The 57671-nt window shown below is 42.0% G+C and carries 49 protein-coding genes and 1 tRNA gene (1 of these 50 running past the window's edge); 17 read left to right on the top strand and 33 right to left on the bottom strand.

The window, feature by feature from the left end; genetic code table 11:
- Nucleotides 1-1760, bottom strand: partial view of an ATP-dependent zinc metalloprotease FtsH gene (gene ftsH, locus ACLS0A_RS03830; protein ID WP_416082459.1) — the 5' portion only. The gene continues 163 nt to the left of window position 1, outside the view; 1760 of the gene's 1923 nt are visible here — the first part of the coding sequence; it begins with the start codon at nucleotides 1758-1760; the stop codon falls past the left edge of the window.
- 92 nt (nucleotides 1761-1852) lie between these two features.
- Nucleotides 1853-2482 (bottom strand): 23S rRNA (uridine(2552)-2'-O)-methyltransferase RlmE, encoded by a 630-nt coding sequence (rlmE, locus tag ACLS0A_RS03825; protein ID WP_416082460.1) that lies wholly within the window; start codon nucleotides 2480-2482, stop codon nucleotides 1853-1855.
- A gap of 118 nt (nucleotides 2483-2600) precedes the next feature.
- Between rlmE and yhbY the strand changes: the two genes are divergently transcribed.
- Nucleotides 2601-2897 (top strand): ribosome assembly RNA-binding protein YhbY, encoded by a 297-nt coding sequence (gene yhbY, locus ACLS0A_RS03820; RefSeq protein ID WP_416082461.1) that lies wholly within the window; start codon nucleotides 2601-2603, stop codon nucleotides 2895-2897.
- A gap of 32 nt (nucleotides 2898-2929) precedes the next feature.
- Here yhbY and greA read toward each other — a convergent pair whose 3' ends face one another.
- Nucleotides 2930-3406 carry a transcription elongation factor GreA gene (greA, locus tag ACLS0A_RS03815; protein ID WP_103852936.1) on the bottom strand — a complete coding sequence of 159 codons (477 nt, stop codon included), beginning with the start codon at nucleotides 3404-3406 and terminating at the stop codon, nucleotides 2930-2932.
- Between the two features lie 204 nt (nucleotides 3407-3610).
- On the opposite strand from greA, the gene dacB reads away from it, so the two are divergent.
- The 3 genes from dacB to ACLS0A_RS03800 all read left to right on the top strand — a co-directional run bounded on the left by dacB (nucleotide 3611) and on the right by ACLS0A_RS03800 (nucleotide 6710).
- Nucleotides 3611-5053, top strand: coding sequence for a serine-type D-Ala-D-Ala carboxypeptidase (dacB, locus tag ACLS0A_RS03810; protein WP_416082462.1), 1443 nt, complete (start codon nucleotides 3611-3613; stop codon nucleotides 5051-5053).
- Between the two features lie 3 nt (nucleotides 5054-5056).
- On the top strand, nucleotides 5057-5851 hold the full coding sequence (locus tag ACLS0A_RS03805; RefSeq protein ID WP_416082463.1) for an MOSC domain-containing protein: 795 nt from the start codon (nucleotides 5057-5059) through the stop codon (nucleotides 5849-5851).
- 145 nt (nucleotides 5852-5996) lie between these two features.
- Complete coding sequence (locus ACLS0A_RS03800) at nucleotides 5997-6710, top strand: DUF4198 domain-containing protein (protein ID WP_416082464.1); 714 nt, start codon at nucleotides 5997-5999, stop codon at nucleotides 6708-6710.
- A 167-nt stretch (nucleotides 6711-6877) separates the two neighbouring features.
- Here ACLS0A_RS03800 and oppF read toward each other — a convergent pair whose 3' ends face one another.
- From oppF to ACLS0A_RS03755, 9 genes are all read right to left on the bottom strand, one after another.
- Nucleotides 6878-7858 carry a murein tripeptide/oligopeptide ABC transporter ATP binding protein OppF gene (oppF, locus tag ACLS0A_RS03795; RefSeq protein WP_416082465.1) on the bottom strand — a complete coding sequence of 327 codons (981 nt, stop codon included), beginning with the start codon at nucleotides 7856-7858 and terminating at the stop codon, nucleotides 6878-6880.
- Between the two features lies 1 nt (nucleotide 7859).
- The gene (locus ACLS0A_RS03790) at nucleotides 7860-8849 is read right to left on the bottom strand and encodes an ABC transporter ATP-binding protein (RefSeq protein ID WP_416082466.1); all 990 of its coding nucleotides are present in this window, start codon (nucleotides 8847-8849) and stop codon (nucleotides 7860-7862) included.
- 9 nt (nucleotides 8850-8858) lie between these two features.
- Nucleotides 8859-9770 (bottom strand): oligopeptide ABC transporter permease OppC, encoded by a 912-nt coding sequence (oppC, locus tag ACLS0A_RS03785; RefSeq protein ID WP_265755370.1) that lies wholly within the window; start codon nucleotides 9768-9770, stop codon nucleotides 8859-8861.
- Nucleotides 9771-9783: 13 nt separating this feature from the next.
- Nucleotides 9784-10704 (bottom strand): oligopeptide ABC transporter permease OppB, encoded by a 921-nt coding sequence (gene oppB, locus ACLS0A_RS03780; protein ID WP_103852558.1) that lies wholly within the window; start codon nucleotides 10702-10704, stop codon nucleotides 9784-9786.
- 77 nt (nucleotides 10705-10781) lie between these two features.
- Entirely contained in the window at nucleotides 10782-12422 is a 1641-nt protein-coding gene (locus ACLS0A_RS03775) for an ABC transporter substrate-binding protein (RefSeq protein WP_416082467.1), read from the bottom strand.
- A gap of 249 nt (nucleotides 12423-12671) precedes the next feature.
- The gene (ggt, locus tag ACLS0A_RS03770; protein ID WP_416082468.1) at nucleotides 12672-14432 is read right to left on the bottom strand and encodes a gamma-glutamyltransferase; all 1761 of its coding nucleotides are present in this window, start codon (nucleotides 14430-14432) and stop codon (nucleotides 12672-12674) included.
- A 309-nt stretch (nucleotides 14433-14741) separates the two neighbouring features.
- Nucleotides 14742-16928, bottom strand: coding sequence for a DNA helicase II (gene uvrD, locus ACLS0A_RS03765; RefSeq protein ID WP_416082469.1), 2187 nt, complete (start codon nucleotides 16926-16928; stop codon nucleotides 14742-14744).
- A gap of 101 nt (nucleotides 16929-17029) precedes the next feature.
- Nucleotides 17030-18121: a 23S rRNA (cytidine(2498)-2'-O)-methyltransferase RlmM gene (rlmM, locus tag ACLS0A_RS03760; RefSeq protein WP_416082470.1), complete on the bottom strand. Its 1092-nt coding sequence runs from the start codon at nucleotides 18119-18121 to the stop codon at nucleotides 17030-17032.
- Nucleotides 18114-19004, bottom strand: coding sequence for a transcriptional regulator GcvA (locus ACLS0A_RS03755; RefSeq protein ID WP_416082471.1), 891 nt, complete (start codon nucleotides 19002-19004; stop codon nucleotides 18114-18116). Before ACLS0A_RS03755 ends, rlmM begins: the two co-directional genes overlap by 8 nt.
- Nucleotides 19005-19492: 488 nt before the next feature.
- Here ACLS0A_RS03755 and ACLS0A_RS03750 point away from each other — a divergent pair, with 488 nt between their 5' ends.
- On the top strand, nucleotides 19493-20515 hold the full coding sequence (locus ACLS0A_RS03750) for a branched-chain amino acid aminotransferase (protein WP_416082472.1): 1023 nt from the start codon (nucleotides 19493-19495) through the stop codon (nucleotides 20513-20515).
- Nucleotides 20516-20569: 54 nt separating this feature from the next.
- Here ACLS0A_RS03750 and truB read toward each other — a convergent pair whose 3' ends face one another.
- The 10 genes from truB to ACLS0A_RS03700 all read right to left on the bottom strand — a co-directional run bounded on the left by truB (nucleotide 20570) and on the right by ACLS0A_RS03700 (nucleotide 30578).
- On the bottom strand, nucleotides 20570-21496 hold the full coding sequence (truB, locus tag ACLS0A_RS03745) for a tRNA pseudouridine(55) synthase TruB (protein WP_416082473.1): 927 nt from the start codon (nucleotides 21494-21496) through the stop codon (nucleotides 20570-20572).
- On the bottom strand, nucleotides 21489-21905 hold the full coding sequence (rbfA, locus tag ACLS0A_RS03740) for a 30S ribosome-binding factor RbfA (RefSeq protein ID WP_416082474.1): 417 nt from the start codon (nucleotides 21903-21905) through the stop codon (nucleotides 21489-21491). Before rbfA ends, truB begins: the two co-directional genes overlap by 8 nt.
- 24 nt (nucleotides 21906-21929) lie before the next feature.
- Nucleotides 21930-23063, bottom strand: coding sequence for an HlyD family secretion protein (locus ACLS0A_RS03735; RefSeq protein ID WP_416082475.1), 1134 nt, complete (start codon nucleotides 23061-23063; stop codon nucleotides 21930-21932).
- Between the two features lie 2 nt (nucleotides 23064-23065).
- Nucleotides 23066-23497: a DUF3302 domain-containing protein gene (locus tag ACLS0A_RS03730; RefSeq protein ID WP_416082476.1), complete on the bottom strand. Its 432-nt coding sequence runs from the start codon at nucleotides 23495-23497 to the stop codon at nucleotides 23066-23068.
- Nucleotides 23498-23576: 79 nt separating this feature from the next.
- The gene (infB, locus tag ACLS0A_RS03725) at nucleotides 23577-26120 is read right to left on the bottom strand and encodes a translation initiation factor IF-2 (RefSeq protein ID WP_330933887.1); all 2544 of its coding nucleotides are present in this window, start codon (nucleotides 26118-26120) and stop codon (nucleotides 23577-23579) included.
- Between the two features lie 16 nt (nucleotides 26121-26136).
- Nucleotides 26137-27624, bottom strand: coding sequence for a transcription termination factor NusA (gene nusA, locus ACLS0A_RS03720; protein WP_103852568.1), 1488 nt, complete (start codon nucleotides 27622-27624; stop codon nucleotides 26137-26139).
- 21 nt (nucleotides 27625-27645) lie between these two features.
- On the bottom strand, nucleotides 27646-28101 hold the full coding sequence (gene rimP / locus ACLS0A_RS03715; RefSeq protein ID WP_416082477.1) for a ribosome maturation factor RimP: 456 nt from the start codon (nucleotides 28099-28101) through the stop codon (nucleotides 27646-27648).
- A 122-nt stretch (nucleotides 28102-28223) separates the two neighbouring features.
- Nucleotides 28224-28300 (bottom strand) — tRNA-Met (locus ACLS0A_RS03710).
- Nucleotides 28301-28383: 83 nt separating this feature from the next.
- On the bottom strand, nucleotides 28384-29112 hold the full coding sequence (locus ACLS0A_RS03705) for a protein kinase family protein (protein ID WP_416082478.1): 729 nt from the start codon (nucleotides 29110-29112) through the stop codon (nucleotides 28384-28386).
- Nucleotides 29113-29135: 23 nt separating this feature from the next.
- Nucleotides 29136-30578 (bottom strand): alanine/glycine:cation symporter family protein, encoded by a 1443-nt coding sequence (locus ACLS0A_RS03700; RefSeq protein ID WP_416082479.1) that lies wholly within the window; start codon nucleotides 30576-30578, stop codon nucleotides 29136-29138.
- Nucleotides 30579-31007: 429 nt separating this feature from the next.
- Between ACLS0A_RS03700 and ACLS0A_RS03695 the strand changes: the two genes are divergently transcribed.
- Nucleotides 31008-31811, top strand: a complete 804-nt coding sequence (locus tag ACLS0A_RS03695; protein ID WP_103854843.1) for a gluconate 5-dehydrogenase — start codon at nucleotides 31008-31010, stop codon at nucleotides 31809-31811.
- A 138-nt stretch (nucleotides 31812-31949) separates the two neighbouring features.
- Here the strand turns inward: ACLS0A_RS03695 and nagK are convergent, their stop codons facing one another.
- Entirely contained in the window at nucleotides 31950-32864 is a 915-nt protein-coding gene (gene nagK, locus ACLS0A_RS03690) for an N-acetylglucosamine kinase (RefSeq protein WP_416082480.1), read from the bottom strand.
- Between the two features lie 40 nt (nucleotides 32865-32904).
- A complete protein-coding gene (locus tag ACLS0A_RS03685; protein ID WP_416082481.1) occupies nucleotides 32905-33645 on the bottom strand; it encodes a phosphatase PAP2 family protein in 741 nt (246 codons plus the stop codon).
- A 70-nt stretch (nucleotides 33646-33715) separates the two neighbouring features.
- Between ACLS0A_RS03685 and ribA the strand changes: the two genes are divergently transcribed.
- The 8 genes from ribA to metH all read left to right on the top strand — a co-directional run bounded on the left by ribA (nucleotide 33716) and on the right by metH (nucleotide 42458).
- Nucleotides 33716-34372 (top strand): GTP cyclohydrolase II, encoded by a 657-nt coding sequence (ribA, locus tag ACLS0A_RS03680; protein ID WP_410680149.1) that lies wholly within the window; start codon nucleotides 33716-33718, stop codon nucleotides 34370-34372.
- A 145-nt stretch (nucleotides 34373-34517) separates the two neighbouring features.
- A complete protein-coding gene (locus ACLS0A_RS03675; RefSeq protein WP_416082482.1) occupies nucleotides 34518-35009 on the top strand; it encodes a helicase in 492 nt (163 codons plus the stop codon).
- Nucleotides 35009-35128, top strand: a complete 120-nt coding sequence (locus ACLS0A_RS03670) for a transcriptional regulator (protein WP_416082483.1) — start codon at nucleotides 35009-35011, stop codon at nucleotides 35126-35128. The genes ACLS0A_RS03675 and ACLS0A_RS03670 overlap by 1 nt, the downstream gene beginning before the upstream one ends.
- An 8-nt stretch (nucleotides 35129-35136) precedes the next feature.
- Entirely contained in the window at nucleotides 35137-35304 is a 168-nt protein-coding gene (locus ACLS0A_RS03665) for an antitoxin VbhA family protein (RefSeq protein WP_416082484.1), read from the top strand.
- 156 nt (nucleotides 35305-35460) lie between these two features.
- Nucleotides 35461-36414: an acetyl-CoA carboxylase carboxyl transferase subunit alpha gene (gene accA / locus ACLS0A_RS03660; RefSeq protein WP_416082485.1), complete on the top strand. Its 954-nt coding sequence runs from the start codon at nucleotides 35461-35463 to the stop codon at nucleotides 36412-36414.
- Between the two features lie 70 nt (nucleotides 36415-36484).
- On the top strand, nucleotides 36485-37345 hold the full coding sequence (gene pdxY / locus ACLS0A_RS03655; protein WP_416082486.1) for a pyridoxal kinase PdxY: 861 nt from the start codon (nucleotides 36485-36487) through the stop codon (nucleotides 37343-37345).
- Nucleotides 37346-37358: 13 nt separating this feature from the next.
- Nucleotides 37359-38651 (top strand): tRNA lysidine(34) synthetase TilS, encoded by a 1293-nt coding sequence (gene tilS / locus ACLS0A_RS03650; protein ID WP_416082487.1) that lies wholly within the window; start codon nucleotides 37359-37361, stop codon nucleotides 38649-38651.
- Nucleotides 38652-38768: 117 nt separating this feature from the next.
- Nucleotides 38769-42458 (top strand): methionine synthase, encoded by a 3690-nt coding sequence (gene metH / locus ACLS0A_RS03645; protein ID WP_416082488.1) that lies wholly within the window; start codon nucleotides 38769-38771, stop codon nucleotides 42456-42458.
- A 50-nt stretch (nucleotides 42459-42508) separates the two neighbouring features.
- On the opposite strand, the gene ACLS0A_RS03640 is transcribed toward metH, so the two are convergent.
- The 9 genes from ACLS0A_RS03640 to sucA form a co-directional block, all read right to left on the bottom strand.
- Nucleotides 42509-43726, bottom strand: coding sequence for a PD-(D/E)XK nuclease family protein (locus ACLS0A_RS03640; protein WP_416082489.1), 1218 nt, complete (start codon nucleotides 43724-43726; stop codon nucleotides 42509-42511).
- A gap of 38 nt (nucleotides 43727-43764) precedes the next feature.
- Nucleotides 43765-44562, bottom strand: a complete 798-nt coding sequence (locus ACLS0A_RS03635; protein WP_416082490.1) for an ABC transporter ATP-binding protein — start codon at nucleotides 44560-44562, stop codon at nucleotides 43765-43767.
- Entirely contained in the window at nucleotides 44555-45526 is a 972-nt protein-coding gene (locus ACLS0A_RS03630; protein ID WP_416082491.1) for a FecCD family ABC transporter permease, read from the bottom strand. Before ACLS0A_RS03630 ends, ACLS0A_RS03635 begins: the two co-directional genes overlap by 8 nt.
- The gene (locus tag ACLS0A_RS03625; RefSeq protein WP_416082492.1) at nucleotides 45523-46326 is read right to left on the bottom strand and encodes a helical backbone metal receptor; all 804 of its coding nucleotides are present in this window, start codon (nucleotides 46324-46326) and stop codon (nucleotides 45523-45525) included. Before ACLS0A_RS03625 ends, ACLS0A_RS03630 begins: the two co-directional genes overlap by 4 nt.
- Nucleotides 46327-46413: 87 nt before the next feature.
- Nucleotides 46414-48351, bottom strand: a complete 1938-nt coding sequence (locus ACLS0A_RS03620) for a TonB-dependent receptor plug domain-containing protein (RefSeq protein WP_416082493.1) — start codon at nucleotides 48349-48351, stop codon at nucleotides 46414-46416.
- Nucleotides 48352-48505: 154 nt separating this feature from the next.
- The gene (gene sucD, locus ACLS0A_RS03615; RefSeq protein WP_416082494.1) at nucleotides 48506-49378 is read right to left on the bottom strand and encodes a succinate--CoA ligase subunit alpha; all 873 of its coding nucleotides are present in this window, start codon (nucleotides 49376-49378) and stop codon (nucleotides 48506-48508) included.
- Between the two features lies 1 nt (nucleotide 49379).
- Nucleotides 49380-50546 carry an ADP-forming succinate--CoA ligase subunit beta gene (gene sucC, locus ACLS0A_RS03610; protein ID WP_330933584.1) on the bottom strand — a complete coding sequence of 389 codons (1167 nt, stop codon included), beginning with the start codon at nucleotides 50544-50546 and terminating at the stop codon, nucleotides 49380-49382.
- Nucleotides 50547-50646: 100 nt separating this feature from the next.
- Entirely contained in the window at nucleotides 50647-51876 is a 1230-nt protein-coding gene (gene odhB, locus ACLS0A_RS03605) for a 2-oxoglutarate dehydrogenase complex dihydrolipoyllysine-residue succinyltransferase (protein ID WP_416082495.1), read from the bottom strand.
- A gap of 87 nt (nucleotides 51877-51963) precedes the next feature.
- Nucleotides 51964-54759, bottom strand: a complete 2796-nt coding sequence (gene sucA / locus ACLS0A_RS03600) for a 2-oxoglutarate dehydrogenase E1 component (protein WP_416082496.1) — start codon at nucleotides 54757-54759, stop codon at nucleotides 51964-51966.
- 345 nt (nucleotides 54760-55104) lie between these two features.
- On the opposite strand from sucA, the gene ACLS0A_RS03595 reads away from it, so the two are divergent.
- The 3 genes from ACLS0A_RS03595 to ACLS0A_RS03585 all read left to right on the top strand — a co-directional run bounded on the left by ACLS0A_RS03595 (nucleotide 55105) and on the right by ACLS0A_RS03585 (nucleotide 57633).
- Entirely contained in the window at nucleotides 55105-56394 is a 1290-nt protein-coding gene (locus ACLS0A_RS03595; protein ID WP_416082497.1) for a citrate synthase, read from the top strand.
- Nucleotides 56395-56591: 197 nt separating this feature from the next.
- Nucleotides 56592-56957, top strand: coding sequence for a phage tail protein (locus tag ACLS0A_RS03590; protein ID WP_416082498.1), 366 nt, complete (start codon nucleotides 56592-56594; stop codon nucleotides 56955-56957).
- 373 nt (nucleotides 56958-57330) lie between these two features.
- Entirely contained in the window at nucleotides 57331-57633 is a 303-nt protein-coding gene (locus tag ACLS0A_RS03585) for a hypothetical protein (protein ID WP_416082500.1), read from the top strand.
- Nucleotides 57634-57671 lie beyond the last annotated feature (38 nt).

The following is a 57671-nucleotide window of genomic DNA, read 5'->3' as shown; positions in this document are numbered from 1 at the left end:
ATTTGCTCTTCTTCAATGGTTTCATATTTTACTAATGCATCTTTCATTGCGTGTAAAATATCCATATTGTCAATTAATAGCTGTCTTGCACGCTCGTAGTTACGAGTAACAATCGCACGGACTTCTTCATCAATAAGATGAGCTGTTTCATCAGACATATGTTTCGCTTTCGCCATTGAGCGCCCTAAGAACACTTCGCCTTCATCTTCAGAATAAAGAATTGGCCCTAATTTATCAGAAAAGCCCCACTGGGTAACCATATTGCGTGCAATATTCGTCGCAACTTTAATGTCATTTGATGCACCAGTAGAAATATTTTCTTCACCGTAAATCAAATCTTCCGCTAAACGCCCTGCATAAAGGGTGGAAAGTTTACTTTCTAATTGTTTTTGGCTAATGCTTACTTGATCCCCTTCTGGCAAGAAGAAGGTTACCCCTAAAGCACGACCACGCGGAATAATGGTTACTTTATGCACTGGATCGTGTTCTGGCACTAAATAACCTACAATGGCGTGTCCTGCTTCGTGATAAGCGGTAGATTCTTTTTGCTTATCCGTCATAATCATTGTGCGGCGTTCAGGTCCCATATTGATTTTATCTTTGGCTTTTTCAAATTCGAGCATTGAAACCAATGGCTTGTTCATTCGTGCTGCAAATAATGCGGCTTCATTCACAAGGTTAGCCAAATCTGCCCCTGAATAACCTGGTGTACCACGTGCAAGGGTCATCGCATTCACATCTGGTGCAACTGGCACTTTACGCATATGTACTTTTAAGATTTGCTCACGCCCTAATACATCTGGCAAGCCCACTACCACTTGACGGTCAAAACGACCTGGACGCGTTAAAGCGGGATCAAGCACATCTGGGCGGTTGGTTGCGGCGATCACAATCACTCCTTCGTTGCCCTCAAAGCCGTCCATTTCCACCAACATTTGGTTAAGGGTTTGTTCACGCTCATCGTGTCCCCCGCCAAGGCCTGCACCACGTTGGCGACCCACTGCATCAATTTCATCAATAAAAATCAAACAAGGTGCGTTTTTCTTCGCCTGTTCAAACATGTCACGCACACGAGAAGCCCCCACGCCCACAAACATTTCTACGAAGTCAGAACCTGAAATGGTAAAAAATGGCACTTTTGCTTCACCAGCAATGGCTTTGGCTAATAGGGTTTTACCCGTTCCCGGTGGCCCAACCATTAAAATTCCTTTTGGGATTTTACCGCCTAATTTTTGGAATTTACTTGGATCACGCAAGAAATCCACGATTTCCCCCACTTCTTCTTTCGCTTCATCACAGCCAGCAACATCAGCGAAAGTCGTTTTAATTTGCTCTTTGGTGAGCATTTTGGCTCGGCTTTTACCAAAGCTCATTGCTTTTCCACTACCGCCTTGCATTTGGCGCATAAAGAAGAACCATACGCCAACAAGCAATAACATTGGGAACCAAGAGATGAGAATTTGCGATAAAATACCACGTCTTTCTGGCAACGATCCTTCTACTTTTACCTTTTTATTTAATAAATCATTCAATAATTTATCATCATAAATTGGCATTACGGTTGAATATTTTGAACCATCAGATTTAGTAACTTGTAATTCGTTCTCTTCAAATCGCACTTGGCGTACTTGATCATTACCCACATCAGTAATAAAGGTGGTGTAATCGGTAAGATTACCATTCGAACTACCGCTAAAGCCCTGATATGCAGACATCATAACTACTGCAATCACAATCCATAGGACTAAGTTTTTGACCATATCTTTCAAGGTTTGACCTCGTTTTTCTAAGTTAATAATTTGTTACAAGATTACTACATTCATTCCAAAATGAGAAGTTATTGAATTTATAGTTAATATTTGTAACCCGTTGCCACAATATACACCTCACGAGAACGCCCACGAGATGCTTCAGGTTTACGCACTTTAACGACACTAAACAGAGAACGAATTTCTCTTAAATACTCATCAAAGCCCTCACCTTGGAAAACTTTCACAACGAAACTGCCTTTGTGCGCCAATACTTGTTTACACATATCCAAAGCCAGTTCCACTAAATACATTGCACGAGGAATGTCCACTGATGGCATACCACTAAAATTTGGCGCCATATCCGACATTACCACATCAACTTTTGCCTCACCTACGCGTTCCAGCAAAGCATTCAATACATTTTCTTCACGGAAATCCCCTTGCAGAAAATCAACCCCCACAATAGGATCCATTTCTAAAATATCACAGGCAATCACACGCCCTTTGCCACCAATTTGGCTGACGACATATTGCGACCAACCGCCCGGTGCGGCACCAAGATCAACTACCGTCATTCCTGCTTTAAATAGTTTATCGGTTTGTTGAATTTCATCTAATTTGAAATAAGCACGTGAACGCAATTTCTGTTTATGTGCCTTTTGTACAAACGGATCTTTAAAATGCTCATTCAACCAACGGGTTGAACTTGCTGAACGTTTTTTCTTTCCCATAATTTCTTAATTTTTGTGGTAGTTTTGTCAATATGAGGTTAAAATTTCCCAGTTCAAGGTGGTATTCGGAATTTCTCCAGAAAAAACCACCGCACTTTATAAACATAGGATTAAATTAATGCAGTTATCAACAAAACAAAAACAATTTTTAAAAGGGCTTGCACACCATTTAAGCCCTGTCGTTATGCTAGGTGGAAATGGCTTAACCGAAGGGGTTATCGCTGAAATCGACAACGCACTCAATCATCACGAATTAATTAAAGTGAAAATTGCTGGTGCTGATCGCGAAACCAAACAGCTGATTATTGATGCGATTGTGAGAGAAACGCAAGCCGCAGCGGTGCAAACTATCGGTAATATCCTTGTGCTTTATCGCCCAAGCGAAGAGCATAAAATTTCCTTACCTAAAAAATAAGTAAAATGGGGCGTATCAAAACGCCCTATTTTTTATTTATATTCCACCTCAATAATATCGAACTCAACCGTTCCCCCGGGGGTGGCGATGGTGACGCTATCGTCCACTTCCTTACCAATTAAGCCACGGGCAATAGGTGAATTAACGGAAATCAAGCCTTGTTTAATATCCGCTTCATCATCGCCCACGATTTGGTAGGTAACTTCTTCGTCCGTATTCACATTCACTAACACGACTGTTGCACCAAAGATCACTTTGCCATTATTTGGCATTTTCGTCACATCAATGATTTGGCTGTTGGCTAATTTCCCTTCAATTTCTTGAATACGCCCTTCGCAAAAACCTTGCTGCTCACGCGCCGCGTGATATTCCGCATTTTCTTTCAAATCACCGTGTTCGCGCGCTTCCGCAATAGCTTTAATAATTTCTGGACGGCGAACATTCTTTAAAAACTCTAACTCTTCTCTTAATTGCGCTGCACCGCGTACCGTCATTGGAATTTGTTGCATTGTTAATCCTTGTTCCTTTTTTAGTCAAAAATAAAACTACAACAAAGCAATATGTTTTCATTATTCAGCTTTGCCGTAGCTCAAAAATCATTTTGGTATAAACCGCCTTATTACACCATTTTATGCAAGAAATAATTTTACTCTCGCAGTATCCAGCACTATTATTGTGTTTCTAAAAAAAAATAGCAACCATAGCGATTATTTATGTACAAATTATCATCAAAATTACTGCCTTTTGCATTAGGCATTTCCTTTGCTTTGCACACGCCATATAGTGCAGCTGAAGTGGACGTGGCACAACTTAGCACGCAACTTCCTGCGGGAACAAGTCTTTCTTTTGTGGCAAAAAACTTAAAAACGCAAGAAATTCTCACCGCACTTAATCCGCAAACCTTTATGCTTCCAGCAAGTACGCAGAAAGTATTTACCGCGCTTGCCGCCAAGCTCAGTCTTGGCGATGAATTTCATTTTGAAACAAGTCTGCTACGCCAAGGTAATATTCAAAATGGAGAGTTACGCGGTAACTTAGTCATTGTTTTCACCGGTGATCCAGATTTAACCAGTGATCAGCTTTATCAGCTACTTACCCAATTAAAACAGCAAGGTATTCAGCGTATTACTGGTGATCTTATTTTAGATACTTCCATGTTTACAGGACACGACCGTGGCTTAGGTTGGATTTGGAATGATTTGTCAATGTGCTTTAATTCGCCCCCTGCAGCAGTGAATATCAATCATAACTGTTTTTATGTGGATCTTGATGCCAATTTGCCTGTGGGCGAACTGGTGAAATTCAATGTGCCAGCGCAATATCCCGTGCAAGTGTTCGGGCAGGTGCGTGTGGCAAGCAAAGAAGAAGCGCCTTATTGCCAACTTGATGCCGTGTTGCACGACAACAATCGCTATCAGATTAAAGGCTGTCTTGCACGTCAAAGCAAACCTTTTGCACTCAGTTTTGCCGTGCAAGATCCCAATGCTTATGCAGCAGCCATTATTCAACGTCAATTAAACCGCCTTGGCATTGCATTTAACGGTAAAATCCAACAGCCGCGTACAGTACAAAAAGGGCAAATTGTGGCGCAACATTTGTCTAAACCGCTGCCAGATTTGATCAAAAAAATGATGAAAAAATCTGATAACCAAATTGCCGATGCACTCTTTCGTACCATTGGTTATCACTATTACAAACGCCCTGCGTCCTTTCAACTTTCCGCGAAAGCAATGCGCCAAATTTTGCAATCTCAAGCAGGAATAAAATTCGATAATAGCGTTATCGCCGATGGTTCTGGGCTTTCACGCCATAACTTAATTTCTGCTAATATTATGTTGCAAGCCCTTGAATATATTGCTAATCACGAAACAGAACTACATTTATTAGACAGCTTTCCTATTGCAGGGGTAGATGGCACATTAAGCGGACGGGGTTCGATGATCAAGCCACCGCTTGCACAAAATATTTCCGCTAAAACAGGCGCATTAAAAGGGGTTTATAACCTTGCTGGCTTTATGAAAAATGCTAAAGGCGACCCCGTTGCCTTCGTACAATTTATCAATGGCTATTCCACGGGTGATCTCGAAAACAAAACCAAACGCGCACCCCTAGTGCGTTTTGAAAATGCCCTTTACAGCCAACTTTATGAGGATTAAGCAATGAAATTACAGCATATTTACTTATACCCCATCAAATCTACGCAAAGCTATGAAGTGGCGCAAGCCGTGGTTCAACCGCAAGGGCTGAATTTTGATCGCACGTTTATGCTCACAGAATTAGACGGCACCTTTATCACAGCACGCAAAGATGCGGAACTTTACCACTTCCACGCGTTGCCGACACCGCTTGGTTTATATATTCAGCATAAAGACGGTTCAGCCATTCAAGTTCAATATACGGATTTTCAGCAAAGCCAAGCCTGCGAAGTGTGGGGAAATGAATTTAACTCATTGCTTGCGCCGCAAAACATTAATCACTGGTTTAGCGAGAAAATAGGCCGTGCCGTGCAATTGCGCTGGACAGGCGAACACACGCAACGCAAAATTAAACGCTACCCCGACCAACCGCTTTCTTTTGCAGATGGCTACCCACTTTTGCTCACCACTGAAGCGTCTTTTAACGCAGTACAGCAAGCTTGTCCAAGCCCAATTTCACCGCTGCAATTTCGCCCAAATTTAATTATTGACGGCATCGCCCCCTTTGAAGAACAGCAATGGGGTGAAATTCAAATCGGTGAAGTCAAATTCTTACACAGCAAACCTTGTGAACGCTGCGTTCTCACCACTCGCAACCCTACCACCAACCAAACCGATCCGAAAATGGAACCTTTCCGCACGCTGAAAAAACTCAACCGCAACGAACAAGGCGCACCACTTTTCGGCGTTAATTTAATTCCGTTGAATACGGGGATTATTCGCGTAAATGATGAAGTGAAAGTTTTGACATTGAAATAAAAAAAGTGCGGTGGTTTTTTCTGATAAATTTCGGGATTTAATCGTAGTTAATATATTGAGAATAATTCTCAATTATATTGATAACTATTTTTAGTTATGCTAAGGTGATGAAGATTATTTTTACTCACTCAAGGAGAATAAACCGATGAAAAAACAGCTTCCAACCTTAGCCATTGCTCTCACTTTGAGTTTTATCGCAGCTCAAGCCAACGCGCACGGCGTTTATTTTGCCAATCGTTTAGATCAAAAAGCCCTTGTGCTAGGTGAAGGACCATTGGATAACGTTTATAAACCAGAAATGGTCAAAAAATTCATCGCACTTGATAATATGGGGCGAGTATTTCCGCTAACCCCTATTGCAGCAAACAATCATATCAGCATTGTTCCAAATGAAAAGTTAGGTATTTCCGTTGTGGACTTTGATTATGGCTATTTCACTCGCGATAACGCAGGGAAAATGCACGCGTTCAAACGCTTTGAGGAAGTGGCTGACGCGCAAAAAACAACGCACGCACTAAAATTCAATGTACATTATTGGAATGAGAAAGCGAAACCACAAACTGTTGAAGCCTATATTCAAATTGTACCTAAGGTTAACCCGCTTACGTTACATAAAGGGGATAAATATGAAGTGCAAGTGTTGAAAGAGGGAAAACCTTTTGCCAATGCGCCAATTATTCCTGATGTGCTGAATGATTTAACTACGGAAATCAAAGCTGATGAACAGGGCAAAGCCGTCTTAACAGTGAGCGCAGAGGGAACAAATGTAGTTGGAGTGGAAATCGGCGAACCAACGAGCACTCATACACAGAATAAATATTTTTCTTCGCTCTCTTTTATTTTATATCCTGAAGATTAATGATTGCTTATGAATAATCTCTTTGGTTTTACACCAAATCAACGTTTTGATAGTAATGCTAGAATTTATCCTTAATTGCGGTTAGGAAAAATAAATCAGAAAAGAAAAGTGCGGTGAAAAATTACCGCACTTTTTTATGACGTTATTTTTAGTCATCAATGTGAATACTATGGAACCTTAAAACAAGCCACTAAATGCTGTTCATTTCCTTCCAAGCGTGGTTTGCTGAGTGTACATTCAGTGTCTGCAATGGGACAACGAGTACGGAACACGCAGCCTGAAGGCGGATTGATTGGCGATGGAAGATCCCCTTCTAGTAGCTGAATTTTTTTACCCCTTTCCAAATCAGGATCGGGAATTGGCACGGCTGACATCAGGGCTTTGGTGTAAGGGTGTTTGGTTTCGTGATACACCTTATCATAAGTGCCTAGCTCCACCGCATTGCCCAAATACATCACCAATACGCGATCGGAAATGTGTTTAACCACAGCAAGATCATGTGCGATAAAAATCAGCGATAAGCCCATTTCTTTTTGTAAGGATTTTAACAAATTCACTACTTGCGCTTGAATGGATACGTCCAACGCTGAAACGGGTTCATCGCAAATAATTAATTTTGGCTCAATAATCAAGGCGCGTGCAATGCCAATCCGCTGACATTGTCCCCCCGAAAATTCGTGCGGGTAGCGGTTGATTAAATTTGGCAATAACCCCACTTTTAACATCATTGCTTGCACGCGTTCTTTCACTTCATCTGCCGATAAATGGGGAAAATAAATTTTCAGTGGCTCAGCAATAATATTTCCAATAGTCATTCGTGGATTAAGCGATGCCAAGGGATCTTGGAAAATCATCTGAATATCTTTGCGTGTGTCGTGCCACTGCTTTTCAGATTGCTGGCTGAGATCTTTACCTAGCCATAAAATATTGCCGCCTGCGGCTTTCACTAAGCCAATAATCGAACGAGCAAGGGTAGATTTTCCGCAACCAGACTCCCCTACCACGCCCAAGGTTTCCCCTTCATATAGTTTAAAGGAAACGTGGTTTACTGCGTGCAAGGTTTGTTTTTTCTTAAATAAAAAGCCTTCGTTGCTTTGCACTTTGAAGTGTACGCTCAGATCTTCAACTTCTAATAATAATTTTTTCATCTTAATTCCCCCTTACCAGCTGGCTTGGCTCAATAAAACAAGCACGCAAGCGGTTTGGCGCAAATTGTTCCAATGGCGGACTGTTTTGGCATTGTTCCGTTGCAAATTGGCAACGTGGGCTAAATGGACAGCCCGTTGGCAAATGCAATAAATTAGGTGGATTGCCGGGAATAGTTAAGAGTTTATCTTCTTCAGAATCCAAACGTGGCACGGCGTTGATCAAACCAATGGAATAAGGGTGAGTTGGCTGATAGAAAATATCTTTCGCTGAGCCATATTCCATCGTTCTTCCCGCATACATCACCAGCACCTGATCGCAGCTCCCAGCCACCACGCCAAGATCGTGCGTAATCATAATAATTGCTGTATTAAATTCGTGTTTTAATTCATTTAACAGCGTCATTATCTGTGCTTGTACAGTTACATCTAAGGCGGTGGTTGGTTCATCAGCAATTAATAATTTTGGACGACATAATAATGCCATTGCGATCATCACACGCTGACGCATACCACCAGAAAATTCGTGCGGATACATTGCCATTCGCTTACGCGCTTCTGGCATTTTCACCGCGTCTAACATTTTCACGGATTCTTCAAAGGCTTGTTTATAATCATAACCTTTATGTAGTACCAATACTTCCGTGAGCTGTTCGCCAATTTTCATATAAGGATTAAGCGATGTCATTGGATCTTGGAAAATCATCGCAATTTGCTCCGCTCTTAGGCGGTTTAATTGTGAGGGCGATAAACCTAAAATCTCTTCGCCATTAAAACGGGCTGAACCTGAAGTGCGTCCGTTATCAGCTAATAGTCCCATCAAAGCAAACGCGGTTTGCGATTTTCCTGAACCTGATTCACCAACAATGCCTAAGGTTTCACCAGCATTAAGGCTAAAGGTTAAGTTGTTTACTGCGGTAACCTCGCCGTCTGGCGTTTTAAAAGTTACTCTTAAATCTTGAACATCAAGGAGAGGGTGTTTTTCGTTTTTCATTTTCTCACCTTATCGATCTTTCGGATCAAGCGCATCACGCAAGCCATCACCAATAAAATTAAAACAAAATAGCGTTACCACTAAAAATAATGCGGGGAAAATAAGTAACCAAGGCGCGGCCTCCATTGAGTTTGCCCCATCATTTAGTAATGCGCCCCAACTACTAAGCGGTTCTTGTGTACCTAATCCTAAGAAACTTAAAAAAGATTCAAACAAGATCATTCCCGGCACGAGCAAAGAAGCATAAACCACCACAACACCTAATACGTTCGGCACAATATGTCTCCAAACAATTTGACTTGGTGAAACACCACATACAATGGCTGCTTCGATAAATTCTTTCCGTTTAAGGCTTAGGGTTTGCCCACGCACGATACGCGCCATATCCAGCCAAGACACCATGCCAATTGCCACGAAAATCAGCAAAATGTTTTGCCCAAAAAATGTAACCAATAGGATCACAAAAAACATAAACGGAAAAGAATATAAGATCTCTAAGATACGCATTAAAATCGCATCGGTTTTGCCGCCCACATAACCTGCGGTTGCGCCATAAAGCGTGCCAACTAAAACGGCAATAAGTGCCCCTGCAATCCCAACTAATAAGGAAATACGCCCGCCAATGGCAATACGAACTAGAAGATCTCGCCCTAGGCCGTCTGTGCCTAAATAGTGCATTGATTCAAAATCTGGCGGTGAAGACATCATTGCCCAATCGGTATCATCATAGCTAAAGGGCATCAACATTGGTGTAAAGGTTACAAAAAGCAAAATGAGAAATAACACGAAAAGGCTCACCACCGCCGCTTTATTGCGGAAAAAACGGCGTCTGGCATCTTGCCATAAACTGCGCCCTTCGACTTTGTCTAATTGCTCCCCTAATTTTTCCATTAGTGCTTGATTTTCTTTTGTTTTTATCATTGTCTGCACTCCATTAATAACGAATTTTCGGGTCAATCACGGCATAAAGAATATCTACAATGGCATTGAACACAATGGTTAATGTGCCAACCAAAATAGTTAAACTTAGCACTAAGGAATAATCACGATTTAGCGCACCATTCACGAAAAGCTGCCCGATACCCGGTAGCACGAAAATGCTTTCAATCACCATTGAGCCGGTAATAATTCCCACAAAAGCAGGCCCCATATAAGAAATGACAGGCAACAGTGCAGGGCGTAACGCGTGTTTCAAAATAATTCGCGACATTGGTAACCCTTTTGCTTTCGCCGTGCGAATAAAATTAGAATGCAAGACTTCGATCATTGAGCTACGCATAATCCGCGCAATACTAGCAATATAAGAAAGGGAAAGGGCAATCATTGGTAAAATCATATTGGTCAGCTGTCCGCCTTCCCAACCGCCTGAAGGCAGCCATTTTAAGGTAATGGAAAAAATCAGCACCAACAACGGGGCGACCACAAAACTGGGGACAACAATTCCCGTCATCGCAAAGGTCATTATCAAATAATCTAGCCACTTATTTTGTTTCAACGCGGCGATAACGCCTGCGGAAATCCCGCATACTAAGGCAATTAAAAAGGCTGAAAACCCTAATTTTAACGATACTGGAAAAGATTGCGCAACAAGCTGGTTTACGCTGTAATCTTTATATTTGAATGAAGGCCCGAAATCACCGTGTGCCAAATCTTTCAAGTAAATGCCATATTGCACCATTAATGGCTCATTCAAATGGTATTTTGCTTCAATATTGGCAATGACTTCTGGTGGGTAATTTTTTTCACTGGAAAATGGACTGCCCGGGGCAAGCCGCATCATAAAAAAAGAAACGGTGATTAAAATAAATAAGGTTGGGATCGCCTCTAAAATACGGCGAAAAATTAATTTAAGCATAAAATTATTCCCACAAAAAAATTTAGAAAAAAACACCCGCACTTTTCTTAAAATGCCAAAAGTGCGGGTAAAAAAGATTAATGTTTAATGATATAAACGTCTTTTAAATAATAGTTTTGTGCTGGGTGCGCATAAGCAAAGCCTTTCACCCAAGGTTTAATTAAACGCGGTTGAACATAATGATAAACTGGCACCATTGCGGTATCCGCATCTAACAATCCTTCTGCTTTGGCATACACTTCTGCGCGCTCATCATCGTTTTGCGCTTTGAATGAAGAATCAATCAAGGCATCATAAGCTGGATTTTTATAGAATGCAGTGTTGTTCGCACTATTGGATAAATAATAGTTCAAGAACGTGCTGGCTTCATTATAATCCGCACACCAACCTGCACGCGCCACATCAAAGTTGCCTTGATGACGCGTATCTAAGTAGGTTTTCCACTCTTGATTTTCCAAGGTGATATTCACCACGCCTTGTAAATTTTTCTTCCAAATGGACTGCGCAGCACTCGCCAGTTTTTTGTGGTTATCAGAGGTGTTATATAACAATTTGAAATTTAACGGGTGAGACTTATCAAAGCCCGCTTCTTTCAACAATTTAAGCGCTTCTTGGTTACGCTGATCTTGCGTCCAATTTGCCCACTCAGGGTTAGTCATTTTCTCAGCCCCATTGATAAATGGCGGGGTGAAAATATAAGCGGGTTTTTGCCCTTGTTGTAACACTTTATCTGTTAAAATTTCACGTTCTAAGGCTAAAGATAAGGCTCTGCGCACTTTTGGATTATCAAACGGTGCTTTTGCCGTATTGATTTCGTAAAGATAAGTACAAAGTTGCGGCGCGTGATAAAGCTCATCGCCTAATTCTTTTTTCACTTTGCCATATAATTCAATTGGAATTTCTTTCCCGGTAATATCTTCATCGCCTGCACGATAACGCGCCACATCTGTTGATGAAGATTCAATCGGCAATAACACCACTTTATCCAACACGGTGCGCGCGTTGTCCCAATAATTCGGATTGCGCTCTAACACGGCTTTTTCGTTTACAACTGCAGATTTCAGCACAAATGCCCCGTTACCTACGAGATTACCTGGTTTCGTCCAGTTATCACCAAATTGTTCTACCACTTTTTTATTTACTGGCGCTAACACATAATGTTCAACCAATTTATCTACATAAGGCACAGATTCCGTTAAATGTAACACCAACGTATGATCATCTTTGGCTTCAACACCGAGATCAGTAACAGGAAGTTTGCCTGCGGTAACTTGATCCGCATTTTTCAATTTCACAAATTCTAAGAAGCTTGCATAAGGTGCTGCCGTTTTCGGATCGGCTAAACGCTGCCACGCATAAACGAAATCACCTGCCACAACAGGATCACCATTTGACCATTTTGCCTCAGGGCGAAGGTGGAATGTCCAGGTTTTAAAATCTGGGCTATGCTCCCAAGAGGTCGCCGCCCCCGGAATAATATGCCCTTTCGCATCAGAAGTCACTAAGGTTTCAAACAACTGACGCGCATAATAACCTTCTACATCGCCTTCCATTTTTTGTGGATCAAGGGTGGCGGGGTTAGAACTAATATTCCAAGTTAATTCTTGCTTTTCTGCTAACTGTGTCCCAGCGGGTACCTCTGCCGCCATTGCCGAACCCACAGAAAGGGATAGCCCTAAAATGGCAGATAAAAGTGTTTTTTTGAATGACGTGTGCATCTTTTCCTCCTAGATTGTTTTTATAAAATGGCTTTCATTAATAAAGGAATTTTCTGATGTTGTAAATAAGAAATTGCGAAATCATCAGGAATTTTTTCTCTCTTTTCTAATCACAGCATTTGATTTACAAAAAATAGACAAAAAAACACCGCACTTTTGTTTTAATTGGGCTGAATAATGTCACTAATAGTGCATAAAAAAAGCTGACTTCATACTGAAATCAGCTTTATCGGTTAAATTACAAAAGGATTAATATCCCATCGCTGCGCCATCTGGATTACGCGGATCTGAAGCGCCATAAAATCCGCCTTCGGTTACTTGAACAACTTGTTCACGCCCCATTGTCGCTTTTGTCACGACATCATAACCTTTTTGTTTAAGCAGCTCGATGGTGTCTGGGCTAATGCCTTCTTCAATGCGTAATTGATCTGGCTGCCATTGATGGTGAATACGTGGAACGTTGATGGCTTCCGCAGGATTCATTCCATAATCAATCACATTTGTAATACTTTGTAATACGGTTGTGATAATTCTTGCTCCGCCTGGTGTACCAGTTACCAACCAAGGCTTACTATCTTTTAATAGAATAGTTGGTGTCATTGAAGATAATGGGCGTTTTCCTGCCTCAATCGCATTAGCATCTCCGCCGATCAAGCCAAAAGCATTCGGCACACCGGGTTTTGCCGAAAAGTCATCCATTTCATTATTTAATAAGATCCCCGTGCCTTCAGCCACAATTCCAGATCCAAAATTGAGATTAAGTGTATAAGTTACCGCTACCGCATTTCCGTCTTTATCCATAATCGAATAATGCGTGGTTTGATCACTTTCATAAGGGATTGGATTGCCTTCTTTAATCTCTCTCGCTGGCGTTGATTTTTCTGGATTAATTTTTTTCACTAATTCATCTGCATAAGCCTTTGATGTAATGCCTGCCACCGGTACTTTAACAAAATCAGGATCACCTAAATAGGTTGCACGATCAGCATAAGCTAATTTCATTGCCTCAGCATAGTGATGAATCGCTTTGGCACTATTAACACCAAATTCTTTCATCGGATAATGGGATAAAATATTTAGCAATTGAACTAAATGAACACCGCCAGAACTTGGGGGTGGCATTGTTACCACTTTATAGCCACGATATTCCCCTTCAATGGGTTTACGAATCACTGCCTTATAATTTTTCAGATCATCAAGGCTAATTAAACCGCCGTGTTTTTCCATTTCTTGCACAATTTTTTGTGCGATCTCACCTTCATAAAACGCTGACTTTCCTTGTTGTGCAATAAGGCGCAAAGAATGTGCTAAATCCTGCTGAACTAAATTATCACCAAAAGTAAGTGGCTGATCTTGCTTGAAAAAGATCGCTTTGGTACTTTTCCATTTAGCTAAATTGTCTTTCTCAACTTCTAACGTTGCAGCGAGTGTTGGACTAATCGCAAAACCTTGCTCGGCTAATTTAATTGCTGGCGCAATCACTTGCTCACGCGGTAAACTCCCCCATTTTTCTAACGCCAAAAGCAAGCCCGCCACCGTTCCTGGTACACCCACAGCGGAATGAGTAAACAACGATTTCCCATCAACCAGATCACCTTTTTCATCTAAATACATATCTCGGTGTGCTTTTTGTGGTGCCATTTCTCTAAAATCGATAGTAATATTTTCACCGCTTTTGGCATCATGCAACACCATAAAACCACCGCCACCAATATTACCAGCATTTGGTAGTACTACAGCCAAAGCAAATCCCACTGCAACCGCCGCATCAATGGCATTTCCCCCCTGACGTAAAATATCCAAACCAACTTGCGTTGCTAAATGTTGCTCTGTTGCTACCATTCCATTTTTTGCATATACAGGGTGGAAAATGTCCTTACTCTGATCATAGCGTTGAGCCGCTAAGATAGACTGTTGGGTTGCTTCTGTGGAATATGCCGGCAAAGAAACCATAGATAAAGAAAAAGGAATCGCTAACAATGTAGCGAGAAGAGATTTACGAAAATGCATAATGTGTTACCTTCCTGATAGTTATAATTTATAAAGATAGCTAGATTAATGAACAATCTTCTGTTCACCAATCCCAATCAAAAAACCAAGCAAATTCTCATCACATAGAAAAATTTCACTCTGTTTTTTGGGTTGCATCTATTTTTTAACAAAAAGATAACAATTCATCAATCATTTAATGATTATATTTAAGATCAAAATTACATAAAAAAGCACCGCACTTTTGTTTTACACATAAGAGTACACATAGAACAGACTGAGTATAAAACCAAAGAGCGGTGCTTTTTCGCTTAATTTTTTTATTTAGGTTTAGGAGAGTTTTTCTAACTTTGCTAACGCGGCAATGAGCCATTTGATGCCTTCGCCTTGGAAAGCAATTTGTAGGCGAGTGTTGTTGCCTTCGCCCTCCACATTAATAATGGTGCCATTTCCAAATTTGCCGTGTTTAACTTTTTGTCCCATTCTCCATTCACTATCCTTGCCCGATTTATGCGTATTTAGCGATCCCACGGCTGCGCGGTTATAGGCACGGGTAACCGTACCGCGTAAACGCACTTCTTGAATGCAATCTTCTGGCAGTTCCTCAATAAACCGTGAAGGCAAATGGCGCTCTTCTTTACCATATAAGCGGCGACTTTCTGCATAGCTAATGGTGAGTTTTTGTTTGGCTCGGGTAATCCCCACATAAGCTAAACGGCGTTCTTCTTCTAACCGCCCTGGCTCTTCAAAGGAACGGAAATTCGGGAATATTCCCTCTTCTACGCCCACCATAAAAACACGGGCAAATTCTAGCCCTTTGGCAGAATGCAAGGTCATCATTTGCACGCTAGATTGATGTGGTGAAGCCTGTTCTTCCCCCGCTTCTAAAGAGGCGTGAGTGAGAAATGCCATTAAATCTGTCATTTCTTCGGCGTCTTCAGGCTTGATAAACTCTCGAGTGGCGCTAACTAATTCTTCTAAGTTTTCGATCCGCACTTCGCCTTTCTCGCCTTTTTCTTGCTTATACATTTCATATAAGCCTGAATGTTTGATGACAAAATCCGTTTGCGCAAACAAAGGCATTTCCGCCGTTTCTTGCTGTAAGGAATTAATTAATTCTGTAAAGCGCAACAAGGCTGTGGCAGCACGTCCCGCCAGCATATTTTCCTGAATGGCAACTTGAATGGCTTGCCATAGGGTGATTTGTCGCTCACGCGTTAATTGGCGCAGAACATCTAAGGTGCGATCGCCAATACCTCGTGTTGGCGTGTTGATAACACGTTCAAAGGCGGCATCATCAAAGCGATTGGCGATTAAACGTAAATAGGCTAAGGCATCTTTAATTTCTTGCCGTTCAAAGAAGCGTAATCCACCATAAATGCGATAAGGAATTTGCGCACGAATCAAGGCTTCTTCTATCACGCGCGATTGGCTGTTACTACGATATAAAATGGCACAATCATCTAGCTTTCCACCATCATCGAGCCAGATTTTGATTTGGTTTGCCACAAACTGCGCTTCGTCAATTTCATTAAATGCGGCATAAATTCCCACAGGATCGCCCTGCTCACCCTCTGTCCATAAATCTTTGCCAAGGCGGTTGCTGTTATTGGCGATCAAATGGTTTGCGCTATTGAGAATATTGGCCGTAGAGCGATAATTTTGCTCAAGGCGAATGGTTTGTGCATTGTGAAAATCTTCTAAAAAACGATGAATGTTTTCTACTTGCGCGCCACGCCAGCCATAAATAGACTGATCGTCATCACCCACGATCATTATTTTGCCCGCTTCCCCTACCAATAATTTGATCCACGCATATTGAATTTTGTTGGTGTCCTGAAACTCATCGACTAAAATTTGCGAAAAACGCTGCTGATAACGTTGCAAAATCAACGGTTTTTTCAGCCATAATTCATAAGCGCGTAGCAATAATTCAGAAAAATCTAGCAAACCTGCGCGATCGCAAGCATCTTGATAAATTTGATAAATTTTGATCCAAGTGCGTTCTTGCATATCCCCTTGATCATCGATTTGATGTGGGCGCAAACCTTCTTCTTTTTGGTGGTTGATATACCAACAGGCTTGCTTTGGTGGATAGGCTTTTTCATCAATATTGTGCAGTTTAATCAAGCGTTTAACTAAGCGTTGTTGATCATCACTGTCTAAAATTTGAAAATCCTGTGGCAGCCCTGCATCGGCATAATGGGCGCGTAATAAGCGGTGAGCAATACTGTGAAATGTGCCGATCCACATTCCCATTACACGTTGTGATGAATATTTCGCCAGAGTTTCTTCAATTCGATGGCGCATTTCTGCTGCGGCTTTATTGGTAAAGGTTACCGCCATTATGCTTCCTTCAGAAATTTGCTCCACAGCAATCAACCAAGCAATGCGAAAAGTCAGCACTCGCGTTTTACCGCTGCCCGCGCCCGCTAGCACTAAATAATTGCCTAAGGGCGCAGCCACTGCTTCACGCTGTTTATCGTTTAAACCATCAAGTAATTCAGAAATATCCATCACATCACCACTGTTTTTTTATACAGGTTAAATTATAGGGGGATTTTGTCAAAAGGCAAGAAGTGCGGTGAAATTTTTATGAATTTTTCACCGCACTTTAATTAAGGCAGTAAATAGAGATAAACGGTGATCTCTTCCCTATCGTGATACAAATGTTTTGCCTTGAGATTAAATTTAAGTCCTTGTTTATCCAAGGCTTGCTCAATCATTGCTAAACATTCTTTGATTTCCGCATAACGCTTTTTCATTGGCAATTTTAAGTTGAAAATACTGGTGTGACACCAGCCATTGATCAACCATTTTGCGATGAGTTGTGCGATGCGACTAGGCTGTTCCACCATATCACACACTAGCCAATCAATGCGGCGGCGTTTCGGGGGCTGAAATTTAAAGCCATCTTCCGCACAATGCTCAATCCGTCCAGTGTCGTGCAAACTGGCAGCCATTTTTCCGTGATCCACGGCATAAACAAATAAACCACGTTTTACCAGTTGATATGTCCAGCCCCCAGGGCAAGCACCCAGATCGACCGCATATTGGTTTTCGTTCAGATATTGGCTTTCTTTTTGTTTCGGAATAAAAGTTAAGATGGCTTCTTCTAATTTCAGGGTAGAACGGCTTGGCGCGTCTGCGGGGAATTTAAGCCGTTGAATGCCCATAAAATAAGGGGAATGGTTGTGGTTGTAGGAATAGCCGACATAGCACGCGGTGGATTGCAAGAAAAAAACGTGTAAAGTTACCGCACTTTTGTGGCTATCTTTACCCTGTAAAAAGCCGTCTTTTTTCAACGTGTTACGCAACGGCACAGTAAATTTACGGCAAAATCCCGAAAGCTCTTTTGCTTCGTTGGTATCGGCAGTTTCCACAAATAATTCAGTGCTGTTTTTGAGCTTTTTCGCTAATTCACTTTGGCGATATTGCGATAAAATAGGGCTGATGCGATCTTCAGGGGAAAGATATTGCAGTAAATCTGACACCACGATCATTTGGCGAGCAAAAATCAGTTGATTGAAAGGCAATTCTTGCGCAAGACGATCGGCCTCGCCTGCTTGATAACATTCAAAAATCACATAGCCAGAATTCGGCTCAACACGGGCAAAACCAAACACACCGCGCTCACTGGCTTTATCGGTGATTTCTGCGGCTAATTCTTTTTCAAAACCAATACGGCAATATAAGGCAAGTTTATTCATTATTATTTCTTATTTCTTTAATTATCCATTGGCGGAATGCCAAAATTTGTTCATCATTGGCTTTATCTAATTGATTTACCACATAAAAAGATTTTGGATCTTTTAGCTGGGTTGGGAGTACCACTTGTAAATTCCCTTTGTCAATTTCCTGTTGAGCCAGCAGTCGATTAGCAAGCACAATACCTTGTCCGTGTACAGCCGCTTGTAATGCCATAAAAGTATGGCTAAAAATTGGCCCGTGCTGAATATCTAGCCCTTTGAGGTGCAGATAATTCGCCATATTTTGCCAGTTATCACGGGTATGAATATGAATCAGCGTATGTTTTTTAAGATCTCCTGCGGAATGTACAGGCTGTTTAGCCAAGAGTTTTGGCGAGGCAAGCAAGAGCAAATTTTCTTCTGCTAATTTTTCCACTTGCAGATTTTCCCACGCGCCACGTCCATAGTAAATGGCAATATCAATTTCGCGATTTAGCAAACCTTCATCTTGATCTACTCCTGTTAAACGCACTTCAATATCAGGATAAAGCTCATTAAATCTGCTTAAACGCGGCACAAGCCATTGAATACCAAAGGTTTGTGGTACGCTAATGGCAATATGTTTTTCATTTTTTTGCATCATTAATTTTTGCGTAACTTCGGACAAACGGCGCAAAATCTCGGTAACTTCTTTAAAATAAATCAGCCCTAGCTCAGTTAAAACTAACGCACGGTGCTGACGCTTAAATAATTCGATGCCTAAAAAATCTTCTAATAATTTAATTTGATGACTCACCGCAGCTTGGGTAACAAAAAGTTCATCGGCGGCTTTTGTGAAACTTAAATGACGTGCCGCACATTCAAAAGCTTTCAGTGAATTCAAGGGAGGCAAACGTTTATACATAAAATCTTCTCAAATGAAAAATTATCAGTTATACTAACTCACTGATTTATCTATTAGTTTTTTTAATGCAAGGGATAAAAAAATATCCTTTGTTCTCGCCCACGCATCTCACTACAATACATACATACTTAATGATTGGTAATTCCTTATTGGTTAAGAGTTTCGACTTAAGTATGATGTTGTGTTTGCATAGTTCGGGCAACCGAACGGAGTAACTGGTTAGTTACTCATTTCACTTCCTGTATATTTTTTAACCCATTTAGGTTAGACACCGCTCATTTGAGCGGTGTTTTTTTATGTGCAGATCCTACCACAATTTCACTTTGTACCGAAATAGATTTCCTTACTATCACCAAAGAATAAAAAGCATTTTTCTCCTTAATAAAAAACAAATTCAAAAATAACCGCACTTTTATTGTTGCAAGTTTTTGATAATGGTGTAGATTAAAACCATTCTGTTGTAACAACATCATTATTAAGGAAATAAAATGACAATCAAAAATCTCGACTGGCAAAATCTTGGTTTTGGTTATATCAAAACTGATTATCGCTACATTGCATATTGGAAAGATGGCAAATGGTCTAAAGGTGAGCTCACCCAAGATAATGTTTTACACATTAGCGAGGCTTCTAGCTCATTACATTATGGGCAACAATGTTTTGAAGGCTTAAAAGCCTACCGTTGTAAAGATGGCTCAATCAACTTATTCCGTCCTGAGCAAAATGCTGAGCGCTTGCAAAAAAGCTGCCAACGTTTGTTAATGCCCGAAGTCCCGACAGAAATGTTCATTGATGCTTGTAAACAATTAGTTAAAGCAAACCAAGATTGGCTGGCGCCTTATGGCACTGGCGCAACGCTTTATTTACGCCCGTTTGTGATTGGCGTAGGAGATAACTTAGGCTTAAGCCCTGCTACAGAATATATTTTCTCTATTTTCTGTAGCCCAGTAGGTGCCTACTTCAAAGGTGGAATGAAACCAACTAACTTTATCGTATCCGAATACGATCGTGCCGCACCGCACGGCACGGGAGCAGCTAAAGTGGGTGGAAACTATGCAGCTAGCCTTTATCCAGGAAAGCTAGCCAAACAACGCAACTTTAGCGATTGTATTTATCTTGATCCAACCACACACACAAAAATTGAAGAAGTGGGTGCGGCAAACTTCTTTGGTATCACAAAAGACAACAAATTTGTTACGCCACTTTCTCCGTCAATTCTGCCAAGTATTACAAAATATTCTTTGCTCTATTTAGCTAAAGAACGCCTTGGTTTAGAAGCCATTGAGAGCGATATTTATATTAATGAGCTGGATCAATTCAAAGAAGCGGGCGCGTGCGGAACAGCTGCCGTAATTACCCCAATCGGTGGTATTCAGTATGGCGATAATTTCCACGTTTTCTATTCTGAAACGGAAGTAGGCGAAATAACCCAAAAACTTTATAACGAGCTTACAGGCATTCAATTCGGTGATATTGAAGCACCTGAAGGTTGGATTGTAAAAGTGGAATAATTTCCCAAATTCAATCAAGACATAATAAAAAAGGGGCGTTTGCCCCTTTCGTTTTTATACCAAATCCAACGCCACCATTCGGCTTGGTCGGATAACGTTGTTTTTATCCACTTCTGCTACACCAAGAAATTGATTTTCGGCAGAAAACAACCGCACTTGCCCATAAATGCCTTGTGGATTATCAAACTTCACGCGTTGCCCAAAGCCAACGGCTCGGCTTTGTTCGGCACTTAACGCCAACACAGGCAAGGATTTCACTGCACTGTCCATTGGCAGTAAATGCTGATCTAACAGGCTTAAATCCTGCTGTTCGCTTAAAGCTTTGAGATCTTCTAAACTCATCATTGCGTGTTGTGGATAATCAGCCACCGCAAGACGACGCAACATCGTAACGTGCGCGCCACAGCCTAGCACTTCGCCTAAGTCATCAATTAACGTGCGAATATAAGTGCCTTTTGAGCAATGCACTTCCAAGGTTAAATAAGGCGCTTGGTAATCAATAAATTTCAGCTCAAAAATGGTAATTGGACGGGCTTCACGCTCCACAGTGATCCCTGCGCGGGCATATTCATAAAGCGGTTTTCCTTGATGTTTTAAGGCTGAAAACATGGTTGGCACTTGCATAATTTCACCACGGAATTGCTCAAGTGCGGTTAAAATTTGCGAAATTTCCGACTGCACTTCTCGGCGCTCAACCACTTGTCCGTCTGCGTCAGAAGTGTCAGTGCGTTCGCCCAATTTTGCCGTAACCAAATAACGCTTATCAGAATCGAGCAGATATTGCGAAAACTTGGTGGCTTCACCTAAACAAATGGGCAACATTCCTGTAGCAAGGGGATCTAACGCGCCGGTATGCCCTGCTTTATTTGCCTGAAAAAGCCGTTTTACTTGTTGCATAATTTGGTTAGAACTCGCCCCTTGCGGTTTGTCTAACAAAAAAATGCCGTGAATATGACGGCCTTTATTTTTTGCCTTACTCATTGTTTTCTTTGCTGTTTTCGTGGCTTTCTACATCACCTTGGTAGCGTTTTTCATCATCACGAATCACTTCGCTCACCAAGTTGGACATTCTCATTCCTTCCACTAAGGATTTATCATACACAAAGCGTAACTCTGGCACGATACGCAAACGCATTGCTTTAGCCAGTAAAGAACGAATATAAGGCGAGGCTTTTTCCAGCCCTTTCATTCCGCTTTCGATAACGCTGTCATCTTGATCAAATAAGAAAGTTACGAACACTTTTGCGTAAGCCAAATCGCGGGAAACTTCCACATCAGATACGGTTACCATTCCAATGCGAGGATCTTTCACTTCACGTTGTAAAATCACCGCGATTTCTTTTTGTAATTCTTGTGCGACACGGTCACTACGTTTAAATTCTCTTGCCATAACATTTTTCTCTTAATTAAGTGGTTAATGATCGAGGTATAAATAGTTTTTCCAACTATTCATTCTCAATAAAATTTTTCGCATCATTGCTAAATGATGTGCGTGCTCCGTATAAACGGCGACTTCAGCACTCACGCCATAAGGGAGGGAATAGGCGGACATATCGCTTTTCATTTTAAGTAAAACGAGAGCTTTGGCTTCTTCCTTGATAAAAGATTCCGTATATAACGTGCCATTTGCTTGAAGCTCGTGTTCCCCGATGGCAGGCAAAACAGAAACAACTTCAGCTTGAAAAGTTTTCCCCGGAATAGCTGGGAAAACAATTTCAGCCTCATCACCAACGGATAATCGCAACAGTGAATTTTGTCTAAATGCAGCCACATACATTCGATCTTGATGATGCGTAAAGGTCATTACGGGACGAATAGGCAACGTTGTTGCGGTCATTCCAACTTTTAAGAGGTTTTGAGCAATAAAGCCGTCCGTTGGTGCAACAACGACGGTAGAATCAAGGTTAAATTGTGCTTGTTTCAGTGCAGCTTGAGCTTTTGCGATATTCGCGTTCTCATTTTCATATTTTGTCGCAAAGGCATTTTCAACCTTTGTTAAATTTGCTAAAGAAACCGAATAATCCGCCTTGGCGGTGTAATATTCTTTACGTTTCAGATCCAGTTCTGACTGGCTTGCGGCATTGGATTTGATTAATTGCTGATAGCGTTCAAACTCCCGCTTTTTTTGTTCCATTGTGGCTTTTAAGGCTTCAACGGTTGCTTGTGCTGCCTGTTTTTCCGCCTCTAAATTACTCACAGTTTGAACCGCTAATGCCAACTCTGCACTACGCTGATCCACCACCGCTTGGTAAGGGGTAGGATCGATTTTAAATAGCACTTCCCCTTTCTTAACAAGTTGGTTTGCGTTTACAGGGTTCACTTCAATCACCTTGCCGCCAACGTTAGGTATGATAGGCGTAGAAATATAATATTGCGTCGCTAATTTGGTATGCGGGTGGTTATAATTCATCACCAATAACATTGATAATAAAAGGATAACGCCACCAAGCACCGCAGTTGGAACACTCCATTTATTGAGAGGGATTTTAAATAATTTAAAAATCCCTACACACAGAGAGGCGTAAATAACTAGAATCAAAAGTTCCATAATTAAGCGTTCTCCTCAAGTTTCAACGTTGAAGAAGTTGAAGCCATTTTTTGTAGTTCGTTACGCAACTGCATTACGTCCTGCTCTAGTTGGGCATTTTTAACCTCTAAATCAGTCAGTTGTTTATACACTTCGTTATTAAAGGTTTCTTGGATTTTGGCATCTTTTTGATGATTGCCATTCCCCCAACCTTTTTCTTCGTCCCATAGCGTTGCCCAGATCCAAAGGAAGGGCCAAATGATATGAAGTGTAAATAAACTAACCCAACCAGCATAATGCAAGGCTTCTAAATGAGGGTGATTGCGTTTTTTCGCGATTTCATAGGGAATATCGTGAATGACAATAATTCCATAAAAAATGGCGATACAAGCAAAAATGAGAAAAAATAAGGCAATATAGTCCAACATTGTTTTTACTCCACGGGTTAAACTCACAAGAAAGCTGCTCTTTGTCTAACCAAAGAACAGCTTCCATTACTCAGCAATCACTGTTGTCAATAAAGTGGCGAAGAAATTAAATTGAACGTTTAATTTCAACCACTTCAAAGACTTCGATTTGGTCGCCAACTTTGACATCGTTGTAGTTTTTCACGCCAATACCACATTCCATACCGCTACGCACTTCGGCTACGTCATCTTTAAAGCGGCGGAGAGATTCCAATTCCCCTTCAAAGATTACCACGTTGTCGCGTAATACACGGATTGGGTTATTACGTTTCACCACGCCCTCTGTCACCATACAACCTGCGATTGCACCAAATTTCGGGTGACGGAACACATCACGCACTTCCGCAAGACCGATAATTTCTTGCTTGAATTCAGGTTGGAGCATACCACTCATCGCTGCTTTGATTTCGTTAAGTAGTTCATAAATGATTGAATAATAACGTAAATCAATGTTTTCATTTTCAATAATACGGCGTGCTGACGCATCGGCACGCACGTTGAAGCCGACAATAATCGCATTTGAAGCCGCGGCTAAGGTTGCATCGGTTTCGGTAATTCCGCCCACGCCAGAACCGACTACATTCACTTTCACTTCTGGGGTTGAAAGCTCTTGTAAGGCTTGAACGATCGCTTCTACCGAACCTTGAACGTCCGCTTTAACGATAACATTCAATTCTGCCACATCGCCCTCTGCCATATTGCTGAACATATTTTCCAGTTTCGCTTTTTGCTGACGGGCTAATTTCACTTCGCGGAATTTACCTTGACGATACAATGCCACTTCGCGCGCTTTTTTCTCATCACGCACCACGGTAGCTTCATCACCCGCAGAAGGCACACCAGATAAACCTAGCACTTCTACTGGAATTGATGGGCCTGCTTCGCTAATGTCTTTACCGTTTTCATCACGCATTGCTCGCACACGGCCGTATTCAAAGCCACAAAGTACAATATCACCACGGCGTAATGTACCTGATTGAACGAGGATTGTTGCCACTGGGCCGCGGCCTTTATCAAGGTAAGATTCAATCACCACACCCGTTGCCATTCCGTCTTTCACTGCACTGAGTTCTAACACTTCAGATTGTAATAAGATGGCTTCTAGTAGTTCATCAACCCCTGTTCCTTTTTTCGCAGAAACATAAACGAATTGCGTATCCCCACCGAATTTTTCGGCGATTACTTCGTGTTGCAATAATTCTTGCTCTACGCGATCTGGGTTGGCTTCAGGTTTATCAATTTTGTTCACTGCCACCACAATTGGCACGCCTGCTGCTTTCGCGTGTTGGATCGCTTCGATAGTTTGTGGCATCACGCCATCATCAGCCGCCACCACAAGCACTACGATATCCGTGGCTTTTGCACCACGCGCACGCATTGAGGTAAAGGCTGCGTGTCCTGGGGTATCCAAGAAAGTGATCATTTTGCCGTCATCGGTTTCAACGTGATATGCACCAATGTGCTGGGTAATCCCACCCGCTTCGCCTGCTGCCACTTTCGCTTTACGAATGTAGTCAAGTAAAGAGGTTTTACCGTGGTCAACGTGCCCCATAATGGTAACTACTGGCGCACGATTTACTTTTTCCGCATTCACATCACGATCGCCTAATACAGATTCTTCTAGCTCATTTTCTTTACGCAGGATCACTTTGTGTCCCATTTCTTCGGCAACAAGCTGTGCGGTTTCTTGGTCGATCACTTGGTTGATGGTTACCATTTCGCCCATTTTCATCATTGTTTTGATGATTTCGGTGGCTTTCACCGCCATTTTGTTGGCTAATTCCGCCACGGTAATGGTTTCACCAATCACCACATCACGGTTTACTGGTGCGGCTGGTTTAGTAAAGCCTTGTTGTAAGCTGCTGCCTTTTTTACCTTGTTTACCTTTAAAGCCTTTTCCGCCTTTAGCATCTTTTTGGTTACGGCGATTGGATTCACGCTCGTTTTTGTTGCTATCGTCTTCGCGTCCGCCTTTTTTCGCTTTGGCTACTTTATTTTTGCCACGACCACGATTTTCATTACGGCGTTCTTCTTCATCTTCCGCTTCACGCGCATAACTTGAAGTGAGATGATAATCTGAATAATCTTCAGAATTTTCATTTTTTTCATCCGCACTTGCAAGATCTGCATAACGTTTTGCTTCTTCTGCGGCTTTGCGTGCTTGCTCTTCCGCTTTTTGACGAGCTAATTCATCAGCTTTACGGCGTAACTCGGCTTCTTCCGCTTTCAAGCGTTCTTTTTCTTCATCAACCGCTTTGTTAGCAGTTTCTTTTGCTGATTTTTCTGCTTTTTCTTTCGCTTTTTGTTCAGCTTGGCGTTTTGCCTGTTCAGCTTTTTCCGCTTCTTTTTTCGCTTTTTCAGCTTCTTTCTGCGCTTTTTCTGCGGCTGCTTTTTCTTCTGCCGCTTTCTTTTCCGCTTCTTGTTTTGCTTTTAAGCGTGCTTCTTCTTCCGCACGGATAGCTGCTTCCGTTGGCACAGTACGTTTTTTACGCACTTCCACTTGTACAGTTTTGTTTTTACCTGTACTGGTTGTGGTGCTTGCCGTGGTTTTCGTACGGCGCTGTATGCTTAATTTTTTCGGTGCATCCGATTTTTTTACTTCATCTACCATAATTTTACACCCCTTTTTATTCTTCGCTGAACCAACAAATGTTGCGTGCTGCCATAATTAAATCCGCTGCTTGCTCAGCGCTTAATTCTTCAATATCGGCTAAATCATCAACACCTTGCTCCGCTAATTCTTCTAAGGTGGTGATTTGTTTTTCTGCAAGTTTGAACGCAAGATGACGGTTCATTCCTTCAAGATTGAGTAGCTTGTCTTCAATATGCGCTTGTTTTAATGCTTCTTCTTCCGCTAATGCAGCGGCTGTTAGTGCATCTTTCGCGCGGGTTTGCAATTCTTCCACTAAATCTTCATCTTCTAAGCCATCAATCGCAGTAAGTTCGCTCACTGGCACATAGGCTAACTCTTCTAAATTAGTGAAGCCCTCTTCAACCAGAATTTGCGCGAATTCTTCGTCAATTTCTAAGGCGTTCATAAAGAGTTTCAACACTTTGTTATCTTCAGCTTGATGTTTTTCATTTAGCTCTTCAGTGGTCATTACATTTAACGCCCAACCTGTAAGCTGTTTGGCTAAACGTACGTTTTGACCATTGCGTCCGATGGCTTGTGGTAAGTTTTCTGCTTCAACGGCAATATCCATAGAATGGTTATCTTCATCAACCACGATAGACGTTACATCGGCTGGAGCCATTGCGTTAATCACAAATTGTGCAGGATTGTCGTCCCACAATACGATGTCCACACGCTCACCACCTAGTTCATTGGTGATAGCTTGCACTCGCGCACCACGCATACCCACGCAAGCACCCACTGGATCAATACGTTTATCATTGCTTTTCACGGCAATTTTGGCACGGGAACCTGGGTCACGCGCTGCGCCTTTAATTTCAATTAGCTCTTCGCCAATTTCTGGTACTTCAATGCGGAAAAGCTCAATGATCATTTCAGGTTTCGCACGGGTAACAAAAAGCTGTGCGCCTTTGCTTTCTGGGCTAACACGGTATAACACGCCACGCACACGATCACCAGGGCGGAAATTCTCGCGCGGTAACATATCTTCACGCAAAATTACCGCTTCTGCTTGCTGACCTAAATCTAAAATAATATTTTCACGGTTTACTTTTTTCACCGTTCCCGTAACAATTTCGCCTTCATTAGAACGGAATTGTTCAACGATTTTATTACGCTCCGCTTCACGGATTTTGCTGCTGATCACTTGGCGTGCAGTTTGCATTGTAATACGGTCAAATGCCACCGATTCGATTTGATCTTCGACATAATCACCCACTTGCACATTTGGATCTTCAAATTGTGCCGCTTCAAGGGTGATTTCTTTTGTTGGGTTAGTCACTTCGTCCACCACTAACCAACGGCGGAAGGTGTCAAATTCACCCGTTTTTGGATCGATCACCACACGCACATCAATTTCTTGCTCGTATTTCTTTTTAGTAGAAAGGGCAATGGCACTTTCTAATGCTTCAAAAATCTTTTCGCGTGGTAATAATTTTTCATTTGATACGGCTTCTGCCGCCAATAAAATCTCTTTACTCATTTTTATTCTTCCTATCTAAAATTAAAATTTTGCTACCACATTGGCTTTTTGAATGTTGCCAAATACCAATACTTGCGGTTGCCCATCTACGAGCAAGGTGATCATATCATTTTCAATTTTTTCTAATTTACCTTGCCATTTACGGCGTTCCAACACAGGAATACGCAAATGCACCATAATTTCTTCGCCAATATAGCGTTGATATTGTTCAAGGGTAAATAATGGACGATCTACACCTGGTGAAGACACTTCAAGGTTATATTTATCCGCAATCGGATCTTCCACATCTAAAATGGCGCTAACTTGACGGCTTACATCCGCGCAATCATCAATGCTCACCCCACCTTCTTTATCAATATAAATACGCACGGTTAAAAAACGGCCTGCGCGCTGACATTCAATACCCCAAAGTTCGCAGCCTAAATCCTCAATAGAACCTTTTAATAAATCTGATAATTTCTCTTCTAAAGTTGCCAAAACAACCTCCTTAATCAAACTTAGGACGTAAAAAAAGGGCTAATCAGCCCAGTTCTACATCTAAATTGCTCGTACAAAAAAACCCCAAAATTGGGGTTCTTTCTACTGAACTTGTTATGAATTGGTTGCGGGGGCTGGATTTGAACCAACGACCTTCGGGTTATGAGCCCGACGAGCTACCAAGCTGCTCCACCCCGCGTCCGAAATATGTGGCGTATTATACGGATTGAAAAACAAATAGCAAGCCTTAATCAGAAAAAACTTGCAAAAAAAGCACCGCACTTATTTTTTTGACGTGTTTTCAAACAAGCGATAAATGGCGATTAAATCCATTCTTGCAATGGGTTTAAAAGGCAATAATAAATAATATAACCAGCGGTTTTTAGCAATAAAGGATTGTGTTTGTTGCCAAATTTCTGGCTCGCAATATTGCTGATATTTTTCTACCGTTAAACGCATTTGCTCATCAGAAATGCAATCAGAACGCCCAAGACTATGGATAAAAATCAAGCTATCTCGTACCTTTTGCCAATTTAGCTTGGCGTGATTAGAACGGGATTCAAAATCAATAAATTGTACCTTGCCATCGTGCCACGCCATATCACGCAGCGCTGGGCGGCCGTGAACTAAGCCTTTTTTATGCAAATCCGTTAAGGCCTTTGCGCCGTCGGCTAGAATAGCCAATTTTTCATCAGAACTGAGATCTGGCTTATCCACCCAATAACTGATGGTTTTGCCTGCATCTTTTAGTACTAAAAAATCTTCGCCAAATACCATTAATTTTGGCACTGGGGCATTTTTTTCAGCTAAATATTGTAAGGTTTTCAATTCATTTTGAAATGCCTTTTGCGGTTGCGGTTTGAGTAAACGCCACACGCCTTTGAGTTGTTCAGGTTGTTTGAGCCAATAGCGCTGATTGTCATAATCAAAGCTCACTATTCGCTCACCTTTGTGCTGTTTAAGCAAGGCCTGTACCTTTTCTTGAAATTCACTATTTTGTGCCGACATCAAACAACCTCATTTTTACTTAATCATTATTTCCAAACATCAGGATTCACGCCACGTTTAAGTAGCTCTGGATGTTCTTCAATTTTAAATTCTGGCTCACGAATACCAGCTTTAATTTGGCGTTGATAATCTTTTAATAACGTCCACACAATCGGTGAAAGTAATACAATAGACACCAAGTTAATTAGCGCCATCACCGCCATTACGGTATCAGCAAAGTTCCACACCACATTGCCTGAATTCACCGCGCCGAAGTACACGAAAAATAGCACCACTAAGCGGAAAATAAACACTACCACTGGGCGATTTTTCAAGAAGCGGATATTGCTTTCTGCATAGGCATAGTTACCAATGATGGAAGAAAATGCAAATAACAATAAGATGAACGCAAGGAAATGCAAGCCAAACTCACCAACGTGATATTGTAGCGCATTTTGCGTGAGGGAAATGCTTTTCAGCGTTTCGCCGCCGTAGTTGTCTGATAGCAAAATGATGATGGCCGTACAAGAACACACAATAATGGTATCCACAAACACGCCAAGCATTTGGATTAAACCTTGGCTTACTGGGTGCTTAACATCGGCTGAAGCGGCAGCATTTGGCGCAGACCCCATACCTGCCTCATTCGAGAATAAACCACGCTTAATTCCCATTAACATTGCTTTAGAGAAAATCGCCCCGAACATACCGCCAGCCATTGCGTCAAAAGAGAACGCACTATGAATAATATTACTGATTACAGTTGGGATCATTTCAATGTTCATTCCCATAATGATCGCTGCCATAATTAAATAAAACAGCGCCATTGTTGGCACAACTTTAGCGGAAACTTTACCGATACGCTTCACACCGCCGAAAATAATCAAGGCGGTTAAAATCACCAAACCCGTTCCCACATAACTTGGATTCCATTTCCACGCATTGCCTGTTGCCTCAACAATCGCATTGGATTGCACCGCATTGAAAGCAAAACCAAAGGTAAAGATTAATGCGATGGCAAAGCAGGCAGCCAACCAGCGAGATTTTAAGCCTTGCACAATATAATAAGCAGGGCCACCACGGCTCACGCCATCTTTATCTTTTAATTTATATAATTGAGCAAGAGAAGATTCCGCTACCGCACTGGACATTCCGATCAACGCCGTAACCCACATCCAGAACACCGCGCCTTCACCGCCAATGGCAATCGCTGTGGCTACCCCACCAATATTGCCCACGCCCACACGGCTGGCTAAGCCTGTCGCAAAGGCTTGGAATGGCGTTAAAGAATCCCCCGTAGAGGCACGTCCAAACCACATCTCACGCAAACTTTGTGGAAATAAGCGTAACTGCACTAATCCTGTGGTGAGCGTAAAGAAAATACCCACGCCTAATAAAGTGATTACGGTAATATCCCAAATTGGGCCATCAAATGTTTCCACAAACCACGTCAAGGCCTGTTCTACATTGCTGATAATTTGCTCAATCATAAACTTCTCCTCATAATGAAAGCAGGCATTTTAATGGATTTTATATAAAGAGAGAATAATCAGGATAAAAATAAGAATAAAAACTCAATAAAGTATCAAATAGTAGAAACTTTTCAAAAAATAACCGTAGTTTATTATTTTATATTTAATACACTTACTAAAAAGAGTGAGCATACTCCCGGTAAAAAACTAAAAATTATTCATAATCCATAAAAACGATACCGTTTTAATCTATGCTGTTGATCGCCTCACAGCAAAACACGCTGAGTGGAAAATGCCTTTAATTTGCAAAAATGTGAGCTATATCACATTCTATTTTTAATAAACGCTTACAATGAAATTGAAATTGTGGTTTAATAATTTTAAAATTAGTAAATTAAAAATAACAAACTTAACGACAACCTAATTTAAGAAGTTAAAGGAGCAACTATGTCAAACATCTTAGATCAATTCTCACTGAAAGGAAAAATTGCTTTAGTTACAGGCGCATCATACGGTATCGGCTTTGCTATCGCTTCTGCATTAAGCCAAGCAGGAGCAAAAATCGTATTCAACGATGTAAATGAAGAAAACTTGAAAAAAGGCCTCGCCGCTTATAAAGAAGCAGGCATTGATGCGCACGGTTATTTATTTGATGTAACCGATGAAAACGCAGTAAAAGAACACGTTGCCAAAATTGAAAACGAAGTGGGCGTGATTGACATTCTTGTAAACAATGCGGGTATCATTCAACGTATCCCTATGTTAGAAACCACCGCAGCGGACTATCGTAAAATTATTGATATTGATTTAACTGGACCGTTCATTATGTCAAAAGCCGTGTTACCGTCAATGATCAAAAAAGGACACGGTAAAATTATCAACATCTGCTCAATGATGAGTGAATTAGGCCGTGAAACCGTGGTGGGCTACGCTTCTGCTAAAGGCGGCTTAAAAATGCTTACCAAAAATATTTGTTCAGAATTTGGTGAAGCGAACATTCAATGTAACGGTATCGGCCCGGGTTACATCGCTACCCCACAAACCGCACCATTACGCGAAAGACAACCAGACGGCTCTCGCCACCCATTCGATCAATTCATCATCGCCAAAACCCCTGCCGCTCGCTGGGGAACACCCGAAGATCTCGCAGGCGCTGCGGTGTTCTTATCCTCTGACGCCTCAAACTTTATCAACGGCCATATTCTATACGTTGATGGCGGTATCCTGGCGTATATTGGTAAACAGCCGTAAATCGCGGATTAGTTTTGATTTAAGTGAGAATGTAGAAGATCGTGAGATTTTCTACATTTTTTATTTCTCTACTCCATTCGCCTATTCCAAAATAAAAACGCCCCAAGTTTCCTTGAGGCGCATAAATAAAAATCAAAATTAGCGTGAAAGAAACAACGCTGCTGCACCGCGGACGCCGCCGGAATCGCCGTATTTGGCTTTTTTGATCACTGGCACTTTGGCACTACGCATTAGGTGTTTAGGCAGGGCTTTTGGTAGTGCTTCGTAGAGATAATCAAAGTTGGATAAACCGCCGCCGAGTACGATTAAATGCGGATCAAGGGCGGTGATGATGTTGCCGATAGAAATGGCAGCGAGTTCCACAAACATTTCCACAAATTCCACCGCACTTTGATCTTTGGCGTAAAAACGCTGGATAATTTCTTTGGCAGATAGGCTTTCCCCTTTGAGATCACGATACAGCATTTCAAAGCCACGGCCTGAAAGATAGGTGTCTAAGCAGGCTTGATTGCCGCAGCCGCAAGGGTAAATCGGTGCCTTATCCCAGCCAAGCAATTTTAAGGCGTGGTAATTCAGCTGCATATGCCCTAGTTCGCCCGCCATTCCGATTTGTCCTGAGTAGATTTTGCCGTCAATCACTAAACCGCCGCCAAAACCTGTACCAAGGATTAAGCCTAACACGCTTGGATATTGCTGATTTTCTTCTGCCCAAGCCTCTGATAAGGCAAAACAATTTGCGTCATTTTCTGCCCGCACTTCGCGATCTAAACGCTGGCTTAAATCTTGTAAAATAGGTTTGTTGTCTGCTACGCGAATATTGGTGATTTCCGCCAAGCTTGTTTCGTGATTCACAAAGCCCGGTAAGCCCAGCCCTACTGTGCCTTTTTCGCCAAATTTTTCATCAGCTTTTTTCACTAAATTAACAATGGTATCAAGCCATTGTTCGTAGCTGTCTTTTGGGGTATCCACCCGCTCCGAATATTGTTTTTCCAATTTTTCATTAAATACGGCAAGCTCAATTTTCGTGCCGCCGATATCAAATCCGTATAACATTGTTCACCTCCAAAATAATGAAAAATCTGACCGCACTTTATTATTGCGCTCTATCTTGCAAAGTGCGGTTAAAAATTGGTTTGTTTTTGATCCAATCGAATAATCCACAATGAAACACCCACGCCAGCAATATGGAAACCAATAAATCAATCGGGTAATGCATTCCTAAACGCAAACGGCTGACTAGCATTAACACCGCCCAAACGGCAATGCCTGCAGTGAGATATTTCATTCCTTTATTGTTACGTCCAAGCAACTGCCCAAATCCTACTGCAAGCATTAGCCAAGTAGCGGCAAAAATGCTGTGGCCAGAGGGGAAAGAATAGCCTGTTTCTTTGCTACGGTGATGTACTAAATGCATATCAATTTGTTTATCCGCATAATAATCCAACACGATTTGTTCGCGTACATCGCGAGGTTGATCGTAAAAATACTCAGGGCTAATGCTTGATTTTTCCGTCAATTGCACAATAAAAGGACGAGGTTCCGCAAACACCGTTTTGAGCGCCGATTTCATCCCTTGGGTTACCCCAACAGAAATCGCCATCACTGCAATCACCGCAAGGGCTTGTTTTTTATCTGCAATACAGAAAAAATATGCAACAGCAAACACGCCACAAGTGATAATGGCATAAGGCACACTACCTGTTTCGGTAATAAAATAAAGCAACGTATCAATTTGTGTATAATTTGTACCCCCTTGCCAATGCCAGTTAATTAACCACGCAAAAAAAGGCACACAACAAAGCAATAAGGTATATAATGATAAGCGTTTTAACATTTTAATCACTCCATAAATTTGAGTGCATAGTTTAGCATTATTCAATAAAAAAAGAATGAAGGATTTAGCGATGACAAAAATTCAACGGGTTACGGAAGCCAATTTACCGACCGAATTTGGTTTATTCCGCATTGTGGGCTTTGAGTTTCCCGACACTAAAAAAGAACACGTTGCCTTAGTAATGGGCGATATTTCAAATCCAGATGAGCCTGTTTTAGCCCGCATTCACTCCGAATGTTTAACGGGCGATGCGTTACATAGCCTGAAATGCGATTGCGGTTTTCAGCTTGCCACAGCACTACGTCAAATTAGTGAGGAAGGGCGAGGCGTGCTGATTTATCACCGCGAAGAGGGGCGTGGCATTGGCTTAATTAACAAGATCCGTGCTTATTCTTTACAAGATCAAGGAATGGATACCATTGAAGCCAACCTTGCTTTGGGCTTTGCCGCAGATGAGCGTAATTTTGAAGTTTGCGCGGATATTTTTGATCTACTCGGTGTAAAACAAGTTCGCTTGCTCACCAACAACCCAAATAAAATCGATACAATGAAAAAAGCGGGGATCAACGTGGTGGAACGCGTTCCGTTAAACGTAGGCGAAAACCGTTACAACACGGAATATTTAGACACCAAAGCAAAAAAAATGGGACATTTCATCGTGCATAACAATCAAAAACACTTGATGACTTGCCCACATTGTCAGGAAGAAATTCCACAAAAAAAATGACCGCACTTTAGACTATGAAGTAAGTGGCTCAGTATTCTGAGCCATTTTTGCGATCACTATCGCAAATTTTACATACGCCAATTCACAACACAATATCGTCTCGTTAGTCTATTCTCATTTTGAAGTCGATACCGTTTTAAACATAATGCAAATTCAGTTTTTAGAAAGTATATTTGAAAATATCCGACATCAGTTTACTTATTTTACTATTGCCAACGTTGATTACATTATTGATTTTTCAGACGATATCGATCTTTTAGCTAACCTCACTGAGAACCAAGAAATCCTGAGTCTGCTTAATCATAAAAAAGCATACACCGTAAAATTCGCCGTAAGAGATTACTACGAAAGTTCACAAAATCACATTGATCTTTACGCTCCGCCTAAAGGAAAAAAATTTTCTCGAACCAACATACAAGAATTGAAACAACAACTTGAATCATTGCTTTACTATCACTATTTACAATATCAATCTGAATGCTATTTTTTTATTGCGGAAAGACCCTCTTTAGTACGAATGTATCAAAAAATGTGCGATAATCGACATCCAATTCTAGACGGATTTCAAGCTATCACCAAATTAGGTGATAACCAAGATTGTTTTATTATCAAAACCCCTCATTATGGAGAAATATAATGAAAGAGCAAAAATACAGTGCTGTAGAGCTAAAACGCCAAGCAATGGAATTATCTCGATTGGCTTACCAACAGGCAAAAAAGAATGCTGCGAAATCACCACACACCAATACGAAATAACCTAAATAATGCTTAACGAACAAGAAAAACAAGCCAGACAGAAAGCGTTACAATTTGCTATTAATAATCGTCTTGAGGGGTTACATCTTAGCCCTGAAATTCTCGCCCATTTCCCAAAATGGATAGTAGGCGAACTAACAGCCACAGAACTTAAAACAAGCATAAAGTTTTCCTAGCTGCGGAATTGATTTACAAGTCATCAAACCAGCTAAATACAAAAAACACTACTTTTTTGCTGAAAAATACATAAAATAGACAGCACATTTGCACCCTGAATAAAATATTGTTAAAGTGCGTGGCAAATTTTGCCGAAATAAAACTAGGAATAACAAATGAGCCAAGAATATTTAGATTTTGAACTCCCGATTGCTGAACTTGAAGCAAAAATTGAATCCTTGCGTGCAGTGGCGGGGCAAGATGATGAAATTAATCTTGATGATGAAATTGCTCGCTTACAGAAAAAAAGCGAAGAATTAACCAAAAAAACCTTTGCCAACTTAGATGCGTGGCAAGTTTCTCGTATGGCTCGCCACCCAAATCGTCCTTATACATTGGATTACATCGAACAAATTTTCACCGAGTTTGAAGAACTCGCAGGCGATCGTGCTTTTGCAGATGATAAAGCCATTGTGGGTGGTTTAGCCCGTTTAGACGGCAAGCCTGTTATGGTGATTGGTCACCAAAAAGGACGCACGGTAAAAGATAAAGTGAAACGTAACTTTGGTATGCCAGCCCCTGAAGGCTATCGCAAAGCGTTACGTTTAATGGAAATGGCAGAACGTTTTAAATTGCCAATCATCACCTTTATTGACACCCCAGGTGCGTACCCTGGTGTGGGCGCGGAAGAGCGTGGACAATCAGAAGCCATTGCGCGTAACCTGCGTGAAATGTCAATGCTAAAAGTGCCAATTATTTGTACGGTAATTGGTGAAGGCGGTTCTGGTGGCGCGTTAGCCATTGGCGTGGGCGATAAAGTCAATATGTTGCAATACAGCACTTATTCCGTGATTTCCCCAGAGGGCTGTGCGTCTATTTTATGGAAAAGCGCCGATAAAGCCTCTACCGCCGCAGAAGTGATGGGTTTAACCGCAGATCGTCTGCAAAAATTACAACTTATCGATAACATTATCCCTGAGCCATTAGGCGGTGCGCATCGTGATTATGCCCAAATGGCACAAAATCTAAAACAGCGTTTACTGGCTGATTTGGCTGATTTAGAAATTCTTGATCCTGATACCTTGTTAGAACGCCGTTACCAACGCCTAATGAGCTACGGTTATTGCTAAATAAAAATGTGCGGTTTTTTAACCGCACTTTTACTTTCAAGCGTTATTAGAAAGCATAAAGGATAGCAAAATGAAACATCTTCTTTCCATTCAATCTCACGTTGTTTACGGTTATGCGGGCAATAAATCTGCCACTTTTCCAATGCAATTACTCGGCATTAATGTGTGGGCGTTGAACACCGTACAGTTTTCCAATCACACTCAATATGGCCAATGGACGGGAATGGTAATGCCACCAGAACAAATTGGGGAAATCGTGCAAGGCATTGATAATATTGGTCAATTATATCAATGTGATGCGGTGATTTCAGGTTATATCGGTGCGGCGGAGCAAGTGGAAGAAATCATTAATGCGGTGCAAAAAGTGAAATCTCGCAACCCTAACGCAGTTTATTTATGTGATCCCGTGATGGGACACCCTGACAAAGGTTGCATTGTGGCTGATGGCGTGAAAGAAAATCTCATCAACCTTGCTATGGCGAAAGCCGATATTATCACGCCTAATTTAGTGGAGCTGCGTGAGCTGAGCGGTTTGCCAGTAGAAAACTTTGCTCAAGCCATTGAAGCGGTAAAAGTGATTTTATCCAAAGGGCCGAAAAAAGTGCTAGTGAAACACCTCAGCAAAGTGGGGCAAGATCCAAGCCAATTTGAAATGTTGCTCGCCAACCAAGAGGGCATTTGGCATATTAGCCGCCCACTTCATCAATTTAAGAAAGAACCTGTGGGCGTGGGCGATTTAACCGCAGGGCTATTTATGGCGAATTTACTCAATGGCAAAAGCGATGTGGAAGCCTTTGAGCATACCGCCAATGCCGTGAATGATGTAATGACGGTAACGCAACAGCAGGATAATTATGAACTGCAAATTGTGGCAGCGCGTGAACAAATTGTTCGCCCTGTGAGCCAATTTAACGCAGTGAAAATCGCCTAATATTGCCCTTGCTATGACGCTAATTGAGCAATTTCAACAGCAATTACAACGCCAGCCCCACTCGCATTTTCTGATTGCCTTAAGCGGTGGGCTGGATTCTACGGTCTTGCTTGCGCTTTTAGCAAAATTACGCGAAAAACAACCGCACTTCCAGCTGCGTGCGATCCATATTCATCACGGCTTAAGCCCAAATGCAGATGATTGGGTGCGCCACTGCCAACAGCTTTGCCAACAATTTTCCATTCCCTTGATCGTAGAAAAAGTTCAACTGACACAAGGAATGGGCATTGAAGCTGCCGCACGTCAAGCGCGCTATCAAGCCATCGCTCGCCATATTTTAGCGCAAGAGATTTTGCTCACCGCCCATCATCAACAAGATCAAACCGAAACCTTTTTCCTCGCCTTAAAACGTGGTAGTGGCGTCAGCGGTTTATCCGCAATGAAAGCGCAAAGTGCGGTGTTTAATCTGAATATTTTTCGTCCCCTACTCGGCTTTTCACGCCAACAACTTTGGCAATATGCTACGGAAAATCAGCTGTCGTGGATTGAAGATGAAAGCAATCAAGATAGCCAATACGAACGCAATTTTTTACGCAATCAAATTTTGCCCCAACTGCGTGAACGCTGGGCGTATTTCGATCAAGCTGTGCAACGCAGTGCGAACCATTGTACCGAGCAACAACAGCTTTTAGCAGAATTATTACAGCCAGAGCTAGAAAAATATGCAGACAAAACGCACCGCACTTTTGATTTAACAGATTTCTCGCAATGGTCTGATTTGAAACAAAAAGCCCTACTCCGCTTATGGCTGGAAACCTTGCAGCAACCAATGCCGTCCACCAAACAATTGGAACAATTGATTCAAGACGTGATTTTTGCCGAAACAGATCGCAACCCGCAATTTCAATTGGGCGATAAAATGCTGCGCCGTTATCAGCAGCGCCTGTATTTAACGGAAATCTTCGCCGATCTTCGTGCGCTAAAGATTCCCGTTCGCTTAAATCAGCAGATTGAATTGCCTGACAATCTCGGTGAAATCCGCTTCACCCAAACCAAATCAGCCATTCAAATTCAATGGCAAGGGAAAAGCTATCCGTTGCCATTAACCGATGCGCCGATCTCAATCCGTTTTGCTTATTCGGGCAAAGTGCGCAATGCGCAAGGCGTTCATCAAGACATCAAAAAACTGTGGCAAGCGCACAATGTGCCAGTCTGGCAACGCACGCACACTCCGCTGATTTTTTATGGCGAACACTTCCAAAGTGCGGTGGGATTTTTTCAAAATTTTGCATCTGAAAGCAAATAAAACTTGCTCAATTTGCACCGCACTTTTCCCCGCATAAAGATAAGGTTTGACACAATCCCACCTTATTTCTATTATGCCTGTTATTAAATCTAAGTCATCACAATAAGTCGTAACAAAATGAAACTACATCCTTCTTTTTCTCTTATCCAACAAGCCCTTAAAGATCGCATTCTTATTTTAGATGGTGCAATGGGGACGATGATCCAGCAATATAAACTCACCGAAGCAGATTTCCGCGGTGAACGCTTTAAAGACAGCACGATCGATCTACGCGGCAATAATGATTTACTTACGCTTACTCAGCCTTTGGTGATTCAAGCGATTCACGAAAAATATCTTGCTGCAGGGGCGGATATTATCGAAACCAACACCTTTTCCGCCACCACCATTGCGCAAGCGGATTATGCCCTTGAAAGCATTGCTTATGAGCTGAATTTTGCTGGCGCGAAATTGGCGCGTTTGTCGGCGGATAAATATAGCACGCCAGAAAAACCACGTTTTGTAGCTGGCGTGCTTGGGCCGACTAACCGCACCGCCTCTATTTCGCCTAATGTGAACGATCCTGCTTACCGCAATATCACCTTTATGCAGTTGGTTGATGCCTATGCAGAAGCCACCAAAGGATTAATCGAAGGCGGTGCGGATCTCATTATGATCGAAACCATTTTTGATACGCTCAATGCTAAAGCGGCGGCATTCGCCATTGATCAAGTGTTTGAAGAACTTGACATCAAATTGCCAATTATGATTTCAGGCACGATTACCGATGCCTCAGGGCGCACCCTTTCAGGGCAAACTACGGAGGCCTTTTATAACTCGTTGCGCCACGTTAAGCCATTAAGCTTTGGATTAAACTGCGCCCTTGGGCCAAAAGAATTGCGTCAGTATGTGGAAGTGATGTCAAAAATCTGCGAAACCTTTGTTTCTGTTCACCCGAATGCAGGCTTACCAAATGCCTTTGGCGGTTATGATTTAGGCGCAGAAGAAATGGCCGCTTATATTCAAGAATGGGCGCAAAACGGCTGGCTGAATATTGTGGGCGGCTGTTGCGGAACAACCCCTGAGCATATCCACGCCATTGCAGAAGTGGTGAAAAACGTGCCGCCAAGAGCCTTGCCTGATTTGCCTGTGGCAATGCGTTTATCTGGCTTAGAACCGTTAAACATTGATGAAAACAGCCTATTTGTAAACGTGGGCGAACGTAATAATGTTACTGGTTCAGCGAAATTTAAAAAATTAATTAAAGAAGATCGCTATGCTGAAGCCATTGAGATTGCCATTGACCAAGTAGAAAATGGCGCTCAGGTGATTGATGTGAATATGGACGAAGCCTTGCTCGATAGCGAAAAATGTATGGTTCAATTCCTGAATATTATGGCAACCGAACCTGATGCTGCGAAAGTGCCAGTGATGATCGATTCTTCTAAATGGGAAGTGATCGAAGCGGGCTTGCAATCAATTCAAGGCAAAGGGATTGTAAATTCCATTTCCCTGAAAGAAGGTAAAGAAAAATTTGTTGATCAAGCCAAATTGATCCGCCGTTACGGTGCAGCCGCCGTGGTGATGGCGTTTGATGAAGTGGGACAAGCAGATACCGAAGAACGCAAGGTGGAAATCTGTACCCGCGCTTACCATATTTTGGTTGATGAAGTGGGCTTTCCACCAGAAGACATTATTTTTGACCCGAATATTTTCGCCATCGGTACAGGGATTGAAGAACACAATAACTATGGGGTAGATTTCATTAATGCCACAGGACGCATTAAGCGCTCACTCCCCCACGCTAAAATTTCTGGCGGTGTGTCCAATGTTTCCTTCTCATTCCGTGGCAACAATCCAATGCGTGAAGCCATTCACGCCGTTTTCCTTTATCACGCCATCAAACAAGGTATGGATATGGGGATCGTCAATGCAGGGCAACTGGCAATTTATGATGATCTTGATCCTGAACTGCGTGAAATTGTCGAAGATGCGGTGCTAAATCGCCGTGCAGATGCCACCGATCGCCTGCTTGATATTGCGGATAAATACAAAGGTTCAGCCAGCGAAAGCAGTGATAATACCGTGGCAGAATGGCGTACTTGGCCGGTGGAAGAACGTTTAAAACACGCCTTAGTGAAAGGCATCACTAGCCATATTATTGAAGATACAGAAGAAGCGCGCCTGCAATTTAGCTCACCGCTAGAAGTGATCGAAGGCCCGTTAATGGCAGGAATGGATGTGGTAGGCGATCTCTTTGGCGACGGTAAAATGTTCTTACCGCAAGTGGTGAAATCTGCCCGCGTAATGAAACAATCGGTCGCCTATTTAGAACCTTTTATCAACGCCACCAAACAGCAAGGTGTATCAAGCGGAAAAGTGGTGATCGCTACGGTAAAAGGCGATGTGCACGACATTGGCAAAAATATCGTGAGCGTTGTTTTGCAATGTAATAATTTTGAAGTCATTGATTTAGGGGTAATGGTACCTGCCGATAAAATTATTGAAACCGCCATTAATGAAAAGGCAGATATTATCGGCTTAAGTGGTTTAATCACGCCATCGTTAGATGAAATGGAATATTTCTTAGGTGAAATGAACCGTTTGGGATTAAGCCTTCCCGTACTGATTGGCGGTGCAACCACGTCAAAAGAACATACCGCCATCAAGCTCTATCCAAAATACAAGCACGAAGTGATCTACACCACCAATGCGTCCCGTGCAGTAACGGTTTGTGCTGCATTGATGAACCCAGAAAGCAAAGCAGAACTTTGGCAACGAACCAAAAAAGAATACGAAAAAATTCAGCATAGCTTTGCTAATCGTAAACCTCTGCGCCAACAGCTTCCGATTGAAGAAGCGCGTGTTAACGCTTTCCCAGCGTTTTCTGGCGAATGGGCGGATTATCAAGTGCCACAACCAAAACAAACAGGCATTGTGGAATACAAAAATGTGCCAATTTCCACCTTACGCCAATTTATTGACTGGTCGCCATTTTTCCGTTTATGGGGATTAATGGGGGGCTACCCTGATGCTTTTGATTATCCAGAGGGTGGTGAAGAAGCGCGCAAAGTCTATAATGATGCGCAACAAATGCTTGATGAATTTGAGCAAAACGGCAAACTCAAACCAAGTGGAATTATGGGCATTTTCCCAGCCTATCGCAAGGGCGATGATATTGAAATTTATCAAAATTCTGACCGCACTTCTGTGACAGGCGTGGCGCATCATCTGCGCCAACAAAGTGAACGTGGCAAAAATAGCAAAAGCCCTTATAACGTCGCCTTAAGTGATTTTATTGCTGATCGTGAAAGCGGCCAACAAGATTGGTTCGGAATGTTTGCGGTGTGCGCAGGAATTGAAGAACACGATTTAGTAGAAGGATTCAAAGCCGCAGGCGATGATTACAGCGCTATTTTACTGCAAGCCGTTGGCGACCGCTTAGCCGAAGCGATGGCAGAATATTTACACTTTGAGCTTCGCACAAAAGTTTGGGGCTATTCCAATGAAACCTTCGATAACGAAAATCTGATCGCAGAAAATTATGTGGGTATCCGCCCCGCACCGGGCTACCCAAGCTGCCCAGAACACACCGAAAAACAACTAATTTGGGATTTACTTGAAGTGGAACAACGCATTGGAATGAAACTTACCGAAAGTTACGCAATGTGGCCCGCTGCCAGCGTCTGCGGTTGGTACTTCACCCACCCTGCCAGCAACTACTTCACCCTAGGCCGCATTGACCAAGACCAAGCCTTAGACTACGCTCAACGCAAAGGCTGGAACGAAAAAGAAATGCACAAATGGCTTGGGGTTTCGATGAAGTAAATTGAAATCAGTAAACTAAAAAAGTGCGGTGAAAAATCACCGCACTTTTTCTATTTATCAATAAACGTTTCTAATTCTTCTAAATGATCATTAGCTATCTTGATAAAGGGTTCTAATAACTCAAAAATCTCTTTCGCTAATCGACGAGTGCTAACTTCCTTCCAAACTTTTCCGTCCCAATTTTTTAAGTTTCCATTGCAAAATTCCCATTGCATCCACCTTTTATCAGATCCTTGAAATCCTTCTGATTTAAATATTTTTTCTAATCTTTGATAATTTTCCTGTGAGATATTATCTTTAGTAGCCCAAAAACCATAATATGCCTTATGATAATTTCTATCACTAAATTCTACTCCGATCCCCCAAGGATAATTTTTATCTTCTTTATCAAGATAAATACCTTCTTTATGTACATTATAAAAATGCCAGTTATATTCAATCATTCTCGAATATTTTTTGTTATCGTTAAGCATCTTCTGAAGTTGTTGAACTAAACTATCTTCTAATTTTTGATAAATATTATCTGATAACTCCAATAACGTTATTGCTGTTTCAATCCAATTAGGCTTTTCCACTAGCTTATCTAATAGTTGGTTATTTTCTTTTGTTTCATTCATAATATCTTCCTTTAAAAATTGTATAAAACTCTGACAAAAAGCTCGAATATTTGGAGCAACTATTGGTGTTTGTTCTAGCCACTTAATCAGATCTTCTGCACCAATAACTTTTGCTTGATTATCTTGAATTAATTTTTTCCATTTATCTGTATTAATAGATTTTTCACTAGGCTGCTGTTTAAATAGGGATAGATAGACCAAACAGGCAAACTTAGGGCTATACCTTTCATTAGTAATATCTTCCCAGTAATCTTCTAATTGGCTATTTTGATCGGCTGCATATCTTAACTTATTTTCAATAGAAATAATCCATTGGCATTCATTATGTAAAAAACCTTCAATAAAAACATCGTGTCTTCTATTGTTAATAGTTGCTTTCTCACAAGTTACCGACACCTTGTTATAAGACAAGTATTCTGGCAGTTCTAAATATTTTAATAAACTATTTAAAAATAATTCTTGCTGTCCGTGATTTTGACTAGGATCAAGTAAGAATGCAATGATTTCAGATAAACCATTTTCATTAGTTCTTATAAATTGAAAAGGGCTAAAACGGCTCGCATTATATAATTCTGCTTTAGCATTTTCACGTTGAAAAAAATCGAGTGCTTCATGAATTTCATCTAAGAATTTAAGTGGTTCACTTGTCATTTTATTTTCTCATATTTGATTAATATTTAAATAGTTAATCATAATTTATGAATATTTCCAAACATTCTTTTTTCCACATCAATCTCCGCTTTCACACCAAACGCAATAGCTAGATTTTCTGCGGTTAGGACGTTTTGCGTGTTACCGTGAGCGAGTAAGTCGCCTTGGTGGAGTAAGATGATTTCATCGCAAAAACGGTAGGCAAGATCAAGGTGGTGAATGGCAACCACGCAGGTGGTGTCTGGGGTGAGTGATTTTAATTGTTCTAAAATATCAATTTGATAATAAGGATCAAGGGGCGCGATAGGTTCGTCTGCCAATAAAATTGGTGCGTTTTTAATACAACAACGGGCAAGCTGAACGCGGGCTTTTTCGCCGCCTGAAAGCTGTTGGAAAGGTTGTTCTAACAGATGTTGAACAGAAAATTGCTTCGCGGCTTGCTGGATCTTTTCTTGCTGCCATTGTTGGTGTGATGAATTAAATAAACGATCAAAAAATTTGTCTTTTTTTGACCGCACTTTTTCCTTGGGAGTAAACAATGTTTCGGGCAAGCCGAGCTCAATCACGTCATAAACAGATAAATCCCAATAAATATTAGTGCTTTGCGCAAAATACGCCAACATTTGGCTTTTTTCAGTCAGGCTCATTTCGGTGAGCGGTTTGTCGTTCAATAAAATTGAGCCGGTTTCCAGTGGTAAAATGCCCGCAATCGCCTTGAGCAAAGTGGACTTCCCTGCGCCATTGCCGCCCATTATGCCCACTAATTTACCTTGGGAAATTTGGGCACGGATATTTTTAATGCCATAAGCAAGGCTAACATTGTGCAAGTTAATCACGGGCTAATCTCCGTTGTTGGGTGAGCAAAATCCAAATCAAGCAAGGTGCGCCGATAATGGCGGTGAGCGTGCCAATATAAATATGCGAGAAAAACGGCACATATTGAATAGCAAGATCGGCAAGTAACAAAAGTAACGCACCAATTAGCCCGCTAGTTAGATAAAGCTGTGAAGGGCGTTTTTTCAGCCAGATGCGCGCAAAGTGCGGGGCAATTAAGCCGATAAATCCGATTGTGCCAGTTTGCGGAATGGTGGCGCCCACCAGCAACGCCACGCCAAGGGTGGTGATAAAAAAGCTACGTTTTGGGTCAATGCCCATCGTGCTAGCGGTTTCTTCCCCAAAAGTGAGTAAATCGAGGTAACGGCGTTGGTAATATAAACAGATTGCGCCCACCGCCACGATAGGCAAGGAAAGCAAGAGCGGTTCGATTTTTGCCCACATTAATGAACCCTGCAACCAGCGGTATAATTCTGCTAATGCCCAAGGGCTTTGTGCGTTGGAAAGCAATAAGGCGATGACCGAGCCGAGCAACATATTCACCGCAACGCCGGCCAAAATCATCATTGTTGTGCCTTTATTTTTGGCGATGAAATAGACTAACAAAAAACTACTCAACGCCCCTAAAATGCCGCCAAACAATAGAAAAGATAAGGGTAAAGAAAAATAATAGAGCAAAACCACGCTCGCCGTGGTTGCGCCATTTGCTGCTCCCAACAACCCTGGGCTAGCTAAAGGATTTTGAAACAACCCCTGCATTGCATTGCCTGCCAGTGCAAGGCTTGCTCCCGTTAAAATGGCTAAACCAAGACGTGGCAAGCGAATATCCCATAACACTAAAGATCGCATATCGGTGGCGATCCCCTGTGCATTGCGTAAATAAGCAAAATCCCCAAGCTGATGAAAAATCGCAAAAGCAATCAACAAAAGCAATAAGGCAAAAAGGGAAAGGTTTAATCGTTTCATTCTGCTTGCTCTCTCTTATTCAGTTGGCGATAAATCATCGCCGCGCCTTGCCAAACGCCCTGATCAAAGCAATAACCATATTTCAGTGGCATTGTCGCCATTCGCTGTGCTGGGAACATATTGGCAATCAAAGGGTGTGTCAGCACTTCCGCCTGTCCGTTATAACCTTGTTTATCACTAATGGAAGTCAGCCAATTTGGCTGCGCACGCAAAAGTTTCTCTAGGGAAAAATTTTGTGCCGTAATAGTGCTTTCAAGGGGCGTTAAGCCGAGCAATTTTAGCAAGACTTGGTATTGTGGAAAAATCGGTTCAACTACGCCTGTATCGGAAAGAATTAAGGTTTGCGTATTCCTTTGATTGAGCTGAAAATCGCTATTTTTTAGCTTTTCCACCAATTGCTGGGCGAGAGTTTCGTTGTCAAAGCGTTTGCCTAATTCCAATATCAAGGCGAAAAGCTGTTCCGCCGTTTGTGGGCTATCATTAATAGGCAAAACTTTTACCCCAAGCTTTTTCAGATCTGCCACCAACTGGGGATAAAACTGTTCATTAAGCAAAATAGTTTTATCCAAATAAGGCAATAAATCCGTTAATCGCGCATTAAGTGCGGGTTTATTTTGATTAATTTTATCCAACATCATCAAAGGATTTTTGGAATAAATAGATTGTGCGGCAATTTGTTCAGGGCGAGCTAATTCCGCCAACAAGCGATCACTGCATAGGGTGAGCGAAACAAATTGCTCTTGCGCCCAAAGCGGAACGGAAAAGAAAAGTGCGGTGAAAAATACGCGAATTTTTTGCATTAAAAAATGATGTCCCAAAAAACAAAGTGCGGTAAAAATTTTATTAATTTTACACCGCATTTTCACAAAAGCCTATCTGCTTATACGTTAGAAGCTGCCTTTCAAGCCCACATATAAGGTGCGACCATATTGGCCATAGCCTGCAACGCTTTCATATTTTTTATCAAACAGATTATTCAAGTTCGCATACACATTTAAGTTTGGCGTAACTTGATAATTCGCGCCAAGGCCAACCAAGGTGTAAGACGGCATTTTTACTCGTGAAGAAGCGTAAGTCGTTTCATCAAAGTAAGTATCAACGCGTTTACCCACATAGTTTACATTCACATTCGTACCCAGTGCTTCAGTAATTTGATAGGCTAAACCTAAATTTGCCATATGTTTTGGACGGCGAAGTAAGGTTTGCCCTTTGCTATCTTTTGTTTGGGTATAAGTATAGTTGGCATAAGCGCTTAAATCATCGGTAATTTTGCCATTATAGGCAATTTCAACCCCTTTGATTTTAGTTGAACCATTCATATTTACCGCTTGTGAAACCCCATTAGGCAAATAAGCGGCGCTAATAAAGTTTTTCACATTGCGCGCAAAATAAGTTACATCTAAGCTATGGCGTTTATCTGTGGTTTCAAAAAGCAAACCAATATCCCCACCTTTGCTTTTTTCAGGCTTAAGGTTTGGATTAGGTAAAAATGTGCCGTTGTAACCATAAAACTCAGTGATTGTTGGATTTTGAATGGCTGTACCAAAACTTGCGTGTGCTTTCACATTCGGCAATAAGCGATAAGTTCCCGCAATACGTCCAGTGAAGCTGTTGTCATAGTGATTGCTATCGGTATAACGCCCACTTAGGCTTAAGCTATGCTCATTTTCACTGAACAGACGATATTCCGCCGCTACGCTTTTCTCGGTTAAATGCTTTTTACGGTTAGCCGAAGAACCAAAATCATAGGTAGAACGTTGATACTCTGTAAGCAAACTCAACGCTTGTTGCAACTCACCTTCTCGATCAAAATTAATGTCTAACTGATAGTTTGCATTCAACTTTTTAGCATCATAACCACTTGCCCACGAACCAAGTGTATCGCTGTCGGTTTTTTGGTGGCTAACGCTTGCTTTATGTTTAAACAACTCTTTTTCCGCTCCAACATAACCGTTTAATTTAAAAGTTGTTTCACGAGTGCGGGTATAATCATCAAAGGATGTTTCTGCGGCATAACTATTATCAAAATGTGCTGTTTGGCTAAAATGGCTGGCTAAAAAATCAATACCTTTTTCGCCGTCATCATAGCCCACACGCAATGATAGTGCATCACGGTGGAATTTATCTCGCTCTTTTGCGCCCCCCGTACTCACGCGGCTGCCATCTTCCGCTGTGTAATGGAAACGATCTGAACTATAAGCTGAAATGCCTTTTGTGCGGTGGCTATCACCGTGCAAGCTATAATAAAAGCCGTTTTGCTGACCAGAAAGAGTCAGTGAGCCGTCATAAGTGCCTTTTGAGCCTGTGCCTAAATCAAAGTCCACATTAAAGGGTTTATCCTTATAAAGCCCGCTTTTCGTGGTGATATAAACCACGCCACCCATTGCCTCACTGCCCCATAAAGCAGATTGCTCACCACGCAACACTTCAATGCGATCAATGTTGCTTAGGCTTAATCCACCGAAATCATAGCCATAGCCTGACACTGGATTAACTTTCACACCGTCAATAATCACCGCAGTGTGATTTGGATCTGCGCCACGCAGATAAAGGCTAGTTAATGTACCGCGTCCGCCTGATGCACCCAATGCCACGCTTGGCACGGTTTTTAATACATCAGAAACATAGTTGGCGTTGCGTTCAGCGAAATCTTTTTCGGTTAAAACCGTTACTGATGACGCCGTTTGCTCTTCGCTTACAGGCTCGGCATAAGCGGAATAAACATAAATTGGTGCGAGTTGTTCGCTTTGTTGAACATTTTCTGCAGCATAAGGTGCGGTAGAAAATGAGAGCAAAATTGCTGTGGTGATAATATTTTTTTGCATTGTCTTTCCTTTCTATATAAAAATGGCGCTATTTTGACATAGCACCATTGGGTTCGCAAATCTGAATTATTCATCATAAAAATGAATACTATTCATCTCTACGTTTTCATTGTTATAAAAAATCACAAAAAACTGACCGCACTTTAAAAATGGCCTATTGCTTCAAGATTGATCTTAACGCCATCCCAATTTCTGCAAGGCTTTTTACGGTGGTTACGCCTGCTTGTTGAAGGGCTTGGATTTTTTCATCTGCCGTGCCTTTTCCGCCACTAATAATCGCGCCTGCGTGCCCCATTCGTTTGCCCTTTGGTGCGGTGATGCCTGCAATATAAGCCACCACAGGTTTGGTGATATTATGACAGATAAATTCTGCCGCTTCTTCTTCCGCACTGCCGCCGATTTCGCCAATCATCACGATGGCTTCTGTTTCAGGATCTTGTTGGAAGCGTTTGAGAATATCAATAAAACTTGAACCAGGGATTGGATCGCCGCCAATGCCTACGCAGGTGGATTGTCCAAAGCCCTCATCGGTGGTTTGTTTAACCGCTTCATAGGTTAATGTACCTGAACGAGAAACAATGCCGATACGTCCTTTTTTATGAATATTACCTGGCATTATGCCGATTTTGCATTCTTCAGGGGTGATAATTCCGGGGCAGTTTGGCCCGATCATCACTACGCCCGTCTCATTCAGTTTTTGTTTCACTTGTAGCATATCCAACGTAGGAATGCCTTCGGTGATGCAGACGATTAAGGATAATCCTGCGTTAATCGCTTCAAAAATGGCATCTTTACAAAATGGTGCCGGAACGTAAATCACTGTGGCTGTGGCACCAGTTTGTTCAACGGCTTCGCGCACGGTGTTAAACACTGGCAAGCCTAAATGGGTTGTGCCGCCTTTCCCTGGGGAAACACCGCCCACTAATTTTGTGCCATAAGCAAGGGCTTGTTCTGAATGAAATGTGCCTTGTCCGCCAGTGAAACCTTGGCAAATCACTTTGGTGTCTTTGTTCACTAAAATTGACATTTTATTCTCCCTTTGCTGCTTTCACGACTTCGCTTGCCGCTTGTTGTAAACTTTGTGCTGAAATAATGTTGGTATCGCTTTCGGCCAGCATTGCGCGGCCTAATTCCGCATTTGTCCCCTCTAAACGCACCACCACAGGCACATTTACGCCCACTTCTTTGCTGGCAGCGATAATGCCTTCGGCGATGAGATCACAGCGTACAATGCCTCCAAAAATATTGACTAAAATGGCTTTCACCGAAGGATCGGTTAAGATAATTTTAAAGGCTTCTGCCACACGTTCTTTGGTTGCGCCACCGCCCACATCAAGGAAGTTGGCTGGCTGTCCGCCGTATAATTTCACAATATCCATTGTTCCCATTGCCAGCCCTGCGCCATTAACCATACAACCAATGTTGCCATCTAAGGCGACATAGTTGAGATTCCATTTTTCTGCTTGGGCTTCACGAGGATCTTCTTGGCTCAGATCGCGCATTGCAAGCAAATCAGGGTGGCGATATAAGGCATTGCTGTCCACCACCACTTTGGCATCAAGACAATCGAGATCGCCATTGTCCAAAATCACCAATGGATTCACTTCTAATAATGCCAGATCTTTTTCAATAAATAAGCGGCTGAGCTGACAAAATAGATCAGTAAATTGTTTGATTTGTTTGCCCTCTAAGCCGAGTTTGAAAGCCAATTCTCTGCCTTGATATGGCATTCCGCCAACCAATAAATCAATGCTGGTGCGGTGTAATAAGTGCGGTGTTTTTTCCGCTACTTCTTCAATATTCACGCCACCTTCTGTGGAGACCATAAAGACAATTTGTTGCGAGCTACGATCCACAATAGCGCTGAGATACAGCTCTTTTTTAACTGCCACGCAACCTGTTACATAAATTTGATTAATGGGCTGACCTTTGGCATCGGTTTGAAAGGTAACTAGACGCTTGCCTAAAAATTTGTCAAAAAACGCCCGCACTTCTTGTTCTGAACTAACCACTTGCACGCCGCCTGCTTTGCCTCGTCCGCCTGCGTGAACTTGGCATTTTAGCACCCATTTTGAGCCACCTAATTTTTTGATGGCTTCTAATCCTTGTTCTAGGGTTTCGCACGCATAGCCCTCACCGACAGGCAAGCCGTATTGGGCGAAAAGTTGTTTTGCTTGATATTCGTGTAAATTCATAGATTTATCTTTCTCCTTTTTATCGCTATATGCTTCATCATATCCGCATATCAATGAATAAAAATAAGGCGATAAGATCCCTTATCGCCCTATGTTAAGACTACACTTCTAATAATAAACGCGTTGGATCTTCCAACATTTCTTTAATGGTGACTAAGAAGCCCACACTTTCACGTCCGTCAATTAAGCGGTGATCGTAAGAAAGGGCAAGATACATCATTGGGCGAATCACCACTTCACCGTTCACTGCCACTGGACGATCTTTAATGGCGTGCATACCTAAAATCGCACTTTGTGGTGGGTTGATGATTGGTGTGGACATCAATGATCCAAACACACCGCCGTTGGTAATCGTGAAGTTTCCGCCCGTGAGATCTTCCACCGTTAATTTACCATCACGACCTTTTTCCGCTAACACTTTGATTTGCTTTTCAATTTCCGCCATACTCAGCTTATCGCAGTTGCGTAACACTGGGGTGACCAAACCGCGTGGGGTGGAAACGGCAATGCTGATGTCAAAATAGTTGTGATACACAATGTCATCACCGTCAATAGACGCATTCACTTCTGGATAGCGTTTTAGTGCTTCCACCACGGCTTTCACGTAGAAAGACATAAAGCCTAAGCGAGTGTCGTGAGATTTCTCAAATTTCTCTGCATATTTTTTGCGCAGTTGCATAATTGGCTGCATATCCACTTCGTTGAAGGTAGTGAGCATTGCCGTGCTGTTTTTCGCTTCTAATAAACGCTCTGCCACGCGCTTACGCAAACGAGTCATTGGCACACGTTTTTCATCACGCCCTGATACATTTAATGCTGGTGCTTCAGGTGCTTGTGGCTGAGACTTAGATTGAGCCTGCGCAGCTTTTTGTGCCACAGTGCGTTCAATGTCTTCACGAGTGATGCGTCCGCCCACGCCTGTGCCTTGCACTTCTTCTGCTTTAAGATCGTTTTCTGCTAATAAACGGCGTGCCGCTGGGCTAACCACATCGGCGTTAGTCGGTTCTGATGTTAAGTTGGCTAAATGGCGATCTGCTGGCGTGCTTTCTACTTTTTGCACACTTTCTTTAGTAGCATTGCCTGCCGCCGCTAAGGCGGAAACTTTACCTAACACTTGGTTGCTAATCACCGTTGCTCCCTCGGCCTCAATGATGCTTTCTAGCACACCATCAGCAACCGCCGGCACTTCAAGCACGACTTTGTCAGTTTCAATTTCGACTAAAACTTCATCACGTTTTACTTCATCACCCACTTTTTTATGCCAAGTGGCAACCGTTGCATCTGCCACAGATTCAGGTAGCACGGGAGTTAAAATCTCAAAATCGCTCATTTTTCTGTTCCTTCTTTTGTTTGCGTTTTATTTGCATTCGGTTGTACAAAAGTGCGGTGATTTTTGGCCGCACTTTTTGCTTACAAATTATTCTAAAGCCTCATTCACTAAGGCGCGTTGCTGTTCATTATGTAAAGACATATAGCCCACCGCTGGCGATGCTGAAGCTGGTCTGCCCACATAACGCAGTTTGCCGTGTTCTGGCAATGAACTCACAAAGTTATGTTGGCTACAATACCACGCGCCTTGGTTTTGTGGTTCTTCTTGACACCATACATAATCAGTAACCTGTTCATAAGGGGCAAGCGCTGCTTTCATTTCTTCGTGCGGATAAGGATAAAGCTGTTCCACGCGCACAATCGCTACATCGGTTTGGTTATTTTTGCGGCGTTGTTCCAATAAATCGTAATACACTTTGCCCGAACACATTACCACACGTTTCACTTGTTTTGGATCGAGCTTGTCAATTTCGCCAATCACGTTTTGATAAGTGCCGTTTACCAACTCTTCTTTGCTGGATACCGCAAGTGGGTGGCGCAGTAAGGATTTTGGTGTAATCACAATCAATGGACGGCGCACTTTACGCAACATTTGGCGGCGTAATAAATGGTAAATCTGCGCTGGCGTTGAAGGCACGCAAACTTGCATATTTTGTTGCGCACAAAGCTGTAAATAACGCTCTAAACGGGCAGATGAATGCTCTGGTCCTTGCCCTTCATAACCGTGTGGTAATAGCATCACTAAACCACACATTCTGCCCCATTTTTGTTCGCCCGAGCTGATAAATTGGTCAATCACCACTTGTGCTACATTGGCGAAATCACCGAATTGTGCTTCCCAAATGGTGAGCGTTTTTGGTGTCGCTGTGGCATAGCCATATTCATAAGCCAGCACCGCTTCTTCTGAAAGCACGGAATCCCACACTTCAAAATGCCCTTGCTGATTATGCAAATGGGTAAGTGGGGTGTAAATTGTGGCATCTTTTTGGCTATGTAAAACAGAATGACGATGGAAGAATGTGCCACGTCCTGCATCTTCACCAGATAAGCGAACGTTATAGCCTTCGTCCAACAAGGTGGCGTAAGCCATTGTTTCTGCCATTCCCCAATCAAATGGTTTTTCGCCTTTTGCCATTAGGCGGCGATCATCATAGATTTTTTTCACGCGCGAATGAAGTGGGTGATTTTCTGGATATTCACACACCTTTAAGGCAAGCGCGGTAAAGCGTTCTTCATCGAAGCTGCCCTCGTAATCTGACCATTCTTGGCTAAGGAATTTCATCCAATCCGAGGCTTCCACATCACGCTCACGCCATTCTGGCACAACGCAATCACCGTTGTCTAAGGCATCGCGATACTTATTCATTAATTCTAGGCTGTAAGCCTCATCAATCACATTGTCTGCGATTAAGCGATCGGCGTACACTTTGCGTGGGGTTGGGTGGCGTTTAATGCGATCATACATTAACGGCTGAGTAACGGAAGGTTCGTCCGCTTCATTGTGTCCGTGGCGGCGATAAGATACTAGATCAATAAAAATATCACGCTTGAATTTGGTTCTAAACTCCACCGCCATTTGTGCCGCATAAGCCACGGCTTCAGGATCATCACCATTAACGTGAATAACTGGCGCTTCGATCATTTTCGCAATGTCGGTACAATATTCCGTAGAGCGGGTATCGTGCGGATTTGAGGTGGTGAAACCAATTTGGTTGTTGATCACAATACGAATTGTGCCGCCCACAGAATAACCACGGGTCGCCGACATATTCAGGGTTTCTTGCACCACGCCCTGCCCTGCTACTGCGGAATCACCGTGTACGGTAATCGGCAACACTTGTGAGCGTTCTACATCGTTAATGCGGGTTTGTCTAGCACGCACGGAACCTAGCACCACTGGGTTTACAATTTCTAAGTGAGAAGGGTTAAATGCGAGTGCTAAATGCACTAGGCCATCATCGGTCATAAAATCAGAAGAAAAACCTTGGTGATATTTCACATCACCCGTTCCGTTTCCGTGATGTTTTCCTGCAAATTCATCAAATAATTCTGCTGGTTTTTTCCCTAACACATTGACTAATAGGTTTAATCGCCCACGGTGTGCCATTCCCATTACAATTTCTTTAATGCCGTTTTTTGCCCCTTGACGGATAATTTCTTTCATTAGCAGGATAAACGCATCACTGCCTTCAAGAGAAAAACGTTTTGCCCCTGGGAATTTTGCGCCAAGATAGCGTTCTAAGCCGTCTGCTGCGGTGAGTTCTTCAAGGAATTTAAGCTGTTCTTGTTTGCTAAATAAAGGTTGATTTAACCAATTTTCTAACTTTTTCTGTAACCAAGTACGCGCCTCAAGATCATTAACGTGCATAAACTCAAGGCCAATAGTGCCGCAGTAGGTTGATTTTAATGAGGAAGAAAGCTCACGCAAGCTAATGCGATCTTTGTCATACACATAACCGCTAATATCAAATTCTTCATCAAGATCATCATCAGTAAAACCATAGAATTTATAATCTAAGGTTGGCGAATCCATACGCTGCCAAATTTTTAATGGATCAAGATCCGCGTGCAAGTGCCCCCTATTACGGTGCGCATTGACCCATTGCAATACTTTTACCAGCCGTCCGCTCACTTTCGGATCAATCACGGTTGTGCCGTCCACGCCAGTATCTCGCGCCAAACGTTTAAAATATTGACGAACTGGGGAATGAGCTTGCTCTACAGCAGTGTGTTTTGGCAATTTATCGAAAATTTGTTGCCAGCTTTCATCGACAGAATGGGGATCTTGAAGATAACTTTCATATAGTTCTTCAATGTAAGATTGGTTTGCTCCATTTAAAGCGCTTGAAGCTAACCATTCACTAATTGGGCTCGTTTGTTTCATTAATACCACCTAGCTTGGTTGGGTAGAATTTACAACATAAAAATTCATTAGGTTTATTATACATAGGATTTAATCAGAAACACGCACTGATTTTTCTTTCAGTGTTAGTCGAATAATTTAAAATCAAATTCCCACAATTAGCAACTAATTCAATTAACAAAACATTAACATTTTTCTGATTTTTTGATCTGCCTCTCATTTTTGAAAAAATAACATTTCCTTAACAAAATTTTTTTGTAAATATTAAAGACAGGTACTCCATAACAGGTTATAGTGAAAATTCATTAGAAAGTATAATAATTCAACAAACACAACATTATCAACTCCAACGAAAGAGGAAGACCTATGACAGAACTCAACGCAAAACTAACGCTAAATGATGGACGTGAACTTGAACTCCCAATGCGTAAAGGTTCACTCGGCTATGATGTCATTGATGTTCAATCCCTAGTCAAAAATAAACTTTTTACCTTTGACCCTGGTTTTATGTCCACCGCCTCTTGTGTTTCCGAAATCACCTATATTGATGGCGACAAGGGCATTCTTCTCCACCGTGGTTATCCTATTGCTGATTTGGCAAAAAATGCCGATTATTTAGAAGTGGCACACTTATTATTATTTGGCGAGCGCCCAAGTGCCGAAGAATACAAAGCCTTCCGCCAATTAGTACGCAAGCACACCCTTGTTCACGAACAAATTTCCCGCTTCTTCCACGGATTCCGCCGAGATTCACACCCAATGGCGATTATGTGTGGAGTAAGCGGTGCATTAGCAGCGTTCTATCACGATTCTTTAGATATTAACGATATTGAACATCGTGAAATCACCGCCATTCGCTTATTAGCGAAAATGCCAACCCTTGCAGCAATGTGCTACAAATATTCCATTGGGCAACCTTTTATGTTCCCACTGAATAAACTTTCTTATTCGGGTAATTTCTTACATATGATGTTCGCCACCCCTTGCGAGCCTTATGAAGTCAACCCTGTGTTAGAACGAGCAATGGATCGCATTTTTATTCTACACGCCGATCACGAACAAAATGCTTCAACCTCAACGGTGCGAACAGCCGCCTCCTCTGGCGCAAACCCATTCGCTTGTATTGCCGCAGGTATCGCCTCACTTTGGGGGCCTGCACACGGTGGTGCAAATGAAGCTTGCATTAATATGCTCGAAGAAATTGGCACTATTGACCGCATTCCAGAATACATTGCGCGTGCCAAAGATAAAAACGATCCATTCCGTTTAATGGGCTTTGGACACCGTGTTTACAAAAACTACGACCCACGTGCCAAAGTAATGCGTCAAACCTGCCACGAAGTGCTAAAAGAGTTGAATATTGATAACCCATTATTCGACGTGGCAATGGAACTAGAGCGTATCGCATTAAGCGATCAATACTTTATTGATCACAAACTTTATCCGAATGTCGATTTCTATTCAGGCATCATTCTCAAAGCCATTGGCATTCCAACGTCAATGTTCACTGTCATCTTCGCATTGGCAAGAACCGTTGGCTGGATCGCCCACTGGAAAGAAATGTTCAAACCGGGCAATATGAAAATCGTCCGCCCACGCCAGCTTTACACAGGCCACACAGAACGCCCATTTACGCCACTAGAGGGTAAGGAATAAAATCTATAAAAAAAGAACGCACTTAAAGTGCGGTCTTTTTTTATCTCTTTTCTTAATTTGTACACGTTATACACGCCAACCTGTTATATGTAGCCATAAATTTCACCCAAGATTTCTGTGCAATTCACTGTGCAAATTTGTGCAAAAATTTCTGGTTCGTGATCTTTTATTCTCGTTAATCCCAACAAGGAATTTTTATGGCGAAACAATATTACTCGGTTTTAACTGATTACGGCACACAAATGATTGCCAGTGCCATTGCTCGCAAACAACCGCTGCCAATTACTCAAATAGCAGTGGGTACACCAAATAGTCGTAATGCAAGCTTGGTGCGCGAAGTGCATCGTGCCAATATTAGTGCTATCTCTGTTGATCCACGCAATAATAAACAGCTTATTTTTGAGCTAACCATTCCTGAAAATGTGGGCGGATTTTGGATTAGGGAGATGGGGATTTTTGATAACCAAAATCGCTTTGTGACTTACGCCAACTGCCCTGATAGTTTTAAACCCGAATTAACCAGTGGCAGTGGCAAAGTGCAAGTGGTAAGCAACGTTATTTAGTATTTCCGCAAGTTAGCAAAAATGAAACGCTGACTTATCATAGCTGGGTTAATGACAATAAAGTCAGTAAAACAGGAAATATTGTATGTGGTAATTATATCTTTAGCACAGGACATATTGAAATCCCGTGCCTAGAAGTAAAGTGGACAATTTTGGGGTGGATTGCACTTAAAGCATACCTCAGTAAGATAACTACGAACCACGCATTTTCACGCTCATTTGTGCGGATAACACTGCCGAGTCGCTAGATTTTGACAAGTTTAAAGCGGTTTGGAACGCCTGCAAAACCCTAAAAGAAAAAATGTTTGAAAACGCCTATATGCACAAAGTGCTATTAGAGGCGGAAGCAAATCCACTTGATTATGATTGGTCAATTGGCTGGTCACAAACCTACGAGGAGCATAAAAATGCACAAAAAAATAAATTTAAACGTTGGGGCTATCACGTGTTGATTGCCATCGACCAACTTTGCAACGCTTTAACAGGTGGCGCGGCTGATGAAACCTTTTCCAGCCGTTGCTACCGCGGAGCCGTGCTTGCAGATAAGCCAAAAGCCCGTTGGCGATTTTGGTACAGTTTTGTAAATAGTTTATTTTTTGATAAAAATCACTGTAAAACAGCGTACGAAAGCGAGTTAAAGCGCAGGCAATATCCGGAGGATTTTCAATTAAGTTAAGCAAAAAAGCGGAATATTCCGCTTTTTATTTAAAGATT

The sequence above is a fragment of the Avibacterium volantium genome (assembly GCF_049366555.1).
GTDB lineage: Bacteria > Pseudomonadota > Gammaproteobacteria > Enterobacterales > Pasteurellaceae > Avibacterium > Avibacterium volantium_A.
The sequence above is the reverse complement of the archived record's forward strand: the minus strand, read 5'-3'. Positions and strand labels throughout refer to the sequence as shown.

Excerpts from the sequence above, each read along its gene's own strand:
- rlmE (WP_416082460.1), bottom strand. The coding sequence starts at position 2,482 with ATGGGAAAGAAAAAACGTTCAGCAAGTTCAACCCGTTGGTTGAATGAG.
- yhbY (WP_416082461.1), top strand. The coding sequence starts at position 2,601 with ATGCAGTTATCAACAAAACAAAAACAATTTTTAAAAGGGCTTGCACAC.
- greA (WP_103852936.1), bottom strand. The coding sequence starts at position 3,406 with ATGCAACAAATTCCAATGACGGTACGCGGTGCAGCGCAATTAAGAGAA.
- dacB (WP_416082462.1), top strand. The coding sequence starts at position 3,611 with ATGTACAAATTATCATCAAAATTACTGCCTTTTGCATTAGGCATTTCC.
- ACLS0A_RS03805 (WP_416082463.1), top strand. The coding sequence starts at position 5,057 with ATGAAATTACAGCATATTTACTTATACCCCATCAAATCTACGCAAAGC.
- ACLS0A_RS03800 (WP_416082464.1), top strand. The coding sequence starts at position 5,997 with ATGAAAAAACAGCTTCCAACCTTAGCCATTGCTCTCACTTTGAGTTTT.
- oppF (WP_416082465.1), bottom strand. The coding sequence starts at position 7,858 with ATGAAAAAATTATTATTAGAAGTTGAAGATCTGAGCGTACACTTCAAA.
- ACLS0A_RS03790 (WP_416082466.1), bottom strand. The coding sequence starts at position 8,849 with ATGAAAAACGAAAAACACCCTCTCCTTGATGTTCAAGATTTAAGAGTA.
- oppC (WP_265755370.1), bottom strand. The coding sequence starts at position 9,770 with ATGATAAAAACAAAAGAAAATCAAGCACTAATGGAAAAATTAGGGGAG.
- oppB (WP_103852558.1), bottom strand. The coding sequence starts at position 10,704 with ATGCTTAAATTAATTTTTCGCCGTATTTTAGAGGCGATCCCAACCTTA.
- ACLS0A_RS03775 (WP_416082467.1), bottom strand. The coding sequence starts at position 12,422 with ATGCACACGTCATTCAAAAAAACACTTTTATCTGCCATTTTAGGGCTA.
- ggt (WP_416082468.1), bottom strand. The coding sequence starts at position 14,432 with ATGCATTTTCGTAAATCTCTTCTCGCTACATTGTTAGCGATTCCTTTT.
- uvrD (WP_416082469.1), bottom strand. The coding sequence starts at position 16,928 with ATGGATATTTCTGAATTACTTGATGGTTTAAACGATAAACAGCGTGAA.
- rlmM (WP_416082470.1), bottom strand. The coding sequence starts at position 18,121 with ATGAATAAACTTGCCTTATATTGCCGTATTGGTTTTGAAAAAGAATTA.
- ACLS0A_RS03755 (WP_416082471.1), bottom strand. The coding sequence starts at position 19,004 with ATGTATAAACGTTTGCCTCCCTTGAATTCACTGAAAGCTTTTGAATGT.
- ACLS0A_RS03750 (WP_416082472.1), top strand. The coding sequence starts at position 19,493 with ATGACAATCAAAAATCTCGACTGGCAAAATCTTGGTTTTGGTTATATC.
- truB (WP_416082473.1), bottom strand. The coding sequence starts at position 21,496 with ATGAGTAAGGCAAAAAATAAAGGCCGTCATATTCACGGCATTTTTTTG.
- rbfA (WP_416082474.1), bottom strand. The coding sequence starts at position 21,905 with ATGGCAAGAGAATTTAAACGTAGTGACCGTGTCGCACAAGAATTACAA.
- ACLS0A_RS03735 (WP_416082475.1), bottom strand. The coding sequence starts at position 23,063 with ATGGAACTTTTGATTCTAGTTATTTACGCCTCTCTGTGTGTAGGGATT.
- infB (WP_330933887.1), bottom strand. The coding sequence starts at position 26,120 with ATGGTAGATGAAGTAAAAAAATCGGATGCACCGAAAAAATTAAGCATA.
- nusA (WP_103852568.1), bottom strand. The coding sequence starts at position 27,624 with ATGAGTAAAGAGATTTTATTGGCGGCAGAAGCCGTATCAAATGAAAAA.
- ACLS0A_RS03700 (WP_416082479.1), bottom strand. The coding sequence starts at position 30,578 with ATGATTGAGCAAATTATCAGCAATGTAGAACAGGCCTTGACGTGGTTT.
- ACLS0A_RS03695 (WP_103854843.1), top strand. The coding sequence starts at position 31,008 with ATGTCAAACATCTTAGATCAATTCTCACTGAAAGGAAAAATTGCTTTA.
- nagK (WP_416082480.1), bottom strand. The coding sequence starts at position 32,864 with ATGTTATACGGATTTGATATCGGCGGCACGAAAATTGAGCTTGCCGTA.
- ACLS0A_RS03685 (WP_416082481.1), bottom strand. The coding sequence starts at position 33,645 with ATGTTAAAACGCTTATCATTATATACCTTATTGCTTTGTTGTGTGCCT.
- ribA (WP_410680149.1), top strand. The coding sequence starts at position 33,716 with ATGACAAAAATTCAACGGGTTACGGAAGCCAATTTACCGACCGAATTT.
- ACLS0A_RS03675 (WP_416082482.1), top strand. The coding sequence starts at position 34,518 with ATGCAAATTCAGTTTTTAGAAAGTATATTTGAAAATATCCGACATCAG.
- ACLS0A_RS03670 (WP_416082483.1), top strand. The coding sequence starts at position 35,009 with ATGAAAGAGCAAAAATACAGTGCTGTAGAGCTAAAACGCCAAGCAATG.
- ACLS0A_RS03665 (WP_416082484.1), top strand. The coding sequence starts at position 35,137 with ATGCTTAACGAACAAGAAAAACAAGCCAGACAGAAAGCGTTACAATTT.
- accA (WP_416082485.1), top strand. The coding sequence starts at position 35,461 with ATGAGCCAAGAATATTTAGATTTTGAACTCCCGATTGCTGAACTTGAA.
- pdxY (WP_416082486.1), top strand. The coding sequence starts at position 36,485 with ATGAAACATCTTCTTTCCATTCAATCTCACGTTGTTTACGGTTATGCG.
- tilS (WP_416082487.1), top strand. The coding sequence starts at position 37,359 with ATGACGCTAATTGAGCAATTTCAACAGCAATTACAACGCCAGCCCCAC.
- metH (WP_416082488.1), top strand. The coding sequence starts at position 38,769 with ATGAAACTACATCCTTCTTTTTCTCTTATCCAACAAGCCCTTAAAGAT.
- ACLS0A_RS03640 (WP_416082489.1), bottom strand. The coding sequence starts at position 43,726 with ATGACAAGTGAACCACTTAAATTCTTAGATGAAATTCATGAAGCACTC.
- ACLS0A_RS03630 (WP_416082491.1), bottom strand. The coding sequence starts at position 45,526 with ATGAAACGATTAAACCTTTCCCTTTTTGCCTTATTGCTTTTGTTGATT.
- ACLS0A_RS03625 (WP_416082492.1), bottom strand. The coding sequence starts at position 46,326 with ATGCAAAAAATTCGCGTATTTTTCACCGCACTTTTCTTTTCCGTTCCG.
- ACLS0A_RS03620 (WP_416082493.1), bottom strand. The coding sequence starts at position 48,351 with ATGCAAAAAAATATTATCACCACAGCAATTTTGCTCTCATTTTCTACC.
- sucD (WP_416082494.1), bottom strand. The coding sequence starts at position 49,378 with ATGTCAATTTTAGTGAACAAAGACACCAAAGTGATTTGCCAAGGTTTC.
- sucC (WP_330933584.1), bottom strand. The coding sequence starts at position 50,546 with ATGAATTTACACGAATATCAAGCAAAACAACTTTTCGCCCAATACGGC.
- odhB (WP_416082495.1), bottom strand. The coding sequence starts at position 51,876 with ATGAGCGATTTTGAGATTTTAACTCCCGTGCTACCTGAATCTGTGGCA.
- sucA (WP_416082496.1), bottom strand. The coding sequence starts at position 54,759 with ATGAAACAAACGAGCCCAATTAGTGAATGGTTAGCTTCAAGCGCTTTA.
- ACLS0A_RS03595 (WP_416082497.1), top strand. The coding sequence starts at position 55,105 with ATGACAGAACTCAACGCAAAACTAACGCTAAATGATGGACGTGAACTT.
- ACLS0A_RS03590 (WP_416082498.1), top strand. The coding sequence starts at position 56,592 with ATGGCGAAACAATATTACTCGGTTTTAACTGATTACGGCACACAAATG.